Here is a 52,559-nt window from a genome sequence, read left to right as displayed (position 1 = left end):
GTCAACAGGTCAGCGAAGTTTTTTTCGCTGCGGTCAGCGCTGTAAAACTCCTCAGCCCGACCACCCCATCAACCCCACAACCCTTGTCGCTGCTGCGTTTGCAGCGCGGTTTGTGTTGCGAGGGGGCGAATATTAAGGGAGCCAACGCAGGCTGGCAAGGGGTTTGTCATCAAAATTTCAGATTTTTCTGGAAATGACGATTACGGCACCTCACCAGCGCGATGTCGGGCCCCTATATATAGAATCATCAATCCGGGACCGGTTCCCGCCCTCCCATCTCCAGAGGACACTCATCCATGACCATTGAAGCAACCTGGCTGGCCGCCTCCGGCGCGAGCGCCTGCGACCTGCGCAACGAGACCGCCACCTGGCGCGCGGACCTGGACGCCCCTGCAGGCGACCCGTCGCTCCCTAACCCCCATGACCTGCTCGACTCCGCGCTGGCCGCGTGCACCACGCTCACGCTCCAGGTGTACGCCAAGCGCAAGGGCTATGACCTACGCGAGGTGCACGTCTCGGTGCGGCACGAAGAGGCGCCCGGCACCTACAAGATGATCCGCACCGTCAAGATCGATGGAGAGCTGCCGCCGAACGTGCGCGAGGATCTGCTGCGCGTGGCAAACAAGTGCCCGGTGCACAAATCCCTGTCCGCCCAGATTTCGATCGAAACCACGCTGACCGCCTAAAGGCACCGCCATTCATTGACTCGACAAATGATAATGGTTATCATTTGAGTTCTCGGGTTTCTGACACGACCTGAGTCAGCAAATGGGTTACCGGACACGACTCGTGTCCGGCCTTTTTTGCTGGCGGCCCCAAAGGCCGATCCCGCCGTCATCATCCTGACCCACCTGTCGCGCAACGTTGTCCTACAGCGCGATCCACATCCCAAGCGCGAAACGCATCCCTCATACGTAGGGCTCCCTCGTCTCATTGGTTCGCTCGCCAACCAAGCCTGTGTTGTAACGCGCTCCGAACGCCACTTGGGCGCTTTCGTGGCCATGTACTGCGGCTTAACATGAAGCCAAAACAAGACATGGCAGCCAGCAGCAGGGAAGCATTGGAGCGGGGACATCTTGGCGAACTACATCGAAGAGTATTGCGCGCGCATCCGACGCGGCGGCGCGCGAGCCATCGCGGACAAACCCGTGATGGTGGATCAGGACGGGACGTACACCATGGCTTACGTGCCGTTCGAACATCGGAACGCCGATGCGCGCCTGGTGCTGGTCAGCACCACGCCGGGCCACACCCACGTGCGGCTCGCCGCATCGGTCACGGAGGAACTGCTGCTCGCGCATACGCCCGGGCGGAGCATCCAGCGCGAGAACAAGCGGCGTGTGGAACTGGGCGGGCGGCTCGTGCGGCCCAACCTGATCCGCATGCTCGACCACTTCCGCGTGCCCGAGCTGATCGGGCAACCCCATGCGGCAGCCTTGTGGAACGATGGGTTCGACGCCATCCAGCCGCTTGCGCTGCTGCCCCATGCCACCACGCGACGCGGGCTCGCATTCGACGGCCCGCTCGACGAACTGCTCGATGTGCCCATGCTCCGCGCCGTCTTCGAGTCGCTGTTCCTCGCGCGGCTCGGGCAGTGCCATCGGCAGGCACTCTTTATAGGACTGGGGCGCACGGCGTGGGCGGGGCTGCGGCATGCCGCCGGGCTAGGTCTGATCGATCGGGGCCAGATGCTGGGGATGATGCCGGTGCCCGCGCGCGCCGGCAGCATGGTGCGGTATTTCCTGCGCGAGATAACCGCCAACGACCTGTCGCCCAATGATCCCGTGCGCCACCGCATCGCGTGGCTGGACGCCGCGCACGCGGAGATGGAAGCCGGCGTGCGCCGCGTGCGTGCCGCCACGGGGCCGGCCAACCAGCCGGATCGGCTGATCGCCTGATACCGGCTGCAGTGTGATGCTGGCCCCACCTAAGTAGGGATCAGCGGCGCCCCCATGTGCCGATAACACTTCTTGAGGATTCTGACCTCCTCGCATTCCCGATTTGCGGCCCCCCATGTTGGTGGAGGGCCGCTATTTTTTTTGGGATGGTCCGTAGCCTATGAGTGACATAAAATGTCACGCGAACATGATCTGGATCTAATGCGGCGCAAATGGGGAAATTTCACGCAGCGATTGCGGAAATTTCCCACAAATTAAGCGACGCTATCTCCATATACTGCCCAGTCAGTGATGACCCCTGGCCAGCCGCCCACGCGGCACGGCCACAAGGCAGTAACGCATGACCACCATCCTGATCGTCGACGATCACCCCGCGCTGCGGCTTGCCATGCGCGCCCATCTCTCCCAGTTGCTGGGCGTGAATGTACTGCTGGAAGCCGACAACGGCCAGAGCGCCATCGAGGCCGTGCGTCGACATAAGCCCGACCTCGTCGTACTCGACCTCGACATCCCCCGCATGAGCGGGCTCGATGCCACGCCACGCATGCGCGCGCTCCATCCGGCCGTGCGTATCCTGATCCTGACCGCCCAGAATCCCACGCCGTTCGCCGCGCGCGCCTACCAGGCCGGCGCGCAGGGCTTCATCAGCAAGACGCAGGACATGGATGCCATCGTCCGCTGCGTGGAAAGCGTGCTCGGCGGCTTTACCGTGTTCCCGAACGGCGCGAGCGCCAATCCCGCCACGGCCGTCACGTTCAGCGACCCCTCGCACGAGTCCCGCATGGTCAGCGACGATGAAGGCCTGCGCAAGCTGTCGGACAAGGAGGTCGTCATCCTGCGCATGCTGGCACGCGGCATGAGCAACAAGATCATCGGCAACGCGCTGTTCATCAGCAACAAGACCGTCAGCAGTTACAAGGCGCGCATCATGGCCAAGCTGCGTGCCGAATCCCTGGTCGATCTGGTCGATTTCGCCCGACGTTGCCAGCTCACCCCGTGACCCGCGCCGGGGCCCGCCGCGTGTTGCCCCGCGCCGAACGCGAAGCCATGGGCGCGGCAGTGGCCAACGCGGCGCGGGATGACCCCGTGCTCTACCGGATGCTGCTCGCCCGGCTGATCGAGACCAACGAGGCGGACATGGCCAACCTGCAGCGGACGGTGGCGATGCGGGACTGGACCGGCGTGCAGCGCACCGTGCACCGCATCAAGGGGAGCGCTGCGCTGTCCCGCTGCCCGACGCTGGTGGCGGCGGGCAAGTCGCTGGAGTCCGCGGCGCGGCAGGGCAAGCCTGCCGTGATCGACGCGCTACTGCCGCGCTATGTCGCCATCGTGACCGAATTCAACGACGCGCTGATCGCCCTGCAGGCTGCCGCGCCCCCCGCCTGCCATCCCGATCCGGCCGAAGATACGTCGCCGTCCAGCCACATTCAGTGAATTTGATGACCCTGCCTACATCATGGCAGTGCAAGGCGCCGGTGGCACTGGCACACTGTGGGTCCATCCGGCCGCCCCCTTCTTTTCGCGCCGGACCCTTTTTCTGGCGGGAGACATGTCGTGGGTGATTTGCAGGCCTTGCTGGACAGCCACGGGCTGTCCCTGGTGTTCCTGAGCGTGCTGGCCGAGCAGGCCGGCCTGCCGGTGCCGGCCTATCCGATGATGTTCGTGGCGGGTGCGCTGTCGATGCAGGAGTCCGGTCCTTCGATTGGCGCCGTGCTGTTCGCGGTGATCTCCGCCTGCCTGATCGCCGATACGGCGTGGTACTTCGCCGGCAAGCGGCTGGGCCAGCCGATGCTGCGCACGATCTGCCGCGTCTCCCTCTCCCCCGACACCTGCATCCGGCAGACCCAGTCGCTCTACCTGCGCGTGGGCCCGCGCTCGCTCGTCTTCGCCAAGCTGCTGCCCGGCGCCGGCGCGCTCTCGACGGCCATGGCCGGCATGACTTCCACGCCGTTCATGACCTTCCTGTTCTACGACGCCCTCGGCGCGCTGGTCTGGGCCGGCGGGGCGCTGCTGGCGGGCGTGGTGTTCAGCGATTTCGTCGATACGATCCTGGCCGCCTTCAGCACCTACGGGCATATCGCCGTGCTGATCGCCGGCGGCGCCTTCGCGCTGTTCATTGCCTGGCGCTTCTGGCTGCGCTGGCGCATGCTGCGCCGCACGGGCCGGATTCCGCGGATGACGGTGATGGAGTTGGAATCGCGCCGCTCGACGGGCGCGCCGCCGCTGGTGGTGGACGTGCGCGCGCATGGCGTCGCCCCCATCGAGCGCATTCCCGGCGCGCTGGTCATGGAGCTGCACGCGCCGCTGGAAACGCTGGGCGAGCATTCGCCCGAACATGACATCGTGATCTACTGCGCCTGCCCCCATGAGATGTCCGCCGCCGTGCTGGCGGAGCGGCTGCGTGTGGCGGGCTACCGCCACACCTGGGCGCTGGCGGGCGGGTTCGACGAATGGAAGCGCCTGCAGGGCGCCTTGTCGACCCCGGCCGATGAGGCCAGCAACGACGCGGCCGACCCCGCCAAGCAGGCCTCCGCGCACTAATCCACCCGCCGTACCCCCGGAGCAACCGCCGCTTCCTATACTTGGCGCAGGCCATTGTGCAGGGAGGGCGGCATGCCAGGCGAAGACCCGGGTTGGGACGATGAAGCCGCGCGCGTGGCGCACCGCCGGCGCATGCTCGATATTCCCCGGCACAGCGCCGGCCAGACCTACGCGCTCGCCCTCTCCGGCGGCGGCATCCGCAGCGCCACGTTCTGCCTCGGCGTGATGCAGGCGATGGCCGAAGCGCCGAATCCCGCCCAGACGCCCGCCCGGACGCCCCTCGACACCCCGCCCTCCCCCACTGTCGCCGGCACCCAGTCGCTGCTGGCCCAGTTCGACTATCTCTCCACCGTCAGCGGCGGCGGCTACCTTGGCGCGTTCTTCGTCAGCCTGTTCGTGCCCGGACGGCTGCGGCGCGGCACCAGCGCCGTGCAGGCCGCGCAGGATGCCTACCGGACGATGCAATACGAACCGCCGGGCCGCATCCACACCTCGGTCTCCTATGCCGAGACCCCGGGCCGGGCCGCCGTGGCGTGGCTGCGCGAGAACGGCCGCTACCTCACCCCCACCGGCGCGGGCGACAACCTCTACGCCGCCGCCGTGGTGGTGCGCAACTGGCTGGCCATGCAATATGTGATTGGCAGCGCACTACTGGTGCTACTGGCCGCGCTGGCGCTGGGGCTGCACCTGGCCACGGGCGCATGGCACGGACTCGCCCGCAACGAGATGGACCTGCTCCACGCCGCGCGCCTGGCGTTCTACGAGGAACGGCTGGCCATCTGGTGGAGCCCCTTGCTCTGGCTGCCGGTGGCCTCCGCGCTGCTGTTCGCCGTGCCCCCCGGCATCGCGTTCTGGCTGGTCTACCCGCGTTCGGACGACCCGCGCCAGCCCGTACGAGTGCTGAACAACGCCGTGCTGCTCGCGGCGCTGATCGGCGCGGCCTTCCTGGCCACCGCGTGGTGGTTCCAGCAGCTGCAGCCGTCGCCACGGCTGGCCTACGCCTGCTTCGCCATCGGCATCCTGGCCTGGCTGGGCGTGGCGTCCTGCCTGGTCATGGTGATGCCGGCCCCGCGCTCGGTGACCATGTTCCGCGTGCGCGCCACGCGGGCGCTGCGCACGGCGATGGGGGTCACCGGCGCGCTGGCCGCGCTGGGCCTTGCCGATACCGCCGCGCGCACCTGCTATCTCTATAGCTATCTGACCGTGCATCCGTGGGGCGCGCTCGGCCCGGCCGGCACGCTGGGCGTGCTGGTCTGGCTGGTCCGCTATGGCGCCAATCTGCTCGATAACGGCCACAAGGGCGCCGGCGATTCGTCCTGGCGCGCGATGCTGAACCGCCTGCCCGTCTCGCTGCTGGCCGGGGCGCTGGCGGCCGTGCTGGCATTGCTCGTCTTCGTGCTCTGGTCGTGGATCGTGCTCTGGGTGCGGTGGGATGGCGGCGAGCCGGTCGACTGGCTCGTCTTCGGCAAGGCCTGGACCACGCCCGCGCTGGCCGTGCTGACGGGGCTCGCGCTGGTCATGGCGATGGTGGTGGGGCGCTTCGCGGGCTTCCTGAACCTGTCCACGCTCCAGTCGTTCTACGCCTCCCGGCTCACGCGCGCCTATCTGGGTGCCTCCAACGGCAACCGCTTCACCGCCACGGCGGGCAGCCCGGACGCGCGGCAGCGCTTCAGCGTGGCCGAGCCCGCCCCGGACGACGCCCTGAGCCTCAACGACTATTACGATCCCCGCGTGCTGGCGCCGCTGCACCTGATCAACGTCACGCTGAACCTGACCGTCGATCCGGCCGAGCAGCTCGTGCAGCGCGACCGCAAGGGCAAGCCGCTGTGCGTCTCGCCGGGCCCCGCGCTGGCCCAGCCGGGCGCCCCGCAGCAATTGCCCGCCGATACCTACGTGCGATTCAGCGTCGATGGGCGGCCTTGCTGCGCGATGTCGCAGGAACGCACCTTCCGCCGTCATCCCGGCGAGATGGCCCACGCACGCACCGTGGGCGACTGGGTGGCGATCTCGGGCGCCGCCATCTCCACCGGTCTCGGCCGCGCCTCCACGCTGGGCACCTCGCTGCTGATGGGGTTCGCCAACCTGCGGCTCGGCGTCTGGTGGCCATCGCGGCTGGATGCTGGCAGCGGGCACGCCCCCATGCGCCGGCGCGGCGCGGCGGGGCGCGCGCGGCCCACGCTCGGCGTGCTGACCGGCCTGTTCCGCACGCAGTACTACCTCGGGTGCGAACTCGCCGCGCGCTTTCACGGCACGCGGCGGGGCTGGCAGTACCTGTCCGATGGCGGCCATTTCGAGAACACCGCCGTCTATGAACTGCTGCGCCCGGAGCGCCGCGTAGCGCTGATCGTGCTGTGCGACTGCGGCTGCGACGCCGACTACCGCTTCAAGGATCTCGCCAACCTGATCCGGCTGGCCCGCATCGACTTCGGACTCGAAATCGTGGTGGACACCGCCGCCGCGAGCGACCCCGTGCTCAAGACCGTGTTCGGCACCATGGATGACTTTGCCGCCGATGCCAGCCCGGAGAGCCGAATGAAGGTCGGGCTGCTGCTCAATGCCTTCGTGGCCGGCCAGGGCGGCGCCCCGGACGCCCCGCCAGTCACCCGCATCATCCTGCTGAAGCCGCGCCTCACGCCCACCGCGCCGGCCGATGTGCGCCAGTACGGCGCCGTCCATCGCGACTTCCCGCAGCAAGGCACCGCCGACCAGTTCTTCGATGAAGCACAGTGGGAGAGCTACCGCGCGCTGGGGTTCGACATCGGCCGGCGCATTGCCCAGGGGCCCGTAGCGCAGCGGCTGTTCACCTAGCGCAGCGGCTGTTCGGGTAACGCGCGTAGCCCCACGGTTAGCAGGGCTACTCGGCGGGCGCCAGCACGATTCGGCGCACGTGACTACCATAGCCCCGTTCCCGTCTCCACATGGCGCGCCGGTCACCCCGGCCGCGCCCCGCATCCATGATTCCGTATTCCCTGCTCGACCTTTCACCGATCGTGGAAGGCAGCGATGCCGGCCAGGCCATGCGCAACACGCTGGACCTGGCGCAGCACGCCGAACGCCTTGGCTATCGCCGCTTCTGGCTGGCCGAGCATCACAACATGCCCGGCATTGCCAGCGCAGCCACGTCCGTGCTGATCGGCTACGTGGCGAATGGCACGTCCACCATCCGCGTCGGCTCGGGCGGCGTGATGCTGCCGAACCACTCGCCGCTGGTGATTGCCGAGCAGTTCGGCACGCTGGCTGCGCTGTATCCGGGCCGCATCGACCTCGGGCTGGGCCGCGCGCCCGGCTCCGACCAGGCCACGGCGCGCGCGCTGCGCCGCCAGCTCAGCCACGACAGCGCCGACACCTTCCCGCAGGATGTGGAAGAACTGCAGGCCTATTTCGATGAGGTGCGCCCGGGCCAGCGCCTGCGCGCGGTGCCCGGCGCGGGCCTGAAGGTGCCGCTGTGGCTGCTCGGATCGAGCCTGTTCAGCGCGCAATTGTCCGCCGCGATGGGGCTGCCGTTTGCGTTCGCGTCGCACTTCGCGCCCGGCTTCATGCGCCAGGCCGTGGACCTGTACCGGCGCACCTTCCGCCCGTCCGAACAGCTCGATCGCCCGCACGTGATGCTCGGCGTCAACGTGTTCGCCGCCGACACCGGTGACGAGGCGCGCCGGCTGTTCTCGTCGCTCCAGCAGCAGTTCCTGGCACTGGTGCGCGGCACGCCGGGCCAGCTCAAGCCGCCCGTGGACAACATGGACCTGCTCTGGGACGCCAGCGAGGCCGACCACATCCGCCGCTCGCTGGCCGTCTCGGTCGTGGGCGACCCCGCCGCCGTGCGCGACGGCCTGCAACGTTTCGTGGATGACCTGCGCCCCGACGAACTGATGCTGACCGGCCAGATCTACGATCACGCGGCGCGGCTCAAGTCGTTCGAGATTGCCGCGAAGGCGGTGCGCGCCCTGTCGCTCTCGCCCACGCAACTGGCCTGAACCGTCAGCGCCAGAAAGCAAAAACCGCGGCCAAGGCCGCGGTTTTTGTTTGCGTACGAGCAGGATCGATCAGGCCGTCGCCAGCCGGAACGCCGACACCGCGCGCATCATCGACTGGGCCTGCTCGGCCAGCGAATGGGCGGCGGCAGCCGCTTCCTCGACCAGTGCCGCGTTCTGCTGCGTCACCGAGTCCATCTGCGTCACGGCCTGGCCCACCTGCTCGATGCCGGTGCTCTGCTCGGCGGAAGCCGCGCTGATCTCGCCCATGATGTCCGTCACGCGGCGCACCGCACCCACCACCTCGTGCATGGTCTCGCCGGCCTTGGCCACCAGCACCGAGCCGTTGTCCACCTGCGCCACCGAGTTGTCGATCAGCGTCTTGATCTCCTTCGCGGCGTTGGCGCTGCGCTGGGCCAGACTGCGCACCTCGCCCGCCACCACGGCGAAGCCCCGGCCCTGCTCGCCGGCCCGGGCCGCTTCCACGGCCGCGTTCAGGGCCAGGATGTTGGTCTGGAAGGCGATGCCTTCGATCACGCCGATGATGTCGACGATCTGGCGCGAGGCGTTGTTGATCTCGCCCATCGTCGCCACCACCTCGCTGACCACCTCGCCGCCACGATTGGCAATGTCCGAGGCATTCACGGCCAGCGCGCTGGCCTGCCGCGCGTTGTCCGCGTTCTGGCGCACGATGCCGGTCAGCTCTTCCATGCTCGACGCGGTCTGCTCAAGTGCCGAAGCCTGCTCTTCGGTGCGCTGGGAGAGATCGGTATTGCCCGCCGAGATCTGGTCCGTGGCCGTGGCGATGGAACCCGCCGCGCCACGAATCTCGCCCAGCGTGCCCGCCAGGCGGGTCTGCATGCGCTGCATGGCGGCCAGCACGCTCTGCTCGTCGCCAGCGCGCACGGTCACCGGCACGGTCAGGTCGCCGCCGGCGATGCGCGTGACCGCTTCCACCGCGTAGGCCGGCTCGCCGCCGAGGCTGCGCTTGACGGTGCGCATCAGCCAGAGCATCACCGCCGCGATCAGCGCGCCAATCAGCAGCGTGCTGACGAGGGCGTTGATCAGGTTGGCGCGGAACGCGTCTTCCACATCGACCAGGAACACGCCGGTGGCCACGAACCAGTCCCAGTCCGCCACGTAGCGGCCATAGGTCAGCTTGCGCTGCGGGTTTTCGGTGCCGGGCAGGCGGCCACGGTAGGTCGAGAAACCGGCCTCGGGGCCCGTGGTGCGGCGCGCGCCTTCCAGGATGGCGCGGTAGACGTAGACACCATCCGGGTCCTTGAACTCGCCGACCTGGTTGCCTTCCGTCTGCGGCAGGCCCGGGTTCAGGATCACCTGCGGCTTGGAATCGATGATGAACAGGTAGCCGTTCTGGCCGAAACGCATCGCGCGCAGCGCGTCCTTGGCGGCGGTCTGGGCGTCTTCCTTCGACATCTGGCCCTTGGCGGCACGCGCCGCGTACAGCTTGACGATGCCCTCGCCGGTGGCGACCAGCGACTGCAGGCTCTCGCGCCGCTCGCCCATCATCACGGACCTGGTGTGGAAGGCGTTCCAGGTGCCGAGCGCGAGCAGCAGCAGCCACATGACGGCAAGCGCCGCCCAGAGTTTGGTGTTCAGAGTGAGACGGTTCATGATCGGGAGGCTGTTGGGAATTCCCTGGGATTAACGACGCCGCAGCCACATTCCCTTAGCTTCCGTTAGCACCAGGGGGCCAAGATGGGCGATGATCGGGAAAATTGCGCCGCACTGTCCACCTGGAGCCCCCTGCCATGACCGCTCAGCCGTCCGCCACCTTCGCCTTCATCGATCCAGACCCCGCCGAGGCCGATCCGCTGCAGGGCGAACTGGCGCTGCTGGACCACGCCGCCCTGCGCGGCCCGGTGGCGCAGTTGTGGGAGGCGCCGCTGTCACTGGTGATTCCGCGCAGCTACCTGCGCCAGCCCGGCATCGAGGCCGCCCGCGCGGACTTTGCCGCCCGGGGCTGCCCGGTCTGGCTGCGCATGTCGGGCGGCGGGCTGGTGCCGCAGGGGCCGGGCATCCTGAACGTGAGCCTGGCCTACGCGGTGCCGAAGGGCGCGGCTACGTGGATGGAGCCCGTCTATATCCACCTGTGCGATGTGCTGGCGGACGGGCTGCGCCAGCTGGGCGTGGAAACCCACTGGCAGGCGGTGGAAGGGTCGTTCTGCGACGGGCGCTACAACCTGGCCTGGGGGCCGGGCGATGCAGCGCGCAAGATCGCCGGCACCGCGCAGTACTGGCGCCGCGCGCCGGCCGCCGCGCAATCGGACGATGGCCAGCGCCATCTGGTGCTGGCGCACGCCATCCTGCTGGTGAGCGCGGACCCGGTCGAGATCAATGCCCGCGCCAATGCGTTCGAGGCGGCCATCGGGAGCGGCCGGCACTACGACCCGGCCAAGGTGGTCAGCGTGCGCGAGGCGGCCGGCATCGAGGACGATCCCCAACTGACGCCGCGCGTGGCCGAGGCGATCCGCGCCGCCATCGCCCGCACGCCGCCGCCGGGCGCCTAGCGCGCCGTGAAGCGGATGTCGCCGTACCAGGCGCGCGCGTTGGCGCCGGTGTTGTCGGTATCGGTCATCAGGCCATAGCCCAGCAGCTTGCCGGGCTTTTCGCGGAAGACCTTCTGGAAGTCCGCACTCACATTGCGGCGCAGCTTCTGCCATTTGCCGGCATCGGCCGCGCCGCCCACCACGATCATCTGCACCCGGTTGGTATGCGGATTGGCGATGACCGTGCCCACCGGCGCGCTGTTGGTCCAGATATACATCAGCGTGGCGTAGGGCAGCTTGTCGCCGACCGCGCCCGAGATGGCCATGCCGGCGCGCTCGCCAATCGACAGGTTGCTGCTTTCGCCGTCGAAGAAGAACACCAGCCGGGCGGGGGCGTCCTCGCGCTTGGCGTCGCGGTTGTCGGCGTCCGGGATCGGGCCGGCCACCTTCCAGCGCCATTGCACCACCGGCGTGGCCGCGAGGTCGAAGTCGCCAGCGTGGATCAGGCCGGAGGCCGCGCCGGTGGCATCGGCCTCGAGCACCGTGGTGCCCTGGTCGGCCACCAGCGCGTAGCGCGTGAGGGCCTTGCCGCTGACCACGGGCTTGTTCTGCCAGCCCTCCGGCAGCGCGCCGCCGGGCCGGCTGGCGGAGAAGGCAACGCCGGGGTCGTCGGCACGGGCCGCCGTGGCAAGGGTCATGGCCGAGGCCGCCACCATGGCGGCGAGCATCGGCAATATCGGACGAGTAAGACGAAGGACCGGGGCGCGCATCGTGACCGCCTTTTGTTATGGTGACGGGTGAAATTCAGATCATTCGCATGGACTGCTCAGTCCATTGTAGAAAGCGCCGCCGGCCGGCACCGTGCGGCGTAGGCCGAAATCGGCTTCGGACGGACGCTGACAGGATCTGGCGCGCCCTCGCCACAAGTACCGCATCCGCCACTTCACATACCTGCTTACAAACTGGGCCACGGCCGGGCCGCAGGCCGGTGGTATCGTGCTGCCTCGCGCGGTGCGGGTCTGGCCGCGCGCCGTCATCTCCGCTCCCCTGATTCCCGCATGCGTGCTGCTGTCGTTCGATCCCTGTTGTCCGCGGTCCTGATGTTGGCCGCGCCCGTGTCCGTGCTGGCCGACGGCACCTTCCCGGCGTCCGAGACCCCGGAGCCGCCTGCCGCCGTCACGCCGGTGGCGTTCGCCAAACCCACCGCCAAACTGCCGCCGCTGCGCTTCCTGCTGACATTCGACGATGGCCCGGACGCCGGCCCGGATGGCAGCACGCCGCTGATCCTGCGCCAGTTGGCCGACAACCCGATCGCGCCCGGCATCAAGGCCATCTTCTTCGTCCAGACCGCGCATCCGCGCCGGGGCGGCGGCGCGGCCGGGCGCGCCCAGATGCGCGACACCTGCGCCGCCGGCCACCTGCTCGCCGTGCACAGCGGCGTGGTGGAGGGCCATGTCTCCCATACCAAGCTGGCGCCGACCGAGCTGGCGGCGTCGCTGCGCGCGGGCGAGGCGGACATCGCCGCCCAGTGCCGCCACGTGGCACAACTGGTGCGGCCGCCCAACTGGGCCTATAACGATGAGACGCGGGGCGTCTACCAGGGACTGGGCCTGGGCATGCTCATGGCCGACGCCAACGCGCGCGACGGCAAGATCTACGGCTGGCACATCAGCCTGCGGCGGCGCTCCCATATGGTGAGCGAGCTGGAGCAGGTGCGCGCGGCCATCGGCGCGCGGCGGCTCCAGCCGGTGAACGGCGTGGTGCCGGTGGTGGTGAGCTTTCATGACACCAACGACTACACGGCGTCGCACATGACCGAGTACCTCCAGATCCTCGTCGATGCCGCGCGCGAGAACGGCCTGCCGCTGGCCGACCCGCCCTTCTATACCGACGCCCGCGCCGCCGAACGCGCCGCTTTGGTGCGTGCCAGGGACGGCGACTACGCGCGGCAAAGCTGGCCCTGACCGGCGCCTGCTCCGGCAGGGCCCAATCGGCCATGTGGCACCGCACGAGGAATTCGTAGAAGTGCTACGCTAACGGCCCGTGGTGCCCTAACCGGAGAATCACCGTGCCCCGCAAGACCCCCATCGAACGCTATCGCAACATCGGTATCAGCGCGCATATCGACGCCGGCAAGACGACGACGACCGAGCGCATCCTGTTCTACACCGGCGTGAACCACAAGCTGGGCGAGGTGCATGACGGGGCCGCCACCATGGATTGGATGGAGCAGGAGCAGGAGCGCGGCATCACCATCACGTCGGCCGCCACCACGGCCTTCTGGAAGGGGATGGCGGGGAACTACCCCGAGCATCGCATCAACATCATCGACACCCCCGGCCACGTGGACTTCACCATCGAGGTGGAACGCTCCATGCGCGTGCTCGACGGCGCCTGCATGGTGTACGACGCCGTGGGCGGCGTGCAGCCGCAGTCGGAAACCGTCTGGCGCCAGGCCAACAAGTACAAGGTGCCGCGCATCGCGTTCGTCAACAAGATGGACCGCGTGGGCGCCGACTTCTTCCGCGTGCAGACCCAGATCGCCGATCGCCTGAAGGGCAACGCCGTGCTGATCCAGATTCCGGTCGGCGCCGAGGATCATTTCCAGGGCGTGGTCGATCTCGTGAAAATGCGCGCCATCGTCTGGGACGATACGAGCCAGGGCGTGCACTTCGAGTACACCGACATCCCGGCCGCGCTGCAGGCCACCGCGCAGGAATGGCGCGAGAAGATGGTCGAGGCCGCCGCCGAAGCCAGCGAGGACCTGCTCGAGCGCTACCTGAGCGGCGAGCCGCTGACCGAGGAAGAGATCAAGGCCGGGCTGCGCAAACGCACCATCGCCGGTGAAATCGTGCCGATGCTATGCGGCAGCGCCTTCAAGAACAAAGGCGTGCAGGCGATGCTGGACGCGGTGATCGACTACCTGCCGTCGCCGGCGGACGTGCCCGCCATCCTCGGCCACACCGAGGACGACAAGGAAGCCGAGCGCCACCCGAACGACGACGAGCCGTTCTCGGCGCTCGCCTTCAAGATCATGACCGACCCGTTTGTCGGCCAGCTGATCTTCTTCCGCGTGTATTCGGGCGTGGTGAATTCGGGCGACACGGTCTACAACCCGGTCAAGTCCAAGCGCGAACGGCTGGGGCGCATCCTCCAGATGCACGCCAACGTCCGCAACGAGATCAAGGAAGTGCGCGCCGGCGACATCGCCGCGGCCGTGGGCCTCAAGGAGGCCACCACGGGCGACACCCTGTGCGATCCCGACAAGGTCATCATCCTCGAACGCATGACCTTCCCGGAGCCGGTGATCTCGCAGGCCGTGGAACCGAAGACCAAGGCCGACCAGGAGAAGATGGGCATCGCCCTGAACCGGCTGGCCCAGGAAGACCCGTCGTTCCGCGTGGCGACCGACGAGGAGTCCGGCCAGACCATCATCTCGGGCATGGGCGAGCTGCACCTGGAAATCCTGGTGGACCGGATGAAGCGCGAGTTTGGCGTGGAGGCCTCGGTCGGCAAGCCGCAGGTGGCCTACCGCGAGACCATCAAGAGCACCGCCAAGGACGTGGAAGGCAAGTTCATCAAGCAGTCGGGCGGGCGCGGCCAGTACGGCCACGTGGTGCTGAACCTCGAGCCGATGCCGCAGGGCGGCGGCTATGCCTTCGTCGATGCCATCAAGGGCGGCGTGGTGCCACGCGAGTTCATCCCGGCGGTGGACAAGGGCATCAAGGAGACGCTGGAAGCCGGCGTGCTGGCCGGCTACCCGGTGGTGGACGTGAAGGCGACGCTGGTGTTCGGCTCGTACCACGATGTGGATTCGAACGAAAACGCGTTCCGCATGGCGGGTTCCATGGCGTTCAAGGAAGGCATGCGCCGCGCCAAGCCGGTGCTGCTGGAGCCGATGATGTCCGTGGAGGTGGAAACGCCCGAGGAATTCACCGGCAACGTGATGGGCGACCTCTCCTCGCGGCGCGGCATGGTGCACGGCATGGAAGATATCGCGGGCGGCGGCGGCAAGATCGTGCGCGCCGAGGTGCCGCTGGCGACGATGTTCGGCTACTCCACCTCGCTGCGCTCCCTCACCCAGGGCCGCGCCACCTTCACGATGGAGTTCAAGCACTACGCCGAAGCCCCGGCCAACGTGGCCGAGGCGGTGATCAGCTCGCGCAAGAACTGAGCACGGGTGTTCTCCCCTTCCCGGAGGGAGCGGGGAGAACACCATGCGCCACCCGTCATCGATTCATGGCATGATGCTCCGGCGGCCACACGCCGCCTCATCCACTGCTACGGGAGCGCACCATGATGGCATTCCTCGGTACTGTGCTGGTTGGACTTGTCGTGGGGCTCATCGCCCGCGCCATCAAACCTGGCGACGACAAGATGGGCTGGATCATGACGATCCTGCTGGGCGTGCTTGGCGCGCTGGCGGCCGGCTACATCGGCCGGTCGATGGGGTACTACCAGCCGGGCGAGGCCGCCGGATGGATTGCCTCGGTCATCGGTGCCATCGTGCTACTGGTGATATACGACCTGGTTCGCCGTAAGAACTGAAGCGCCTTCCTTGCCGCAACGCTGCAGCGCGGTGGTGCTGCCCGGGGCGGCCATCGCCGCGACCTGCGGCGCCACCGAACGCAGCACGCGCACGGCCAGCGCGCTCGTGAACGCGTAGCGCGCCGCATACGGTTCGCGCACGTGGATCGTCACCGTGCCGAAATAGCGGTCCCCCAGCAGGAACACGAAGGTGGCCGACCGGTTGACCGAGCGCGACGAAATCACGCGCCCGCCCGGACCATAGGTCTGGAAGCGCTGGTCGCCCGTACCAGTCTTGCCGCCAATCATCAGCGGCGCGCCGGGCTGCCCCGGCCGGCTGACCGGCGTGAAGGCCCCCCGGATCGACTTGGCCGTGCCACTCTCCACCACATCGAACATCGAACGCCGCACCAGCGCGGCAATCTCCGGCGCAATCAGCACCTTGCCCGGCCCCGGGCGCAGGGCGTATGTCGTGGCATAGGGGGTGTCGGCGGCAAAGGCGAGCGTGCGGATCGTGGACGGCTGGGCATCCACCCCATTGCCGAGGATGATGCCGGCCAGCTCCGACAGCGCCGCCGGGCGGTCACCCGAGGCGCCGATGGCCGTGGCGTACGACGGCGTCAGCGAATCGAACGGATAACCGAGCCGCTGCCAGCGCTTGGCCACCTTGTCGAACGCCTCCTTCTCCAGCAGCGTGCGGATGCGGGCGTCCTGCCCCAGCTTGCTGCGGGTCTTGAACAGCCACTTGTAGACGTATTGCCGCTCGTCCGCGCTGGCCTTGAGCACCTCGCTCAGCGTGGCATCCGGGTTGTTGCCGAGGTATTCCACCATCCACAGTTCCAGCGGATGGATGCGCGACAGGTAGCCCCGGTCGTTCAGGTCGAATTTGTCCTTCCCGTACTTGTCGTAGAGCTTGTGCAGGTCTTCCTCGGACGGCTGCTTCTGCTTGGGCAGCCGTGCGCGCACCAGGCCGGCGTAGGTGTCGAAATCGGTGGCCGGCCGGGCGCTCAGCAGCGTCACCGAGAGGCGCACGGCCCCAAGGTAGGGCGTCGGCTGCTTCACGCGACCTAGCAGAACGTTCAAACGCTCATCCGAAGTCTTGCCCCGGTAGCGCTGCCAGAACGCCGTCATATAGGAGCTGCCTTCCTCGTCGGCAAAGCGCTCCAGATACGGCCGGCGGCCCGGGTCGCTGCGGTCTTCCATCAGCGCGGTGGCTTCCGGGTGGGCCTGGTGGACTTCGTACTTCACGATGTCGCGCATCATCCGGATGAATACGAGATTGACCGAATGCTGGAAGGCCACGCGCACCGTCATCTGGCGCTCGCCCTCCCATTTCTCGAAGTTCGTGAAGCTCTGCATGCCGCCGCCGGTGTAGAACGCCTCGCCGGCATTGCCCGAGTACTTGCGCTCCATCGCGGCTTCGAGGATGGCCCCGCGCGAGCGCTCGGCCGGCGTCTTGGCCTTGATCAGCGTGTCGATCACCCAGCGGGTCAGCGCGTCCTGGCGCGGCACCTGGATCGCGGCCAGCTCGGCCCGGCTCAGGCTGACGTGGCGATCGTAGATCTCGTTGATGACTTCCAGATAGGTGACCAGCGTGCGCAGCTTGGCGGTGGAGCCCAGGTTCAGCCGCGCCCCCGCGTTGATGTCGAACGGCTGGTCGACATTGTCGGCCTGCACCCGCACCAGGCTGGCGTTGCCCACGCGCTCGAACAGCGTGAAGCTGGCCACGAGCCGCGACGGGTCGTCGCCCTCGCGCAGCAGGTTCTTGCCGTACAGGCCCATCTCGTGGGCATCGGTCTTGTTGCGGATGCGCAGCAGCGTGTCCGTGACCATGCGTTGCACTTCACGGTTGATGCTGCTGTCGACGGTCAGGTCGAGGCGGTCCAGCGCGTAGCGGCTGTCCACGCCCAGCAGGTGCGACACATCGTTACGCACCTGGTTGACCGCCTTGCGCGTCACCCAGGGCGCCGGGTCGGGCCGCTGCGGCGGGGCCGCCTTGTCCAGCGACTGCGCCAGCGCGGCGTCGCGCAACTCCGGAGTGATGGTATTGGTGGCCGCCAGCAGCCGCAGGTAGCTGCCGGTCAGCGCGTCCAGGTTGGTATCGTCGCGCCGCAGGTGATACGACGGCCGGCGCTGCGAGACGATCAGCGACAGCGCGCGCTTGTACGCCTGGGCCTCGCGCGGGGTGGGGTGGCGCGGGTCCATGTTGCGGATCAGCGCGTTGACCTCGCCGAAGTCCTCGCCGTACCAGACGTACAGCCCGTCGCCAATGCCGTTGATCTCGCCATGCCCCACGCGCGCGGAGAGCGGCACCGTGTTCAGGTAGTCGAGCACGATGTTTTCGCGGGCGCGCTGGGTGTCGGGACCGTTGACATAGGCGCGCAGCGAGGCCGAGGTCATCTGGCGGAACTTGTCTGGAATCGACTGGGTCCGCCCCTCGGGCGAATGGCGGAATTTCTCGATCTGGGTGGCGAGCGTGCTGCCGCCGGCCGAGTCGTGGTGCCGGTCGGCCAGCTTCACGGCCTGGTCGAGCACCGCCCGCGAGAACCGGCGCCAGTCCACGGCCGGATTCATCATCGGATACTCGGGATTGAGCAGGTTCTGGTTCTCGACGTAGAGCAGCGACGCCACCACCACCTTCGGCACCGCGTCGAAACTATCGTACTGGCGTTGGGGATAGCGTTCGAAGGCAAGCGTCAGCGCGTTGCAGTCGCGCACGATCAGGCCGGCCTGGTTTTTCTCTCGGTAGGGCGGAAAGATGCCCTCGTCCATCAGCCGGACGAGATCCGGCGACATGCGCACCTGCGCGCTCGTGGCAAACCCGTGCCGCAGCAGGCGCTCGCCGAACTCGGGCAGGCGCTCGTAGCCCAGGCGCTCGTCGTACGGACCGGAATGGGGATAACGGATGCTGTCGCTCGCGCCGGGCTGGATTTCGTAGGTCAACGACTTGCCCAGCCGGCTCATGTACAGAGCCTGCCATTGCGACGTGCGAACCTCGTGCGTGACGAGGGTCACAACCATGTAGGCGCCGCCACATACGGCAACCGCCAAGCCAGCGAGAATCCAGCGACGACGTGACACGTTTCGGCATCCGGTTGCGCTTGCGCCCACCAGTTCCGGGGCGCCACCAGCTTTTTCATTGCAGGCTGCCGCGCCAGCATCGGCGTGCGACGGCCTGTATTGATATTACTAGCAACCAGCGTGGAGTGGCATGCCGAAGTGGGCTGGCGCACGCTTTCAAACACGGAATTTCTTGCGGCGCCGTGCCCGGCACGCAACACGTGGCGGGCCGGCACGCCACAAGGGCGCCGCGAGCCGCCCGCGCGTCACACGCGGGCGGTGCGGCCATGTCAGTTTTGCACTGACCGGCTTATGCCGATGCCACCGCCGATGCCACCGGGCGCCCGCCGAACGGATAGCTCGGATCGGTGTAGCCGGGCGTGGAAGCATGGCCGCGCGGCACGAGCTTATCGACCAGCGCCTCTTCCTGCGCCGAAATCGCGACGTTCACTGCGCCGAAGTAGTCCTCGAACTGCGCCAGCGTGCGCGGCCCGGCGATCACGCTGCTGATGATCGGATTGGCCAGCACCCAGGCCGTGGCGAACTGGCCCGGCGTGATGCCGCGCCCTTCGGCATGCGCCTTGAGCTGCTGGGCGATGACCAGCGACTCCTCGCGAAACTCGGTTTCCATCATGCGACGGTCCGCCCGGCCAGCGCGGCTGTCTGCGTCCGGCTTCTGGCCCGGCAGGTACTTGCCGGTCAGCACGCCGCGCGCGATCGGGCTGTAGGGCACCACGCCCAGGCCGAAATGTTCGCAGGCCGGCAGGATTTCCACCTCCGGCATCCGGTTCAGCAGGTTGTAGTACGGCTGGCAGGCCACCGGGCGCGGCACGCCCAGGCGGTCGCACAGGTTGGCGATCTCGGCGATACGCCAGCCACGGAAATTCGACACGGCCCAGTAGCGGATCTTGCCGGCGCGGATCAGGTCGCCCATGGCGCGCACCGGTTCCTCAAGATTGGCGCCGGCGAAGTCGCGGTGCAGGTAGAGGATGTCCACATAGTCGGTGGCCAGCCGGCGCAGGCTGTCTTCCACCTCGCGCAGGATCCACGTACGTGAATAGTTCGACTGGTTCGGACGGCTGCCCATCAGGTTGCCCAGCTTGGTGGCGAGCACCCAGTCGTGGCGGTCGGCAATCAGCAGGCGGCCCACCATCTGCTCGGAGCCGCCCTTGCTGTAGACGTCGGCGGTGTCGATGAAATTGACGCCGTGGTCACGGGCGCTGGCCACGATGCGGGCGGCCTCGGCCTCGTCGGTCTGGTCGGCGAACATCATCGTGCCCAGACACAGGGCGGAAACGTTCAGGTTGCTGGCGCCGAGGCGGCGGTACTGCATGGTGAAATCTGGCATGGCGAATTCCCAGGGTAGTCGAGGCCGAAGCAAGGGGTCTGGCGGCGCCTGCGCGACCGCCAGCGCGCATTGTGCGCCGATGTGGCACGGCTTGCAGGCGACGCGGCGCTAGAGGCGCTTTCGGGCGCTTTCGGGCACTTTCGGGTGACTTCGGGGCAGTACCCCTGTCGATTCAGGCTTCCACGGGGTGGAATCCGGGCAGCGCCGGTACCCGCTCGGCCAGGAAGGCCAGCAGCGCCCGCGTGCGCGCCGGCTGGTGGCGGCGCGACGGATAGACCAGATAGGCATCCTGCGCCGGGCCCTGCCAGCCGGGCAGCACCGGGGTCAGCGCGTCGGTGTCGAGCAGGTCCTGCACGAGCCAGGCCGGCGTCAGGCCAAACCCGGCGCCCGCCAGGAAGCTCTCGCGCATGGCCAGCGAGTTGTTGGCGCGATAGCGGCACGGCGCGTCCACCTTGGCGACGTTGCCTTGGGTATCGGTCAGCACGATCTCGTCCCCGGCGGAAAGCCAGGTGAAGCGCAGCAGGTCGTGACCGGCCAGATCGGCCGGCTGCCGCACCGGGGCATGGCGCGCGAGGTAGCCCGGGGCGGCCACGAGCCCGCGCGGCGACACCGCGATGCGCCGCGCCACCACATTGGGCGGCAGCGACGCGCCGAGCCGCACCGCTACGTCCACGCCCGCCTCCACCAGATCGACGAAACGGTCGTCGAAGACCAGTTCGACATCGACCTCCGGATACCGGGCGAGGAAATCGAGGATCAGTGCATTGAGCCGCAGCACGCCAAAGCTGACCGGCGCGCTGAGGCGCACCTTGCCCACGGGGCGATCCGCCCGGCCGCGCGCATCGGCGGTGGCTTCGGCATAGGCGTCGAGCACGGTCAGGGCATGGGCATAGAAGCGACGGCCGGCCTCGGTCGGCTGCAAGTGGGTGGTGCTGCGCTCGAGCAGCCGCACATCTAGGTCCGCCTCCAGCGCGGCTACGGTCTTGCTGATGGTCGGCTGGGTGCTGTCCAGCTCACGCGCCACGGCGGAGAGGCTGCCCAGCTCCACGGCGCGGGTGAAGACGTGCATCGCCTTGAGGGTGTCCATGTCATTCTTAATTGGAATGATTGATATGCGATTCTGCCGCGTTCTCGTGCGAATCGGAATAGGTGACAGTGGGGCCATTCCCACTTTGATGAGAGTTTTCTGATGTCTGCCTACTCGCTGCTTCGCATGGTTGCCCTGACGGGCTGCATCGCCGCCGGCCCCGCCATGGCCGCCCCGCAATGGGTGCCGACCTGGGTGGCCAGCCAACAACCGGTCTGGCGACCTGATGAACTGCCCTTGCCGACTGGCTTGCCGGCCCGGCTTGATGACCGCACGGTGCGGCAGGTCGCCCGCGTCAGCATCGGCGCGAGTCGGGTGCGCGTGGTGCTATCCAATCAGTACGGCCGGGTGCCGCTGACTGTCGATGCCATCCAGCTCGCTCGTCATGCCGGCGGCGGCGTGATCGATCCGACCACCAATCATGCGGTGACCTTCGCCGGCAAACCCGCGATCTCCATCCCGCCCGGCGCCACGGCGACCAGCGACCCGGTGTCACTGCCGGTGCCAGCACTGGCCGAGGTGGCGGTCAGCCTCCACCTGCCGGCGCCGGTGCGGATCGCCACCTTCCACTGGGATGGCCGGCAGACCGCCTATATCGCCGATGGCCACCACGTGACGGACGCCGCCCTGCCCCGGCCCGAGACCTTCCAGGCAAGGCTGCTGCTGTCCGCCATCGAGGTGGAAGCCCGCCAGCCGGCGCCCGTCATCGTCGCGCTCGGCGATTCGATCACCGAAGGCAACGGCGCCACGCCCGACGCCAACCGGCGCTGGCCTGACGTTCTCGCCGCCCGGCTGGCCGGAGACGGCATCGCGGTCCTCAACGCGGGCATCTCGGGCGGGCAACTGCTGCGCGCCGGCATGGGCGAAGCGGGCCGCGCGCGCTTCGAGCGCGACGTGCTCGATGTGGCCGGCGTGCAGGCGGTCATCGTCGCGCTGGGCATCAATGACATCGGCTGGCCCGGCTCGACTTTCCTGCCGACGACCCGCTTGCCCGCCGCCCCCGACCTGATCGCCGGCTACCAGTCCCTGATCGACCGCGCGCACCGGCGCGGGGTGCGCGTGATCGGCGCCACGATCACGCCGTTTGCGGGCGCGCTGGCTGTGGAAGGGTCGCCGATCCACGGCTACGCCAGCCCGGAGAAGGACGCGCTGCGCCAGCAGGTGAACCACTGGATCCGCACCAGCGGCGCCTTCGATGCCGTAGCGGACTTCGACGCCGCCCTGCGCGCCCCGGCCCGCCCGGACGCCCTGCAGACAGCCTTCGACAGCGGCGACCACCTCCACCCTGGCGACCGGGGCTATGCAGCGATGGCCGGCGCCATCGACCCCGCCGCGCTGTTGCCTGCGCGCCAGCCATGAAAAAAGCCGGCAAGGGCAACCTTGCCGGCTTTTCTGGCGATGCCTGCCCGCGCTCAGTCTTCGAGCTTCGGCAGCGCGGCGCTGGTCTTGGTCGACAGCAGGCCGCTCTTCGCGTACGTCTGGAGCTTCTCGCGGGTGTCCACGATGTCCAGCGTGCGCATCGTCAGTTGGCCGATGCGGTCCAGCGGCGTGAACATCGATTCGCCCTTTTCCATCGTCAGCCGTTCCGGCTTGTAGGTCAGGTTCGGCGACGTGGTGTTCAGGATCGAGTAGTCGTTGCCACGACGCAGTTCGATGGTCACCTCGCCGGTCACGGCGCCCGCCACCCAGCGCTGGGCGGTTTCGCGCAGCATGATGGCCTGCGGGTCGAACCAGCGGCCCTGGTACAGCAGGCGGCCCAGGCGGCGGCCGTTGTCGCGGTACTGCTCGATGGTGTCTTCGTTGTGGATGCCGGTGATCAGGCGCTCGTAGGCGATGAACAGCAGCGCGAGGCCCGGGGCTTCGTAGATGCCGCGGCTCTTGGCCTCGATGATCCGGTTCTCGATCTGGTCGCTCATGCCCAGGCCGTGGCGGCCGCCGATGACATTGGCTTCCATGAACAGGTCCACGCTGTTCGCGAAGGTCTTGCCGTTCAGGGCCACGGGCTGGCCTTCCTCGAAGCGCACGGTCACTTCCTCGCGCTTCACTTCCACGTCATCGCGCCAGAACTGCACGCCCATGATCGGCTGGACGATGCGGATGCCCGAGTTCAGGTGCTCGAGATCCTTGGCCTCGTGCGTGGCGCCAAGCATGTTCGAGTCCGTCGAATACGCCTTTTCGGCCGACATCTTGTAGTCATGGCCGCTCTGGCGCATGAACTCGGACATTTCGGCGCGACCGCCCAGTTCGTCGATGAACTGCTGGTCCAGCCACGGCTTGTAGATCTGCAGGCCCGGGTTGGTCAGCAGGCCGTAGCGGTAGAAACGCTCGATGTCGTTGCCCTTGAACGTGCTGCCATCGCCCCAGATGTTGACGCCATCGTCCTTCATCGCGGCCACCAGCATCGTGCCGGTCACGGCGCGGCCGATCGGCGTGGTGTTGAAGTACGTCACGCCAGCCGTGGAAATGTGGAATGCACCGCACTGCAGCGCGGCGATGCCTTCGGACACCAGCTGCACGCGGCAATCCACCAGACGCGCTTCCTCGGCGCCGTACGCCTTGGCGCGGCGGGGAATGTCGTCGTAGTCCGGCTCGTCGGGCTGACCCAGGTTGGCCGTGTAGGCGTAGGGAATGGCGCCCTTCTGGCGCATCCAGAGGAGCGCGGCGCTGGTGTCGAGTCCGCCCGAGAAGGCGATTCCGACGCGCTGGCCGGAAGGAATGTGCTGCAGGATGGTAGTCATCGCCAGAAATCTAGGTGAATTTGTCGGCTCTTGGGGCGCTCCCGCGTGAAACCCCCACACGGCAGCCGATGCGGCGCCCGAACTCGTAACCTTGAATTGTGACACGCCCGGGCGGTAGCGCCAAACTGCGGGGCCCGGGCGGGGTTCACTCGGCGCTCAGTCGGCGTCGTCCACGAGCAGGTCCATGGGAACGCCAAGTGCCAGCGCCAGCCGCTGCAGCACGTCCACGGTGCCGTCGCGCTTGCGGTTTTCGATCTGGCTCAGGTAGGGGGTGCTGAGCCCGGCCGCCTGGGCCAATGCCTCCTGGGTCATGCGACGGTAATCGCGCCAGGCCTTGACTGGATGGTCGCCCGCCAACTCCGCGTCGACCACGGCGGCCGGAATGCGTACACCGTCATCGGCCGCCTTGGCACGGTCATACAGGGCTACATCGTCGAGATCCTCGAACAGGTGCTTCACCTTGTCCCAAACGTCGATCGGCACGACTGCAAAGGCCCGCTGGCCATCTTGCTCGATAAATTGGATGTCGGTCATTGATGGGCGCCCCCGCGCGGATTGAGACGGATTCCCCGCCAGCGTGTCGATCTTGCTGCGGATCTGGGTGGCAACGTTGCGCGGCATGGCCTTCAAAGCCCGGCGCGCCTGTCTGGAAAGGTCAACTTCATGGAAGTGCGTCATATTAGCTTATCGCTAAGTAATCCGCAAATAAAATTAGCAACCGAAATGGACGCTGATTTCATTGCGGTGGGAGTGACGAACGCCAGGGAAGAGGGCGGCTTGTGGACGGGAAGAAATCGGGTCGCCCTGGCATGGAGCGCCTATCCTAGCCCGGTGCCCAGCGTGAAAACCTGTCCGGCGGTGACGGACACGAAAAGTAACAATGTGGACGTTGTCCATTTTATTTGCTAGTCTCTTGTGGACGGCGTACACAAATCGCCGGCCAACGCCAAACCAGGAGATGTCGATGTCCAAGAAAGTCCAGTCCTACCTGTTCTTCGACGGTCGCGCAGAGGAAGCGGCCGAGTTCTACAAGACCGCGCTCGGTGCCAAGGTGGAAATGCTGCTGCGCTTCCGTGACAACCCCGAGCCGCAGGACGCCAGCCCCGGTTGCGGGCCCGGTGCCGGCAACGATGACAAGGTCATGCATATGGCGCTGCAGATTGGGGACACCACGATCATGGCGTCCGATGGCGACTGCAAGGGCCAGACCGCCTTCCAGGGCTTCGCGCTCTCCATCACCGTGCCGGACGCCGCGACGGTCGACAAGACGATTGGCGCGCTGAGCGCGGGCGGCAACGTGGTCATGCCGGCGATGAAGACCTTCTTCTCGGAGCGCTTCGGCATGGTGGCGGACAAGTTCGGCGTGACCTGGATGGTCCTGGTGGCGGCCGAATAGGCGCCGATGGCAGGGTCCCGGCATGGCCGTGCCGTAAAATGCGCGGCCAACCGGAGACATGCCATGGAATCCCGCCTGACCGACCTCGAGATCAAGCTCGCCTTCCAGGAAGACCTGATCGAGACGCTGAACCTGGCCGTCGCGCGCCAGCAGCAGCAACTGGACCTGCTCCAGGCCCAGTTCCGGGCGCTGTACCAGCAGGTCCGGACGAGTGCCTCGGCCGCCGCCGAGTCCAATCCGCAGCATGAGATTCCGCCGCACTATTGAGGCGGCGGCAGCCATGCGGCGCACTCATCACACAGGAACGATGCCCCCCGGGCCCGGTCTGACCGGCAACGATGCCAACCGAACCGAGCCCATGGCCCGTCCCTTGATCAATCGCTTCTTCCACGCCCGCCGCGCGCTGCTGGCCACGGCCGCAGTCGCCGCGCTGGGCAGCTTCGCCCTCGCCCACGCCACCTACAACGTCTGGACGGGCGAGTACACCTTCACCAAGGCCGAGTTGCAGAGTGCCGTCGAGAAGCGCTTTCCCACCACGCTGCGCTATGGCGAACTGGTGAGCGTGCAGCTGTCGCACCCGCGCCTGGTGCTGGATGAGGCCACCAACCGCATCACCACGCAGATGGATGCGGCCATCAGCAACACCATCCTGCCGTCCCCGCCGGTCAACGGCACGCTGGCGCTGAACAGCGGCGTGCGCTACGACGCCACGCAGCGTGCCGTGCTGCTCGACAATCCCACGGTCCAGCAGGTACAGGTGCAGGGCATGAGCCAGTACAACGAGCAGCTCAACGCCATCGGCGCGGTGGTGGCGCAGCAGTTGCTGAAGGACTATCCGCTCTATACGTTCAAGCCCGAGGAGCTGCGCTTCAACGGCAAGGACGTGCAGCCGGGCGCGATCACCGTCGCGGCGGACGGTATCCGGGTGAAGCTCGATCTGCGTTAGTCCGAGGTAGTCCGAGCTAACCCGCCCCGGCTTCCAGCCCCAGCGCGGTGGCAAGCGCCGCCAGCGTCGGCCCGATCGGCGCGAGCACCTTCAGCGTCAGCAGCGGATCGGCACGCGTGGTGCCAAGGTTCAGGGCGGCAATCGGCAAGCCGCGCTCGTGCGCCCAGACGCAGAAGCGATACCCCGAGAACACCGTCAGCGACGAGCCGATCACCAGCACGGCGTCCGCTGCATCGAGCGCCAGCCGCCCGGCCGCCACGCGCTCGCGCGGCACCGATTCGCCGAAGAACACCACATCGGGCTTGAGCAGCCCTTCGCAGCGCTCGCACACCGGCACCGAGAAATCGTCGAATAGCGGCGATTCCAGATGGGCGTCGCCATCGGCCGCCGGCAGGGCCGACACATCGCGGAATTCGGGATTTTGCTGCCACAGCCAGCGCTGGATGTCCGCGCGCGGGTAGCGCGTGGCACAGGACAGGCAGATGACCTGGCCGATGCTGCCGTGCAGCTCGATCACCCCCTGGCTGCCAGCGCGCTGGTGCAGGCCATCCACGTTCTGCGTGACCAGCCCGGCCACGCGCCCGGCATCGCCCAGCCGCGCCACCACGCGATGGCTCACGTTCGGCTGCGCGCCGTCCGCCACGGGCCAGCCGACCATACTGCGCGCCCAGTAGCGCTGGCGCGCCGCGTGGCCGCTCAGGAAGGCGGTGATGGTCATCGGCGCGGAGCGCTGCCACCGGCCCTGCTCGTCGCGGTAGCCCGGAATGCCGGAGTCCGTGCTGATGCCGGCGCCGGTCAGCACAAACAGGCGCGGATGGCGCTGCACGAAGTCGAGAAGGTCTTCCACCGGCCGGGGGTTACGAGGTGGACGATGTAGAAGAGGCCTCGGCGCGCGCAGCCTGGCGCGCCTCCCACGCCCTCAGTTCCTGCCGGTAGCGGTCCATTTCGTCGTTGTAGTAGTCAAAGATGCACGGATCGCAGCCGCTCTGGCAGCACTCGTTGTCGCCAGGGCGCTCGGGCGGGAGCGGACGCGGATCATCGGAAACGGGGGAAGACACGGCTCAAGACCTGAAGGAAATGTTACGGCGCCAGTATATGCCGCCTGTCCGGTTCGGTCCGCGGACCGCCCTCCCGGCGCCGGACTGATCTGCATCGTTCCAATCCGATGTTGAATTGTTTCGAAGGTGGTCCATCGCGCACACGATTGCGGCGGCAGGCTGCTAGCCTTGTGGCAAGGTTGCCGCCGGCCACCTCTGAGGCGTGGATGATCGGATACGCTGCGATGCGCGTTGCGACGCGACTCCCTTCCCTGTGCAGCCTGCTTGCCGCAATGCTGGCCACGCTGGCGGTCGCGCCGGGCCCGGCCACGGCCGAGGAGCCGCCGCCGCAGGGCGGGACCCTCCGCCTGCCCGCCTACACCCCCAGCAACATCGTCCCCGCACCCAATCCGCCGTTCCCCGCGCCCGCCCTCCTCGCCCCGGCCACGCCCGGCGGCACGGTCGAAGGGGCTGCGGCCAAGACCCACCCGGTGGGCCGCCCCAAGATCTGCCTGGTGCTGTCCGGCGGTGGCGCGCGCGGTGCCGCCCATATCGGCGTGCTGAAGGTGCTCGAGGAACTGCGTGTGCCCGTGGACTGCATCGCCGGCACCAGCATGGGCTCGCTGGTCGGCGGCGCGTATGCCAGCGGCATGAGCATCAAGGAAATGGAGGAACTGGTCGGCGGCTTGTCCACCAGCGCGCTCTTCAAGGAACGGCCACCGCGTCAGGATCTGGCCGTCCGCCGCAAGCTGGACGACCACACCAACCTGTTCACGCCCGAGATTGGCGTGCGCGGGGACGGGCTGCTGCTGCCCAAGGGTGCGGTCTCCGGCGTGCAGCTGGAAACGGTGCTGCGCAAGCTCTCCAACACCCCCGGCTATCGGAATTTCGATACCTTGCCGATTCCTTACCGCGCCGTCGCCACCGACCTCGTCGCCGGCACCGCCGTGGTGTTCACCGAGGGCGAGCTGGCGAACGTGATGCGCGCCAGCATGTCCGTGCCCGGCGCCGTGGCGCCCACCGAGTACCAGGGCAAGCTGCTCGTCGATGGCGGCCTGACCGACAACCTGCCCGTGGACGTGGCGCGCGCCATGGGGGCCGACATCGTCATCGCGGTCAACCTCGGCACGCCGCTGATGAAGCGCGAGGACCTGACCTCGCTGATCGGCGTGACCAGCCAGATGCTGAACATCCTGACCGAGCAGAACGTGCGCAGCTCGCTAGCCTCGCTGCGGCCCATGGACATCCTGATCCTGCCCGAACTCGGCGAATTCTCCGCCGGCGACTTCGACCACCTGCCCAAGACCATTCCGATTGGCGAAGAAGCCGCCCGGCGCCAGCACACCCGGCTCGCCGCGCTGGCGATTCCGCCCGACGAATACGCCACCCTGCGCGCCGCGCAGCGCAACCTGGCGCCGCCGGACCTGCGCCCCGTGGACGAAATCCGCTTCGCGCCGATGGAGCGCGTGAGCCCCGGGTTTGCCGCCGCGACGATGGAAACCCACCCCGGCGAGCCGATCTCGCAGGCCACGCTGGACCGCGACATGCGCCGGCTGTTCGGCACCGGCGACTTCGAGCACGTGAACTACCGCTTCCTCGAGGAACCGGGCAAGCGCGTGCTCGGCGTGGAAGCCATCGAGAAATCGTACGGGCCCAACTACCTGCGCTTCGGGCTCGGCCTCAGTTCCGACTTCCGCGGCGACGCCTACTTCAACCTGCTGGCGAGCTACCGCCGCACGTGGATCAACTCGCTCGGCGCCGAATGGCGCACGGACGCCCAGGTGGGCCAGACCTCCAGCCTGACCAGCGAGTTCTACCAGCCGCTCGACACCCGCCAGTTGTTCTTCGTCGCCCCGCGCGTGGAACTGGAACGCCGCCCCATCAATGTATTCAGCGGCACCCAGCGCATCGCCCAGTACGACCTGCGCCGCACGGACCTGGCGCTGGACGTGGGCACGCAGATCACCAAATATGGCGAGGGACGCCTGGGCTTCGTGCTCGGCCACCAGAACGCGTCGCTCTCCACCGGGCCGGCGTTCCTGGACCCGGGCCATGAAAGCATCGAGCGCCGTGCCTTCACGGCCCGGATACTGGTGGATCAGGTCGACAGCATCAACTTCCCGCGCTTCGGCTACGGGGCGACGATGAACGTCTACTCGTCGCAAGGCGCAATGGGCGCCACCGACACCTATACCAAGGGCGACCTGACGGCCACCTATGCGCACTCCTTCGGCAACAACACCATCAACTTTGGCGTGCGGGCCGGCTCCAACCTGGGCGGGCCGGCGCTGCCGCCGTACGCGATGTTCCAGTGGGGCGGCTTCCTGCAGCAGTCCGGCTACTCCACCGGGCAGCTGATTGGCGGCAATATCCAGTTCGCGCGGATGGTCTACTACAACAAGCTCGTGCGGCAGACCTTCCTCGAAGGGGTCTACGCCGGGTTCTCGCTGGAGGTCGGCCGCGTAGGCGATCCGCTGGTACCGGGCAACCCCACCGGGGTGCTCAAGTCGGGGGCCGCCTTCCTCGGCCTGGACAGCCCGATCGGGCCGTTCTACCTCGCCTATGGCCGCGCTGCAGGCGGTCAGTACGCGTTCTACCTGTTCCTGGGCAAGCCTTAGGGACACTCAGGGGACAAATCCTGCGGAGATGTGACGGCCCTAGCGCAAAGTGCGCTACGGCCAACCCCCACCGAGGTGGCATGTCGGCAGGAAGTGCCGCTGCCTATACTGGCCTCGTCGTTGGGACCCCCGTCCCGGACGACACCCCTTACCCAGTCGCCGCCCCAATCGGCGACATTTTTTTGGGCGAATCCCGGCAGGCCCCGCCGTGGGACGTTAAGATGCGCGATTATCGAACGCCCCCCGCATCGTATTTCCTGCCGAATTCCCATATGGACGCCCCCGCCCCCATCAGTCTCAAGCCTGCACAGGCCGACTCCGTCCGCGCCGCCCGGCCGCCGGCCGACATCCTGTCCAGCTTCGCCGGCGACCCGAATTTCATGCTGTCGCTGGCGCGCGGCCTGACGGTGCTGGAGGCTTTCTCCGAACGCAAGCGCCCACTCACTATCTCGCAGGTGGCGCAGCGCACGCAGTTGTCGCGCGCCTCGGTGCGGCGCTGTCTCTATACGCTGGAGCAGCTCGGCTATGTGAGCCAGCAGGATGGGCACTTCGCGCTGCGGCCGCGCGTGCTCCATCTGGGGCACGCGTATTTCTCGTCGACGTCGCTGGTTTCGGCCGCGCAGCCCATTCTCGACAACCTGAGCACGCGCATCCACGAGACCTCGGCCCTGGCCATTCTCGACGGCACGGACATCCTCTACCTGGTGCGCTCGGAAGTGCAACGTGTGCTGACTCACGCACTTGGAATGGGGAGCCGGCTGCCGGCCTATTGCACGTCCACGGGCCGGCTGCTGCTGGCCCACCAGCCCGAGGCAGTGCTCGAGGCGTTCTTCGAACATGCCGAACTGCGTCCGCGCACCTTGCAGACCAAGATCTCGCGCACGGAACTGGAAGCAGCCTTCCGGCGCGCACGGGAACTGGAATACGTGCTGATCGACGAGGAACTGGAACCGGGTTTGCGGGCGATTGCCGTACCGGTGCGGTCGCTCTCGGGCACCGTGGTGGCGGCCATCAGCGTCAGCGTGAAGGCCACCCGGGTGTCCGAGGCGGAGATGGTGGCGCGGCTGCTGACCCCCATGCGGGAGGCCGCCGTTGCCATCGGGAAGTTGATCGGGACTTAAGCGTCCCGATCAGGGGGGCGATGCCGAAAAATCAGCCCCGGTGCGCCAGCTCGAGCTGGAACACCAGCCGCTGGAGGAAGTTCTCCATGCGGCCATCCGGGTTCAGGAAGGCGCAGCCGTAGTGGTGCACGGTGTTGTCGTCGAAGCCGACCAGCCAGTGGCCCACCACCTGCATGTCCAGTTCCAGCCGGCCCAGTTCGGCAAAATCCAGCACACACTTCTTGACGACCGTGCCCACCGGCAATTGGTCAGCGCCCACCGAGCGCGAGCGCAGGCCCGCGCCGGACAGCGACAGATCGGCAATATCGAGGTGCAGCGTGCGCTTGTCGGCCGTCTCCGGCAGATGGATCTGGCAGCGGTAGCCCTTGGTCAGCAGCGTGCGCGCGCGGAAATGGCGGCGGCGCTGGAAGTGGTAGAGCTTGTCCGGGAAATCGGCGATGAAGGCCGGCCCGCCCTCGAAGCGCGTGGCGCCGGGCACGCCGACCACGAAGTTCACAGGCACGCCGCGCAGCAGTCCCGAGAACGCATTCTTGTCCGAGGCCATCAGCGCCTGGCGCTCCGCATCCGCGCGGCACCAGTCGAAGATAAAGGTGCGGTTGGCCGGATCCACGTGCAGGATCGACGTCACGATCTCAGAGCCGCGCGCCGAACGCACGTTCAGCAGGCACTTCTGCCAGGCCAGGTCGCGCAGGACCGTGCCGATCTGCGAGCTATGCGTGAGCCGGTAGCGTTCGTCCGAATGCGAGCCTTCCTGCTCGTCAGGTTCGCCCTCGATCTGGGACCGGTTTTGGGCCTGCTCGGGCCCTCGGGAATCTTGGACACTCATGGGGAATACGCTACGTCGAAAGTGGTTACTCGCCGTCTTGCCTGGGGCGGGCAACGCTTGTGGATCTGGCGGCGGCCAGCGCCGCATGGTAAGCGCCGCCCGGGGATGGCGCAAGTCATGCCTAGGCCTTCGGCAAAATACGACGTAACTTTAGCAACCGACTTCCGGGGGGTAGCGGTTGCAAGGCCTTTTCAGCCGGTTTCCATCTCCGCGCGGAGCCAGCCGTGCAGGGCCTCCAGCCGGGCATCCTGGGCGAACGGCGCCGGCGAAATCAGGTGGTAGGACGACCCGTCCGGTACAAACCCCAACGGCGCGGCCAGCCGGCCATCGGCGAGTTCGTCGGCCGCCATCAGCCGCGACGCCATGGCCCAGCCCAGGCCGGCCGCAGCCGCCTGCAGGCTCAGGTAGAAGTGTTCATACCACGGGTCTGACCGGCCGATCTGGACGGTGGGACCGGTTTTTTCATCCCCTTTGAGTTGCTGCCAGCGTTGCCAGGCATCGGGCCGGGTGCGGGTGTGGAGGCGCGTGACCGCCGCCGGGTCAGCCGTGGCCAGGTCCGGCCGGCAGACCGGCCCGAYGCGCTCCAGCGCCAGTTCGCGCGTGTGCCAGCGCGCATCGAACGGGAAATCGTTGCGGCGCAGCGCTACATCCACCCCGCTTCTCCGGAAATCGATCGGCCCGCCCGCCGCCATCAGGTGCAGCGCGATGTCCGGATGAGCGTCGGCAAAGCGCGACAGCCTTGGAATCAGCCAGCGCATGGCGATGGTCGGCTCGCACGACAGCACCAGCGCGGCCCGGGGCGCCGGCGCGCGGATCCGGGCGACCGCCTCCGCCAGCCCGGCCAGAGATTGCGTGGCGGCAGCGTGGAGCGTGCGGCCGGCCTCGGTGAGGAAGACCGCGCGGTTCCGGCGCTCGAACAGCGGCACACCCAGCGCCTCTTCCAATTGGCGGATCTGGCGGCTGATGGCGCCGTGCGTCAGGTGGAGTTCGTCAGCGGCGCGCACAAAGCTGCCAAGCCGCGCGGCGGCCTCGAAGAACCGGATCGCGCCCAGCCAGTGCATCGGCGGCAAATCGCTCATCTGTCAGGTTTTCTCACCATTTTCGGCGAGTATATATCGGTTGTCTGGCGTGTTCCCCCTGGCGAAAATGGCGGCGCGACCCTCCTCCCATCGAACCGGAAAACTGACCGATATGTCACCCCTTGCCGAAGCGCTGGCCGTCGCCAGCATCACCGTCCTTGCCGTGATCAGCCCCGGCCCCGACTTCGCCATGGTCACGCGCAACAGCTACCTGTTCGGCCGGCGCACCGGGCTGCTATGCGCGCTGGGCATCGCGCTCGGGGTGCAGGTGCACGTCTGCTACACCATGTTCGGCGTGGCGATGCTGATCGAGCACGCGCACGGCTGGCTGACGGCGGTGAAGCTGCTCGGCGCGGCCTATCTGATCTGGATCGGCATCAAGACCTTGCGCAACCGCACGCCGCTGACGGTGGATACCGGGGACAACGCGCGCGAGGCGCCCAGGCTCTCCGCCTGGGCTTCGCTGCGGATGGGATTCCTGACCAATGCGCTCAATCCCAAGACCACGCTGTTCGTGGTCAGCACCTACACGCAGGTGGTGGATGCCCATACCCCGTGGGCGGTGCAGCTCGGCTACGGGCTGTTCATGTCCGTGGCGCACTGGGCGTGGTTCAGCCTCGTGGCGTGGGGCTTCGGCGCGGCGCCGCTGCGCGCCGCGATGCTGCGCCGGCAGGGTTTGATCGACAAGACGCTCGGCTCGGCGCTGTGCGGGCTGGGGGTGGCGCTGGGGCTCAGCAACCTGGGGCGATAGCGGCCAGCGGGTAGGCGGCGCGCGGCACATGGCGCGCGCCCTCCGGGCTCAGAAAACTCTCAAACAGGACGAAGCGGTCGGCGGTCCACGCTGGCAGGGTCAGGTCGTGCTGCGCGGCGAGCCAGTCGCGCAGCACCGCCTCCGGCAGGCCCGGACGGCAGCGCGCCACGGTCAGGTGCGGATGGAAGCGACGGCGCTCGCGCGCGATGCCGACGTCGGCCAGCGCGGCCTCAATGTCGTCGAATAGCGCGGTCAGGTGATCATCGTGCGCCAGTCCGGCCCACAGCACGGCGCCCTGCCCGCCTCGGAAGCGCCCGACGCCCTGGACCTGCATCGTCAACGGCGGCGCCTGCATGGCCTCCAACGCCTTGCCGATACGCGCGGCACAGTCTTCGTCCTGATCGCCAAGGAATCGCAGCGTCAGGTGCAACTGCCCGGGCGGCACGGGCCGCACGCCGCGATGCACGGGCAGCGTATGCAGCAGGCCCGCCGCCACAGCGGGCGGGGTGTCGATGGCGATGAACAGCCGGGCCAAAGCCAGAAATCAGCCGAACGCCAGCGCCGACTGCAAGCCCTGCGCGCGCGGCGCCACCACGTCGAGATCCACGCCCCGGACGCCCTCCAGCCGCAGCAGCGCCCGCTTGCGGTCCACGCCGCCGGCATAGCCGGTCAGCGCGCCCGACGCACCGAGCACCCGATGGCAAGGCACGATGACCGAGAGCGGATTGCGCCCGACGGCGCCCCCCACCGCGCGCGAGTGCGCCGGTGGCAGCCCGAGGCCGGCGCCAAGCTGCCCGTACGTCGATGTATCGCCAAATTCGATGTCGCACAGCGCCTGCCAGATGCGCTGCTGAAAGGCGCTGCCGATAAAGCGGATGGGCACCGCGAAGGTCTGTAACGCGCCGTCGAAATAGGCGACCAGCTCTTGCGCCGCCTGGTCCAGCACGCGCTGGTCGGCCGCCGATGCGATATAGGTCGCGGGCGCGCCGGCGGGGTAATACTTCTGCCCGGAGAAGAACATGCCGGTCAGCGCGCCGTCGTCGGCCCGCAATAGTATTTCCCTGAGAGGACTGTCGATGATTTGATAGCTGGTCATGCTGCCTGCTCCTTGCTGTGATCTTCGGATACTTCTTCCATGGGCTCGCCGGACGCGGGCGGCGTGCCATAGCGATGCCAGAGATGAATCGCCGCGTAGGCGCGCCACGGCGCCCAATGCGCGGTACGGTCGTGCATCGCGCGCACCGTGCTCACGGCGAGCACCTTGCGCAGCGCGTAGTCGGTGGCCGGAAAGGCGTCCGGCCAGCCCAGCGCGCGCATGGCGATGTACTGCGCGGTCCAGTCGCCGATGCCGTCGATCTCGCGCAGCCGGGCCACGGTCTCCTCGGGCGGCGCAAGCGGATCGAGCGCGATGTCGCCTGAGACGATGCTGAGCGCCAGCGCGCGGATCGTGCGCAGCTTGCCCGGCGTCACGCCGGCCTCGCGGTAGATCTCGTCGGGCAGGTCGGCCAGCGCCTGCGCGGTCGGGAAGACGTGCGTCAGCGGCGGCTGGCCGGCCAAGGCGGGCAGCCCGGCCAGTGCCTCGGGCGGCAAAGGCTCGCCAGCCAGTGCCACCAGCCGCGTGAGAATCCGCCGCGCCTGGATCACGGAAATCACCTGGCCGACAATCGCCCGCACGGCAATCTCGAAGCCATCGAACGTGCCCGGCAGGCGCATGCCCGGCACATCGGCGGCGAGGTCGCCCAGATGGCGATCCACCACGTCTGGCCGGCAGCCCAGGTCGCACAGCCGTCGCACCTTGCCGAGGGATTGCGGAATCGCGTGGGCCAGCGTGCCGGAGAGCGTCACGCGCAGCACCGTGCGCTTCGGCACATGCTCCAGCCGCACCCAGCCGAGGTGGCGCTGCGCGCCCACGTCAACGGCCAGCGTGCGGAGGTAGACATCGCCTCGTACTTGTTCGATACCATCCACGACGCGCACGCCGAGGAAGGCCAGCAGCGCGGACCACGCCAGCGGCGGCCGGTAGCCCAGCTCGAACACGAGCTGGTCGGCCATGCCCTCGGCGGCGCGGCGGCGCATGGCGAGCGGCGTCAGGCCGTAGCGCTGGCGCAGCACGTCGTTGAAGCGCCGCACGCTGCCAAAACCCGCCGCCAGCGCCACTTGCGTAACGGGCAGCGTGGTGTCGGTCAGCAGCCGCTTGGCCAGCAGCAGCTTCTGCGTCTGGGCGTATTCGAGTACCGAGACGCCGAACTGCGCATCGAACAGGCGCCGCAAGTGACGTTCCGTCACCCCGATGCGCTTGGCGAGTTGCGCCACGCCGGCCTCGGCCATGAAGCCTTCGTCGATCAGCGTGGCCGCCGCCTGCGCGAGCCGCCCGGAAATATCGGCCAGCCCGTGCCCGGGCGCCAGTTCCGGCCGGCAGCGCAGGCAGGGCCGGAAGCCGTGCTTCTCAGCCGAGGCGGCGGTGTCGTAGAACGTGCAGTTCTCGCGCCGGGGCGTGCGCACCGCGCAGATCGGCCGGCAATAGATGCCCGTGGACGACACGCCGACGAAAAACCGTCCGTCGAAGCGCCGGTCGTGCGAGGCGACTGCCTTGTAGCAGGTGTCGGGATCGAGGTTCATGGGAAGCATCCTACCGCTTCCGGCGCCGGGAAATACGCTGGAATCGGACATTCGCCTGAGACAACTGTCCCCGATTCTGAAAGTGCGGCCCCACGCGTTCCGGGATGGTGCCACGGGGCTAGAATCGCATCACTCTTCATCGTCCGAGGACGTCATGCTTCGCCGTCGTGCTGCCTTTGCCGCCTTTGTCGCGGTTGCTGTCTCGCTGGCCGCCGCCCTGCCGGCCCCGCCAGCCCTTGCCGCGCCTACGCGTAGCGCCGCCCGTGCGCAGTCGCCGGCCCCCGCCACCGCGCCGGGCGCTACCCCCGTGCTCCAGGCCACGCGCGTGGCCGCCGTGGAAGGCATCACCGAGTACCGGCTGCCGAACGGCCTGCGCATCCTGCTGGCGCCGGACGCCGCGCAGCCCACCACTACGGTCAACATGACCTATCTGGTGGGCAGCCGGCACGAGAACTACGGCGAAACCGGCATGGCGCACCTGCTGGAGCACATGCTGTTCAAGGGCACGCCATCGCTGCCGGGCAAGACGATTCCGACGGAATTCGCGCGGCGCGGCATGCAGTACAACGGCACCACGTCGCAGGACCGTACCAATTACTTCCAGACCTTTGCCGCCAGCGAGGACAACCTCGACTGGGCGCTGAAGATGGAGGCGGACCGCATGGTCAACAGCTTTGTCTCGCGCACGGACCTGGACAGCGAGATGTCCGTGGTGCGCAACGAGATGGAGATCGGCGAGAACAATCCGATGCGGATGCTGCTGCAGCAGATGAACGCGGCGTCCTACCGATGGCACAACTACGGCAAGGCGCCGATCGGCGCGCGCAGCGACGTGGAGCATGTGGGCATCGAGAACCTCCAGGCGTTCTACCGCCGCTACTACCAGCCGGATAACGCCGTGCTGGTGGTGACGGGGCAATTCGACCCCGCCACCACGCTGACGCGCATCGAGCAGGCCTTCGGGCCGATTCCGCGCCCCACACGCGTGCTGCCGACCGAGTACACCGTGGAGCCGCCGCAGGAAGGCGCGCGCGAACTGACGCTGACGCGCCCCGGCGACAGCAGCATCGTCGCCGTGCAATACCACGTGGCGCCCGGCGCCCATCCCGACACCGCCGCGCTGACCCTGCTGTCCCTGGTCCTCTCCGACACGCCGGGCGGGCGGCTGCACCACGCGCTGGTGGAGACCCACAAGGCCGCATGGCAAACCAGCCGGTTCGAAGGGATGAAGGACCCCGGGCTGATCGTGTTCGCGGCCGGCACGAGCAAGGATCGCCCGCTCGACGCCGTGCGGGCCGCCCTGCTGGCCGAGGTGGAGGGGCTGGCCACGCGGCCGGTCACCCAGGAGGAACTCGACCGGGCGCGCACGCGGGTGCGCAACGGCTACGAGCAGGTGCTGAATAATCCGGCGCAGTACGGCGTGCTGCTGTCCGAAGCCATCGCCAAGGGCGACTGGCGGCTGTTCCTGCTCGACCGCGACCGCGTGGAGGCCGCCACGCTGGCGGACGTGCAGCGCGTGGCCGACCTGTACCTGCGGCCGACCAATCGCACCGTCGGACAATTCCTGCCCGGCGACAAGCCGCAGCTTGCCAACGTGCCGAAGGCGCCCGACGTGGCCGCGCTGGTGCGCGACTACGCGGGCCGCCCGGCCGCCGCGCCGGTGCCGACGTTCGACCCAAGCCCGGCCAATATCGACGCCCACACGGTGCGCCAGACGCTGCCCAACGGCATGCAGCTGGCGCTGCTGTCCAAGCCCACGCGCGGGGAGGCCGTCAACGGCACGCTGGTCCTGCGCTTTGGCAACACGCAGGCGCTGCAGGGCCAGTCCTCGGTGGGGTCGCTCGCGGCGGGCATGCTCGACCGTGGCGCCGGCGCGTTCGACCGCCAGCGCATTGCCGACCGCTTCGAGGCGCTCAAGGCCAGTGTGTCGATCTCGGGCAACGCCGAGCGGCTGACGGTGCGTTTCGAGACGCGGCGCCAGTACCTGCCGGACCTGATGGCGCTGCTCCGCACGGTGCTGCGCATGCCGACGTTCCCGGCCAGCGAGTTCGAGACGCTGCGCGCGAGCAGTGTCGCCGGCATCGAGAGCCAGCAACGCCAGCCCAACGCGCTGGCGCCGAACGCACTAGGCCGCCATGGCAACCCGTACCCGCCCGAGGACCCGCGCTACACCCCCACCTTCGACGAAAGCATCGCCGCGCTGCGCGCCGTCACCCCGGCGCAGATCCGCACGTTCCATGCGCGCTTCTACGGCGCTGAGCACGCGCAACTGGCGCTGGTCGGCGATTTCGATGCCGATGAGGCCGTGCGGCAGGCCACCGCCCTGTTCGGCGACTGGCGGGCGCAGGTGCCGTTCGAACGCCTGGAGCGCCCGTTCTACGCGATTCCGGCGGCCAGCTTCACGCTGGAGACGCCGGGGAAGGCCAACGCGGTCTATCTGGCGTCGCTGCCGATCGACCTCGTCGACGGTTCGCCCGACTACCCCCTGCTGCTGGTCGCCAGCCGCGTGCTCGGCGGCACCGGCATGCGCAGCCGCCTGGCGGACCGGCTGCGCCAGCAGGACGGCATCAGCTACGGGGCGTCGAGTTCGATCTCGGTGGGCGCGCTGGATCGGGCCGGGCGCTTCGGCCTGTGGGCGGCCTACGCCCCCCAGAACCAGGGCCGGCTGCGCAAGGCCATCGACGAGGAAATGGCACGCTTTGCGCGTGACGGTATTTCCGACGCCGAGCTGGCGGAGGCCGTGAGCGGCCTGCTCCAGCAAGGCATGATGAGCCGCACACGCGACGGCGCGCTGGCCGGCGCGCTCGCCAATCAGTTGTTCCTGGACCGCACCATGGCCCATACGGCCGAAGTGGAGGCTCGCATTCGCGCTGCCACGCCTGCCGCCGTGAACGACGCCATCCGCCGCTACCTCACGCCGGCCGGGCTGACGCAGGCCTTCGCGGGAGACTTTGGCGCCACCACGGGGGCGGTGGCGCCGGTCGGCATGCCGGCTCCGGCGGCGGCAATCGAGCCGCCAGACGCATCAAAGCCCTAGGAAGCTGGTATAAGGAAGAACGCCAATTCTGGCGAGACCGGCCCGGGGCCGGGGTTGCGGGCCGAAACGCCCGTGACTACCCCTTCCGCGTCCTTGTGACGGCCGGTCAATCACTGTATATTCGTACAGTATTCGTTGAGACAAGAGGTGTGGATGTCAATCGTGCGAGCTGGCAGCAAGTCGGAAGCGCTTCGGCTTCTGGCCTCCGAGCAGGTGCTGGCGCTTGAGCTGGATTACGAAACCGGATGGCAGGATGCCGTCGAGTTGGGCCGGCTCGGAGAAAAGCGCGGCATCAAAGTGCAATACCGCGGACAGGAAAGCATCGCTGTCCGCTCCCGCGAGGCCCTGGTCGAGGGGCTCGCCAAACCCAAAGGCACGTTCCGGCAACGGAATCTCTATTGCCAGTTCGACCTCGGCACGCTTGCCGACAATGAATTGCTGGATCTGGAAGCCAAGGCGACCCGCCTGGGCGACTACATTCTCGCCGGCCATCTGCTGCGCGACGTGGACGGCGTCTGGCCGTGACGGGCAACTGACGGGCAACGGACGGGTAACTGACGGCCGCACATGGCAAATGACGGCCTCGCGGGCCGTCATTGCATTGAATCGACGTGGAAACCTGGCGGGAAGCTACTGCCAGACGCGCGTCGCGCCAGCCCAACGGGCGGCTGCGGAGGCGTGCATCACGGCGTGATCGGCGTCGGCGCCTGGGGCCAGCCCCGGCTGCGCCGTGTCGATCGATGTCCGGCAAAGCACCGCCGTAACCAGCGTCTTGATATGACCACGCGCGCCACCCGCCAGGGCGGCGAGGTGTTCATGCCCGTCGAGCACGATCAGGCCGTCTCCGGCCTGTGGGCGCAGCTCCAGCGCGTAGAGATGATCACATTCGCATTGCATGCGGCCACCCGATACCGCCACCACGATGGCATTCGGCAGCGCCAGCCCGCTCTCGCGCACGGTGTCGCGCAGCCGGTCCAGATGCGCCTGCGCGCGGTAATCACGCGCCGAGTGCGCCGGCGCGGGCCCGTTGCTCAAGGCCATGAGGTCGTCGGGCGACACCATCAGCGTGTACGCCTGCAACGCCGTGCGGTAGGTAGCCACCACCGCGCGCAGCCGGTGCACATCGGCCGATTTGGCGGCCGCCACTGACGGCGCGGACGTTACGGACACGCTCGATGCCCTCGGCACCGTTGCCTGGAACTTGCTCATCCTGCCTCCCCCTGCTTATCGTCGCGGGTTTTCGTCGCGGGTTGCATGGCACCCGGCCCGGAGGCCGGGCGCTGGCCATCAGTCGCGCAGCAGTTGCTTGGCGATGATCAGTTGCTGGATCTGCGTGGTGCCTTCGTACAGGCGCAGCAGGCGCACGTCGCGGTAGAACCGTTCGGCCTTGTATTCGGCGATGTAGCCGGCGCCGCCGTGGATCTGCACGGCGCGGTCCGCCACGCGGCCCACCATTTCGGTACAGAACATCTTCGTGCACGAGGCCAGCATGCTGACTTCGGGGTCGCTCTTGCCGGCAGGCTTGGCGTCGTAGCGCTGCGCGCAGTCGCGCACCATCGACAGGCCCGCGTATAGCTCGGCCTGGCTGTCGGCCAGCATGCCCTGAATCAGCTGGAAGTCGCCGATGGGCTTGCCGAACTGCTTGCGCTCCTTCGCATAGGCCACGGCGTCGGTAATCAGCCGGTGCGCCATGCCGCAGGCCAGCGCCGAGATATGCAGGCGCCCACGGTCGAGGACCTTCATCGCGGTCTTGAAACCCACGCCCGGCACGCCGCCGATGATGTTGGCCGCCGGCACGCGCACGTTTTCCAGCACCACGTCGCAGGTCTTGGTGCCGCGCTGGCCCATCTTCTTGTCCGGCTTGCCGAGGGAGATCCCCGGCGTATCGGCGGGCACGATGAACGACGAGATGCCGGACGCGCCCGGACCGCCGGTGCGCGCCATCAGCGTGAAGGCGCCGGCGCGCGGCGCGTTGGTGATGAAGCGCTTGGTGCCGTTGATGACGTAGTGGTCGCCATCCAGCTCGGCACGCGTCTGCAGCGAGGCGGCGTCGGAGCCGGCGTTCGGCTCGGTCAGCGCGAACGAGATGATCAGCTCGCCGCTGGCGATCTTCGGCAGGTATTCCTGCTTCTGCGCCTCGGTGCCGTCCATCAGGATGCCCTGCGAGCCGATGCCCACGTTGGTGCCGAACACCGAGCGGAACGCAAACGCCGTATGGCCGAGGTCATAGACCACATCGCATTCCTGCGACATGGCCAGGCCGATACCGCCGTAGTTCTCGGGAATGGAGATGCCGAACAGGCCCATCTCCTTCATGTCGGCGACGATCTCGGCTGGCACTTCGTCCAGTTCTTCCAGCGTGTCTTCCGCCGGCTTCAGCCGTTCGTCGATGAAACGCTGCACCGAGGCGCGCAGCAGGGAAAACGATTCGGCGTCGAGGGCCATGGCAAATCTCCGGGTCAATGCGGGTCAGACACAATGGGCGTCAATGGTACGCCGCCTGACCGATTTGACAATCCACGCAGGCTTGGACAGAAGGGATAAAACAATTTGACAATCACCGGCGTGCCTGCCGCTGGTTCGCTGTCACGCCTAGTGCGGCATGCAGAACAAACAATCCACCCTGCAGAACAATCGCCCGGAAACCCAATACCGGCAAGTGGTGATGCATTCGCCACGTGACTTATTCGCCGCTATCGGCTGGGCAACCTTGTTGCGTTCGGAGTACGCTACCCGGGCACAACCCACGGGTGTGTTCCGCGCGTCTGGCCCCCGCTTGCCGCCTGCCGCGGCTCCGCCCGCGCCCCGATCCCAGCGGCGCCCCTCGCCGCCAAGAAAGAGAAGGTCCATGACTCAAATCGCCTCAACCGCCGATACCTCCACGGCACCCTCCCCAGAGGAGACCAGGAAACGCGTCTTCGCGATTGTTGCCGCTTCGTCCGGCAACCTCGTTGAATGGTTCGATTTCTACATCTACGCGTTCTGCGCCATCTATTTTGCGCCGTCGTTCTTCCCGAAAGCCGACCCGACTGCCCAGCTGCTGAACACGGCTGGCGTGTTTGCCGCCGGCTTCCTGATGCGACCGATCGGCGGCTGGCTGTTCGGCCGCATCGCGGACCGCAACGGGCGCAAGAACTCGATGCTGATCTCGGTGGTGATGATGTGCTTCGGCTCGCTGCTGATTGCCTGCCTGCCGACCTACGCCACCATCGGCACCCTCGCCCCCGCCCTGCTGCTGCTGGCGCGACTGCTGCAAGGCCTGTCCGTGGGTGGCGAATACGGCACAACGGCAACCTATATGAGTGAAGTGGCGCTCAAGGGCCGGCGCGGGTTCTTCTCATCGTTCCAGTACGTGACGCTGATCGGCGGCCAGTTGCTGGCGGTGCTGGTGGTGGTGGTGCTCCAGCAATTGCTCGATGAAGCCGAACTCCGGGCCTGGGGCTGGCGCATTCCGTTCGTGATCGGCGCGATTACTGCCGTGGTAGCACTGCTGCTGCGCCGCACGCTGCACGAGACCTCGTCGGCGCAGAGCCGCAACAGCAAGGAAGCCGGCAGCGTGGCGGAACTGTTCCGCCACCACAAGGCGGCGTTCTTCACCGTGCTGGGCTATACCGCCGGCGGTTCGCTGATTTTCTATACGTTCACCACGTACATGCAGAAGTACCTGGTCAACTCGGCCGGCATGTCGATCAAGACCGCCAGCTACGTCATGACGGGCTGCCTGTTCCTGTACATGTGCATGCAGCCGATCTTCGGCGCCTTGTCTGACCGCATCGGCCGCCGCAACAACATGCTGATGTTCGGCGCGCTGGGCGCACTGGTCACGGTGCCGGTCCTGACCGCGCTGCGCACCGTATCGAGCCCGGAACTCGCTTTTGTGCTGATCTCGGTGGCGCTGGCGATCGTGAGCTTCTACACCTCGATCAGCGGCATCGTGAAGGCCGAGATGTTCCCGCCCGAAGTGCGCGCGCTGGGGGTGGGCCTGGCCTACGCCGTGGCCAACGCCATCTTCGGCGGCTCGGCCGAGTACGTGGCGTTGGGCCTGAAGTCGATGGGCCATGAGACCACGTTCTACTGGTACGTCACGGGCATGATGGTGCTAGCGTTCTTCGTCAGCTTGCGGCTGCCGCGCCAGGCGAAGTACCTGCATCACGAGCACTGACCATCCGCCTCCGGGCGAGCATGGCAAACTAAGGGGCCTCCGGGCCCCTTTTTCTTTGGTGGGCCTTCGGACCCTTTCTCATCTCCGCCACCCCGCCGCCATGGATCTCAACGCCTTGCGCCTGTTCGTCGACATCGTCGATGCCGGCAACCTCAGCGCCGCCGCCCGCAAGCTCAAGATGACGCGCGCCAACGTCAGCTACCACCTGAAGGCGCTCGAGGAGGAACTCGGCGTGCAACTGCTGCGGCGGACCACGCGACACGTGGAGCCGACGCCCGTGGGCGCCGGCCTGTACGAGCACGGACGCAACATCCTGGGCGAGGTAGCCGCCGCCAACGCGCTGATCAGCAGCATGGGCAAGAGCCTGCAGGGCCATGTGCGACTGTCGGTGCCCACCGGCCTCGGCCACAGCCTGCTGTCGCCGCTGCTGGTGCAGTTCAAGCAGCGTTACCCGGACATCACGCTCGACGTGGTGTTCGACAACCGCATCCACAACCTTGTGTCCGAGGACGTGGAAGTGGCGCTGCGGATCATTTCCACGCCGCCAGACTCCGTGGTGGCCACCGAGATCGGCGAGGTGGACTGGGTCGTATGCGCCGCGCCGTCCTACCTGGCGGGCCGCGCGGCGCCGGCGGCACTGGGCGACCTGACGGCCCACGCCATCGTCTGCGCCTCTCCGATAGGCCAGAAGCTCAAGGCCTCCGGCACGCGCGGCGAGGACAGCGCCCGGGAACAGGTGGTGCTCGCTCCGACGCTAAGTTCCGAGAACTTCGCGTTTCTCAAGGACGCCGTGGTCGGCGGGCTCGGCATTGGCATTTTTCCGATGTACGCGATCGGTGACGAACTGTCGCAGGGCACCCTCGTGCCCTTGCTGGACGGCTACCGCATCAGCGTCTTCGGCAGCAAGCTGTACCTGCTGACCATGCCGAACCGCTACCAGACCATGGCCACGCGCTACCTGCTGACCTTCCTGAAGACCGAACTCCAGGCGATCTGGCCCCGCATGCGCGACGCCAGAGCCTATATTGAAAAGACCTAGAACAACCGGCGCGTGCTGGCGCAGGAGGCAGGCAATCATGGCAATCGCAAACACCCTGGCTGGCCGGCTCAGCCGCATGAACAGCCAGTTCGACATCATCCGTCACCCCTACAGCCTGAGCAGCATGGCCACCGCCCAGGCCGCCCATGTACCCGGCAACCGGCTGGCCAAAACCGTCCTGCTCGAGGACCAGGCCGGCTACGTGGCCGCAGTGATTCCTTCGAGCCACCACCTCCGGCTTTCGGACATCTGCGAGCAAACCGGCCGTGACCTGGTACTGGCCCACGAGGACGAGATCCGCGAGGTTTTCAAGGATTGCGACCTCGGCGCCATCCCGCCCGTGGCCATGTCCTACGGCATGCCGACCTATGTGGATGAATGCCTGATGGAAGAACCCGAAATCTGGTTCGAAGCCGGCGACCACGAGGAACTGGTGCACATGCAACGCGACCAGTTCATGGCGCTGATGTCGGACGCGGAACGGGGCAGGTTCTCGCATCGGATGATGTGAGGGGGCAGTTTCACGATCCGCGCGCCGCTGCGGTCGGCGCGCGATCGGCGAAGATGCGCGACGGCAACACGAATCCGCGCAATGCCAGCAGCTCCAACGGCCCTTGGCCGAGTTCGGTGCGCATCAGGTAGCGGATCGGATAGGCGATGTCCTTCGACATAGGCTGCATCGCTGCGCGGGGCATCAGGCTATCGGGTTCTGGCGGAAGATTCGAAACCAGGCTCTCGGGCGAGCCGTGCCAAGTGATCTGGAACGTCGCGCTGTCGATCGCCTCGACGCTGGCGCGCTCGAGCATCCGCACCAGCCCCCATCGCCCCGTGAACTCATAGTGCTTGTTGGTGCCGGCCGCTTCCGTACGCCATTGCAGCCGGGTGCCTGGGCTGTCCGGCGTGCTTGCGGGCCAGATCATGGCCTGCCATGTCTCGCGCTGGTTGTAGTAGTGAAGTTGCTGGCCATCGAGCGTCAGTAGCGTATCGGTCAGGCGAGGCGCGGGAATCGGCTTGAGTTCGAACTGGTAACGCGGCTCCCCCTGTGCGAGCAGGCGCACGCCTATCCGCTGCAGACGGTTGATCGCGTCCAGGAACGCCGGATCAAATGCCACCGCCTGTCCGCCCGTAGCAGCTGGCTTCCATTGATCGCCCTGCAGTTCCAGCACGCCGGCCAACTGCGCGGCGAGGAAACTCTGGATCAGCCCCCCTTGTGGCCTGAGGAAGCGCGCCAACTCGGGCAGCGAGGCATCGTTGGCGGTGTCGGCAAACGGATAGCGACCGGTGAACGAGCGGCCCCACGCCATGGCAATGCTCTCGCGCCAGGCCGCGTTGAGGCTCGCCTGGGCGGGCTGGAGCGCGGTTTGCGTCGCCTGGGCAATGGGGCGGACAAACAACGCCTCGCCCATGCCCGCCCACTCTGCACCCAGACTGGCGGCGATCAGCCGCGCATACGCCTGGGTATCGGCCAACTCGGACGCCTTGCCCTGGAACAGCGCCTGCGCCATCTGACGAGCCTGGGCGTCGGCGTCCGGGCTGTTGCTCACTTGCTGCAGCCGCAGCCGCAATGCCGTGGCGCGCTCGAGAAAGCGTTGCAGACTCAGGTCGCCGGCGCTGGCCTGATCCTGCGCCACGAGCCGGGTGATCGGCCCGAATGATGGTCCCAAGGGACCGGCGGTGGCGGGCTTCACCCGCTTCGGCCCGGCCGGCTTCTTGCCAAGCATGTCCTGCGCCTTGGCTACAAGCGTGTCGGACAGCGAGTCAGCCCGGACTCCAGCCCGGCCCTGATATTCGAGCGAGGTCATCAGCGCAATGACCGGCGACTGGCGGGCGTCCGCCATCAGCTTCAACTGATCGATGGCGCCCGGCAGCGTAGGCGCCGGCTCCCATTGCAGGCTGTTCATGAAGCGCTGCCAGTGGTCGGCATAGTCGGCAAAGTACTGGGCTGTCAATGCGGCATGGAGGTCGGCGGGTGACGTAGGCTGCTGTGGCGCGCTAGCGCCCGAGAGCACCCAATCGCTTGTGACCTGCGTGCGCTTGGCGACGCTTTCGATTGCCTCGGCCACATGGTCTTCATAGGCTTGCCGGGTGTAGGCGCCCGGCACCAGCGCATTCGCGCGGATCAGCCCGCGCGCATCGGTGCCGAGTGTCAGCGACGCCAATGTCTGGTCGGGAAACCGGCCGCCAATCCCGTCGATCACCTGCCTGTAGAGCGTGTCCTGCGCGTTGCGCTGGTCGATCACCGCGAGCACTGTCCGGCGCGCGCCTGCCACCAACTCCGGGCGTGCGGTGATGCGCCAGTCGGGATGGGACTTGAAGTGGTCGGCGTGGAACTTGAGCAGGCGCTCGGCCAGATCGTCGCGCTCGCCCGGCGTGATGCGGGCATCGGTCTGCCAGTACTGGACGAGTTCGGTCTTGAGGAAGTCCGGCTCGACGCGTTCCGGGTTGGCGAGCATGAGATACGTCTTGAGGCTCTCTCGTCCACGGAGCGCCCAATCGCTGGCTTGCGTGTCAAGGCCAGCGGCCTGGACCTGCGCCAGCTCGGCGAGTTCATCTTCGAGATTCTGCTGGATCGGCGCGACAAGCAGTTCCCGGCTATGTTTGGCGTAGAGTTCCCACAGCGCGGAAGCGATGGCGGCGTCGCGATTGAGGCCGAGGCGGGTGGAGATCGATGCCAGGTGGCCGGCATCAGGCGCGTAGTGCGCGATTTCGTGTTGCAGGCCAAGCAGCGAACGAAGGCGCTCGGCGGTGTTGGGGGCGGCGGCGATGGCATCGACGGCTTCCTGCGCAGCATGGATGCTGCGGGCACTCTGGAAGCCGGAGAGCAACATCCCGGCGCTCCACAGACCAATGGCTACAAGCGCGATGGTCGAGAAGACGGTGACCGGATGGAAGCCGATGCGGCGACCGCCAAGACGGTTGGCACGCTCGCCGACATAGCGCCAAAGCGGCAGGACTGCAGCGGGATGGTAGCCCGATCCGCCCGACATCGCGCCTGGTCCCGGCGCAAAAACGACACCCCGGATCGGCATGAAAGTGCCGGGCCGGGCATTCATGCCGAAGATCCAGTCTGCCAGCGCCTTGCCACGGATGTCGAGGCGCTGGGATAGCTGTGCAAGGAAGCGGTCGCGGCCGTTCTCGATCAACGCTTCAATCCCGAGCGTCGCCAGGCGGCTCCGCAGTTCACCCAAGGCAACGGAAATGGCCGCCGCATTGGCTCGCGGCGGCAGTTCGCACCCGATCACAGGCGTGGGCCCGTCGCCGGCCACGTCATGGATACGGGCGACGTCGAGCACGTAGACCGGCGCCGCCCAGCGTAGCGACTTCGCAATGTGGTCCAGCCGCATGCCCAGCGTGACGATTCCCCGGCGCTGGGGTCGTAAATCGGCCTCCCCATGTGTCACCAACACAATGGCGCTCACCGGCGCGGCCCGCAGCTTGCGGAGTCGATCCAGCCAGGCGCGGTCTGGTTGGCCATCCGGCCCGGTCTGATTCCACAGCAGAAGCGCTTCTTCGGTAATCTGCCAGCGGTCGTTGACGATGCCCGGCAGCAACTCGGCAATGACGGCGTCATCGCCCGTCAGCAGCAGACGAGGCAGATGACGGGCGCCCGGGTCCTGCAACGCTTGCTTGAGCCTGTCATATTCCGTCGATTTCAGTGCCACATCGCCGGGCTCCCGCCTGCCCCGGCGCGCTGCCGGATCGCGCTGGTGCGGCGTGTCTCGGGCCGATCGGGCGGCCAGCACCTTCCACGCCGCGGCGACCGGACCACGCATCAGGAGCACTGCGGCGCCCACGATCATCGCAATGACCGCTTGCCGCCGGGCGGAGTCGCTGCCATCGCCCATCAGGTATGCCGTGGCTGCGACCGCCGCCGTCATGGCGGAGACCACGATGGTGTACCCCCGGCTCTTTGGATGTGTCATCACGTTGTTTCCTGTTCCTTGGGGCCAGCCGGGGGGCGTACGACTGCCAGGCAAAGCGTGCGTTCCCTGCACGCGATCAATTGCGGCTCGCCACGCTGCCGGGCATTCTCTACAGCCAGTGCAGCGGCGAGCCATGGGGTGGCAACGCCAGGGTTGCCGAGCGCAGCGTCAATGTCATGCACGCCGGCGAGTTCATCGGTCTGTGTCGCGCCCAGTGCGATTTCCGAGCCCTCGGTCAGCATGGCCGCCTTCTCGGCCTTCTGCAGGCCGGATTGCCACAGGTGTGTCAAGGCATCCGGCGTTATCTGGCCGAACAGCGCGGCTGTCCGGATGGTGTCGGCGAGGCCATGGGCGGCGGCCACAGGCCGATGTAGCGTGGCAACGGCGGGCAGCTCAAGCCGCTCCGCCAATGGCGCCCAGCCCAATAGCAGCGCGACGGCCGCCTCGGCGCTGTTCTGTGGCGGCGTCTCGTGCAATTGGACGGCAACGAAGAGGCGGAATCGTTCCAGCGCCGGGCCACCCGTCTCGTCTAGCCAGGCATCGAGCGCCATCAGCCCATCATTGGCTGGGAGGACCGAGGCTTCAACGTGATGGAGGCCCGTGGCTGTCCAGCATGTCTGCCAGGCGTGGCGAAGCGGCGCCGGATCGACGCCATCGGACACCTGCAACGTGACATCCAGCGGCACGCTCGGGGGCAACGCGCGTAGCGGCATTTCCAGTTGTCCGAGAATGGCTTCGAACACTTCCGCATAGCGGCCACCCGGCTCCACTTCCTCGGCCAGCGGCAGCCTGGAATGGCGAACCGGCGGCAGATGCGGGCGCGGCGAGTGGGCAACGAGAACCGAATCCCGCTCCAGGATCAGACCGGATGCGCAACCGGTCCGCATCGCGCAAAGATACGCGGCGTGGAGCACCGCTAGCGGCTCGGCGCCGAATGCCACGGCAGCTTCGAATTCGCGCTGCCGGGCGTCCGCCGTGGCGGTCAGACGGTTCATCTCATCTTCGTAGAAGTGGAGGCGAAAGCCGAACAGTACGCACCAGCCGAGCAACGGAAAGCCTAGCAGGCACATCCAGAACCACGGTGTTCCTGTTGGCGCGTCCTTCGGCGACCCAAGCAAGGTCCAAAGGGCGCCGCCCGCCAGAAATGCAGCTAGCAGGCCCAGCCACACGACCGCTACTGGGCGCGCCGGCGGTTCGGCATCCATCGTCGAACGAGGCAATTCCACTGTCATCGACTGGGCCTCACAGAAGACTTGAAATCAGCTTGCACCCGCACGTGGCGCGATGGCCGTGCCGCGCGATGGGCACGCCATGGTCCTGCATGGAAGCATCGCCCTCGATGATCAGGTTGGGACGCACTTCCGGATGCCGGGGGCACGACACGCTGTCGCCCACGCGTGCCACCGCGCGGCCGTCGTAGCGCATGGTGGCGGAGGCGCTGACCACCTTGCCGCCGTGATCGTTGGCGTCGCCCAATCGGATGAGATCACTCATGTCCGTCCTCCCGATTCAGAAAACACGGCGATAGCGGAAGTAGCCATCGGTTAACTCCCTCGGCTCCATCATTCCGCCAATCCGGAAGCCGGCCCGCGAGTCGTGGATGTAGTCGTCCATCAGGTGCTGCACGGCGGGGGGCAATGTGGCGCCAAGGCTGACCGCTTCGAGCATGCGGAGCGTCTCGGCATCCACGGGTCCGGCGCGCCGGCCTCGCGTAGTGCGAAGCACGGCGCCGGCAATGGGATTCAATCTCGCCACTCCATCGAGCGCCACTGCTGCAACCCCGGTGTCCTGGGCCCAGACGCGGAGATCGACAAGCTGCGCGGTGAAATCCTTGAGGGCTTCCCGTAGTTGCGCCCGGTCGGTCCTCAGGTGTGCCTCTCTGAAGAAACGTCGGTTCTCCATTAGACGACCTGGCCGGAGAAGGCCGTCTCGCCATTGCAGGTATTGCAGCGTGTGGGATCGTAGGACGGCCACCACGCCATCCTTGCCCTTCGCCGACGTCTTGATCCCGCAATGGTCGAAGAAGTTGTTCACCGCGGCCGCCAGTGTCGGCGGGCAATCGAAGTCTGGGGCAACGTCAGGCGTTTCCTTGATTTCCTCCATGCTCATCAGCGGTACGCCGCCGACGAGCGCGGCATGATGCATGTCGATAAGCGGAACCTGGGACAAATGGGGCGATGACAGACCGCCGCCGGGCATCGCCTTGCCCTGTTCCCCGGGACGATAGCCGCCACCCACGTCGGAGTGCATGCCTGGATACGCCACCTGCGTGGCACGTGCGGCAAGCTCAAGCGGAAAGCTCGCGCGCTGTTCGTGCAGCGCCACGAAGTGGACGCACTGCTCCACGGCGGGATGGATCTCGAGATTCGCGGGCGTCGCCCAGTCCATACGGCCATCGAAACCGGGCAGCATGTCGGCCACGCCGACCGACGCCACGGTATCGAACAAGCCCATGAAATAGATGCGCAACGGGATGCCGGCGAGGCGGTAGCCGCCATCCTCCTGCTCCAGCCACTGGAGAAGCCAGTTGGCGAACACGCGCGCTGTGGCCGCGCCACGAGAGAAGCCAAACACGGCGATGTTGATGTGCGTGACCTTGCGCTCGCGGTCCTTTACGACCGCTTCCAGTCGCTTCTCCCAGGTGTCCATCACCCTACGGCGATATCGAGTTTCGAAGCCAGTCTTGCTCGCTAGGTTAGCGACGGTTCCAACTTGACCGGTGCCGAACAAGGTAGTTTCCGTCAGGTACTCGTGTACCGAATCCAGGATACTCAGTATCGCCCAGTTAATCCTGTCCGCGCCCATATACCCCGCCGCAAGGCCAAGCGAGCCACCAGTGTCGCGAATCTCAGGGAAAGGGGTGCCGACTCCTGGTATGTACTGGGAGAAAAATCCACTTCTTGGATTATCGATCCGGGCCTTGTACAAGCGAGCGATGTTGCTATGTTTTCCGGCGGCCATCTGAGTGGTGCCGAGGCCTGGCTCTTCCCAGTCCATATTGTTGCCCGTGCCGTCGAAGAAGAGGCTCACATATATCTGGCCACCGCACTGGGCAGGATCTTTTTTTCGGATGCAGGCCATTGCCCTGGCTCGCTGTATAGTCTCCCGTGGTGTAAGGTCGCGCACGCCACTTGCGGGCATGTTCGGCGGCGGCGTGATGCTGTAAGGCATGTCGTTCTCTCCAATAGGTTTGGCTACAATCGAGCTTCATCGCCCTTCAAGGGATAGTCGGGGTGGTGGAGACTCATCATCGTCACGAACACCTTGACATTGCCGTCGCGCAGAAAATGCACGGCAAACCGTCCCAGTTCGTCTGGCCGATAGGGAGGCACGGAGACGAATCGCACCTGTGGAACATCGTCGATGCGATTGACCCATCTGACCTTTACCGTCATACCGGGCTCGTGGACCAAGGGCACCATGACACAACACGTGCGATTGCCACCGCCCTCGTGCGGCCAGATATTCGGTCCGCCATGACCGTTGACCTCAAACGCGTAGATCCCCACGTCCGTGTGGTTGTAGCCAACCATTGACACCGCGATGGGCTTGTCGCCGCAACCGGACATTGCCAGTGGCAATGCTGCTAGCAGGCCGGCTATCCACGCCCGTGGGCGCGCTACTGTGTAAGGCATGACTCTCCTCGTGGAACTGTGGTTACTTGCGCGCCTCGTCGCCCTTCAAGGGATAGTCAGGATGACGGAGCGCCATCATGGTCACGAAGACCTTGACGTTGCCGTCTCGCAGAAAATGCACCGCGACCCTTCCAATTTCCTCCGGCCCATAGGGCGGCACCGGGACGATCCGCTCCTGCGGAACATCGTCGATGCGATTGACCCATCGAACCTTCACCGTCGTGCCAGGCTTGTAGATCCGTGGCACCGTGACGCAACACGTGAACTTTCCGCCGCCCTCGTGCGCTCCAATATTTGGGCCGCCATAGCCATTGACTTCGAACGCGTAGATGCCCACATCGGTGTGGTTGTAGCCAACCATTGACACGGAGATTGGCTCGTCGCCACATCCGGACACGGCCAGTGACAATGCTGTAAGTAGGCCGGCTGACCACACCCGCGAGCGAGGTGCTTTGAAACGATTCAGACGGCCTGAAGATGGTGCTGCAGTGCTGTAAGTCATGGCTATCTCTCCAATCGGTGTCGTTACAGCCGAGCTTCATCGCCCTTCAAGGGATAGTCGGGATGGTGAAGATTCATCATCGTCACGAACACCTTGACATTGCCGTCGCGCAGAAAATGCACGGCAAACCTTCCCAATTCGTCTGGCCGATAGGGAGGCACGGAGACTGGCCGATAGGGAGGCACGGAGAC

Annotated in this window: 46 protein-coding genes; 24 read left to right on the top strand and 22 right to left on the bottom strand. The window is 67.2% G+C overall.

Going from position 1 to position 52,559, the window contains the following annotated elements:
- From AC1DP9_RS26900 to AC1DP9_RS26865, 8 genes are all read left to right on the top strand, one after another.
- Positions 1-197: hypothetical protein (locus AC1DP9_RS26900; RefSeq protein WP_477108981.1), on the top strand; the 197-nt coding region annotated here is incomplete at its 5' end.
- A 99-nt stretch (positions 198-296) separates the two neighbouring features.
- Positions 297-686, top strand: a complete 390-nt coding sequence (locus tag AC1DP9_RS26895; protein WP_092301581.1) for an OsmC family protein — start codon at positions 297-299, stop codon at positions 684-686.
- 390 nt (positions 687-1,076) lie between these two features.
- A complete protein-coding gene (locus AC1DP9_RS26890) occupies positions 1,077-1,898 on the top strand; it encodes a hypothetical protein (RefSeq protein ID WP_092301584.1) in 822 nt (273 codons plus the stop codon).
- 340 nt (positions 1,899-2,238) lie between these two features.
- On the top strand, positions 2,239-2,898 hold the full coding sequence (locus AC1DP9_RS26885; RefSeq protein WP_092301587.1) for a response regulator transcription factor: 660 nt from the start codon (positions 2,239-2,241) through the stop codon (positions 2,896-2,898).
- 20 nt (positions 2,899-2,918) lie between these two features.
- Positions 2,919-3,332, top strand: coding sequence for an Hpt domain-containing protein (locus tag AC1DP9_RS26880; protein WP_441593701.1), 414 nt, complete (start codon positions 2,919-2,921; stop codon positions 3,330-3,332).
- Positions 3,333-3,452: 120 nt separating this feature from the next.
- The gene (locus tag AC1DP9_RS26875; RefSeq protein WP_092301593.1) at positions 3,453-4,439 is read left to right on the top strand and encodes a DedA family protein/thiosulfate sulfurtransferase GlpE; all 987 of its coding nucleotides are present in this window, start codon (positions 3,453-3,455) and stop codon (positions 4,437-4,439) included.
- Between the two features lie 72 nt (positions 4,440-4,511).
- Entirely contained in the window at positions 4,512-7,247 is a 2,736-nt protein-coding gene (locus tag AC1DP9_RS26870; protein WP_477108980.1) for a hypothetical protein, read from the top strand.
- A 146-nt stretch (positions 7,248-7,393) separates the two neighbouring features.
- Positions 7,394-8,410, top strand: a complete 1,017-nt coding sequence (locus tag AC1DP9_RS26865; RefSeq protein WP_092301599.1) for an LLM class flavin-dependent oxidoreductase — start codon at positions 7,394-7,396, stop codon at positions 8,408-8,410.
- A gap of 69 nt (positions 8,411-8,479) precedes the next feature.
- On the opposite strand, the gene AC1DP9_RS26860 is transcribed toward AC1DP9_RS26865, so the two are convergent.
- Positions 8,480-10,042, bottom strand: a complete 1,563-nt coding sequence (locus AC1DP9_RS26860) for a methyl-accepting chemotaxis protein (RefSeq protein ID WP_477108979.1) — start codon at positions 10,040-10,042, stop codon at positions 8,480-8,482.
- A gap of 137 nt (positions 10,043-10,179) precedes the next feature.
- Here AC1DP9_RS26860 and AC1DP9_RS26855 point away from each other — a divergent pair, with 137 nt between their 5' ends.
- Positions 10,180-10,938 (top strand): lipoate--protein ligase family protein, encoded by a 759-nt coding sequence (locus AC1DP9_RS26855; RefSeq protein ID WP_477108978.1) that lies wholly within the window; start codon positions 10,180-10,182, stop codon positions 10,936-10,938.
- On the opposite strand, the gene AC1DP9_RS26850 is transcribed toward AC1DP9_RS26855, so the two are convergent.
- Positions 10,935-11,645 carry a DUF3047 domain-containing protein gene (locus AC1DP9_RS26850; RefSeq protein ID WP_177220022.1) on the bottom strand — a complete coding sequence of 237 codons (711 nt, stop codon included), beginning with the start codon at positions 11,643-11,645 and terminating at the stop codon, positions 10,935-10,937. The two genes, AC1DP9_RS26855 and AC1DP9_RS26850, sit on opposite strands and share 4 nt — an antisense overlap.
- 372 nt (positions 11,646-12,017) lie before the next feature.
- Between AC1DP9_RS26850 and AC1DP9_RS26845 the strand changes: the two genes are divergently transcribed.
- The 3 genes from AC1DP9_RS26845 to AC1DP9_RS26835 all read left to right on the top strand — a co-directional run bounded on the left by AC1DP9_RS26845 (position 12,018) and on the right by AC1DP9_RS26835 (position 15,465).
- On the top strand, positions 12,018-12,881 hold the full coding sequence (locus tag AC1DP9_RS26845) for a polysaccharide deacetylase family protein (protein ID WP_255371001.1): 864 nt from the start codon (positions 12,018-12,020) through the stop codon (positions 12,879-12,881).
- A 104-nt stretch (positions 12,882-12,985) separates the two neighbouring features.
- The gene (gene fusA, locus AC1DP9_RS26840) at positions 12,986-15,091 is read left to right on the top strand and encodes an elongation factor G (RefSeq protein ID WP_092301611.1); all 2,106 of its coding nucleotides are present in this window, start codon (positions 12,986-12,988) and stop codon (positions 15,089-15,091) included.
- A 122-nt stretch (positions 15,092-15,213) separates the two neighbouring features.
- Entirely contained in the window at positions 15,214-15,465 is a 252-nt protein-coding gene (locus AC1DP9_RS26835; protein WP_092301614.1) for a GlsB/YeaQ/YmgE family stress response membrane protein, read from the top strand.
- Here the strand turns inward: AC1DP9_RS26835 and AC1DP9_RS26830 are convergent.
- The 3 genes from AC1DP9_RS26830 to AC1DP9_RS26820 all read right to left on the bottom strand — a co-directional run bounded on the left by AC1DP9_RS26830 (position 15,427) and on the right by AC1DP9_RS26820 (position 20,939).
- Positions 15,427-18,465: a transglycosylase domain-containing protein gene (locus tag AC1DP9_RS26830; RefSeq protein ID WP_477108977.1), complete on the bottom strand. Its 3,039-nt coding sequence runs from the start codon at positions 18,463-18,465 to the stop codon at positions 15,427-15,429. The genes AC1DP9_RS26835 and AC1DP9_RS26830 overlap by 39 nt on opposite strands.
- Before the next feature lie 349 nt (positions 18,466-18,814).
- Complete coding sequence (locus AC1DP9_RS26825) at positions 18,815-19,852, bottom strand: aldo/keto reductase (protein WP_477108976.1); 1,038 nt, start codon at positions 19,850-19,852, stop codon at positions 18,815-18,817.
- 172 nt (positions 19,853-20,024) lie between these two features.
- The gene (locus tag AC1DP9_RS26820) at positions 20,025-20,939 is read right to left on the bottom strand and encodes a LysR family transcriptional regulator (protein ID WP_477108975.1); all 915 of its coding nucleotides are present in this window, start codon (positions 20,937-20,939) and stop codon (positions 20,025-20,027) included.
- Between the two features lie 102 nt (positions 20,940-21,041).
- On the opposite strand from AC1DP9_RS26820, the gene AC1DP9_RS26815 reads away from it, so the two are divergent.
- Positions 21,042-22,298, top strand: coding sequence for an SGNH/GDSL hydrolase family protein (locus tag AC1DP9_RS26815; protein ID WP_477108974.1), 1,257 nt, complete (start codon positions 21,042-21,044; stop codon positions 22,296-22,298).
- Positions 22,299-22,351: 53 nt separating this feature from the next.
- Here AC1DP9_RS26815 and argG read toward each other — a convergent pair whose 3' ends face one another.
- Together argG and AC1DP9_RS26805 are read right to left on the bottom strand one after the other, a co-directional pair.
- Complete coding sequence (gene argG, locus AC1DP9_RS26810; protein WP_092301629.1) at positions 22,352-23,677, bottom strand: argininosuccinate synthase; 1,326 nt, start codon at positions 23,675-23,677, stop codon at positions 22,352-22,354.
- A 156-nt stretch (positions 23,678-23,833) separates the two neighbouring features.
- Positions 23,834-24,355, bottom strand: coding sequence for a helix-turn-helix domain-containing protein (locus tag AC1DP9_RS26805; RefSeq protein WP_477108973.1), 522 nt, complete (start codon positions 24,353-24,355; stop codon positions 23,834-23,836).
- 286 nt (positions 24,356-24,641) lie between these two features.
- On the opposite strand from AC1DP9_RS26805, the gene AC1DP9_RS26800 reads away from it, so the two are divergent.
- The 3 genes from AC1DP9_RS26800 to AC1DP9_RS26790 all read left to right on the top strand — a co-directional run bounded on the left by AC1DP9_RS26800 (position 24,642) and on the right by AC1DP9_RS26790 (position 26,019).
- On the top strand, positions 24,642-25,073 hold the full coding sequence (locus tag AC1DP9_RS26800) for a VOC family protein (RefSeq protein ID WP_092301632.1): 432 nt from the start codon (positions 24,642-24,644) through the stop codon (positions 25,071-25,073).
- A 63-nt stretch (positions 25,074-25,136) separates the two neighbouring features.
- Positions 25,137-25,340: a SlyX family protein gene (locus AC1DP9_RS26795; RefSeq protein ID WP_092301635.1), complete on the top strand. Its 204-nt coding sequence runs from the start codon at positions 25,137-25,139 to the stop codon at positions 25,338-25,340.
- A 91-nt stretch (positions 25,341-25,431) separates the two neighbouring features.
- Positions 25,432-26,019 carry a DUF1439 domain-containing protein gene (locus AC1DP9_RS26790; RefSeq protein ID WP_477108972.1) on the top strand — a complete coding sequence of 196 codons (588 nt, stop codon included), beginning with the start codon at positions 25,432-25,434 and terminating at the stop codon, positions 26,017-26,019.
- A gap of 16 nt (positions 26,020-26,035) precedes the next feature.
- Here the strand turns inward: AC1DP9_RS26790 and AC1DP9_RS26785 are convergent, their stop codons facing one another.
- Together AC1DP9_RS26785 and AC1DP9_RS26780 are read right to left on the bottom strand one after the other, a co-directional pair.
- Positions 26,036-26,866, bottom strand: coding sequence for an NAD-dependent protein deacetylase (locus AC1DP9_RS26785; RefSeq protein ID WP_477108971.1), 831 nt, complete (start codon positions 26,864-26,866; stop codon positions 26,036-26,038).
- Positions 26,867-26,876: 10 nt separating this feature from the next.
- Positions 26,877-27,077: an oxidoreductase-like domain-containing protein gene (locus AC1DP9_RS26780; protein ID WP_092301641.1), complete on the bottom strand. Its 201-nt coding sequence runs from the start codon at positions 27,075-27,077 to the stop codon at positions 26,877-26,879.
- A 224-nt stretch (positions 27,078-27,301) separates the two neighbouring features.
- Between AC1DP9_RS26780 and AC1DP9_RS26775 the strand changes: the two genes are divergently transcribed.
- Positions 27,302-29,674 (top strand): patatin-like phospholipase family protein, encoded by a 2,373-nt coding sequence (locus tag AC1DP9_RS26775; protein ID WP_477108970.1) that lies wholly within the window; start codon positions 27,302-27,304, stop codon positions 29,672-29,674.
- A 272-nt stretch (positions 29,675-29,946) separates the two neighbouring features.
- Entirely contained in the window at positions 29,947-30,795 is an 849-nt protein-coding gene (locus AC1DP9_RS26770) for an IclR family transcriptional regulator domain-containing protein (protein ID WP_092301644.1), read from the top strand.
- 31 nt (positions 30,796-30,826) lie between these two features.
- On the opposite strand, the gene AC1DP9_RS26765 is transcribed toward AC1DP9_RS26770, so the two are convergent.
- Both AC1DP9_RS26765 and AC1DP9_RS26760 read right to left on the bottom strand, forming a co-directional pair.
- Entirely contained in the window at positions 30,827-31,621 is a 795-nt protein-coding gene (locus AC1DP9_RS26765) for a flagellar brake protein (protein ID WP_092301647.1), read from the bottom strand.
- A 191-nt stretch (positions 31,622-31,812) separates the two neighbouring features.
- Positions 31,813-32,682: a LysR substrate-binding domain-containing protein gene (locus AC1DP9_RS26760; RefSeq protein WP_477108982.1), complete on the bottom strand. Its 870-nt coding sequence runs from the start codon at positions 32,680-32,682 to the stop codon at positions 31,813-31,815.
- A gap of 130 nt (positions 32,683-32,812) precedes the next feature.
- Between AC1DP9_RS26760 and AC1DP9_RS26755 the strand changes: the two genes are divergently transcribed.
- Positions 32,813-33,451, top strand: coding sequence for a LysE family translocator (locus AC1DP9_RS26755; RefSeq protein ID WP_477108969.1), 639 nt, complete (start codon positions 32,813-32,815; stop codon positions 33,449-33,451).
- Here AC1DP9_RS26755 and thpR read toward each other — a convergent pair.
- Genes thpR through AC1DP9_RS26740 form a run of 3 tightly spaced genes read right to left on the bottom strand, consistent with a single transcriptional unit; the run spans position 33,432 to position 36,070 of the window.
- A complete protein-coding gene (thpR, locus tag AC1DP9_RS26750) occupies positions 33,432-33,986 on the bottom strand; it encodes an RNA 2',3'-cyclic phosphodiesterase (protein WP_092301653.1) in 555 nt (184 codons plus the stop codon). The two genes, AC1DP9_RS26755 and thpR, sit on opposite strands and share 20 nt — an antisense overlap.
- A gap of 9 nt (positions 33,987-33,995) precedes the next feature.
- Positions 33,996-34,547 (bottom strand): methylated-DNA--[protein]-cysteine S-methyltransferase, encoded by a 552-nt coding sequence (locus AC1DP9_RS26745; protein ID WP_477108968.1) that lies wholly within the window; start codon positions 34,545-34,547, stop codon positions 33,996-33,998.
- Entirely contained in the window at positions 34,544-36,070 is a 1,527-nt protein-coding gene (locus AC1DP9_RS26740) for a DNA-3-methyladenine glycosylase 2 family protein (protein ID WP_477108967.1), read from the bottom strand. The genes AC1DP9_RS26745 and AC1DP9_RS26740 overlap by 4 nt, the downstream gene beginning before the upstream one ends.
- A 154-nt stretch (positions 36,071-36,224) precedes the next feature.
- On the opposite strand from AC1DP9_RS26740, the gene AC1DP9_RS26735 reads away from it, so the two are divergent.
- Complete coding sequence (locus AC1DP9_RS26735; protein WP_477108966.1) at positions 36,225-39,107, top strand: M16 family metallopeptidase; 2,883 nt, start codon at positions 36,225-36,227, stop codon at positions 39,105-39,107.
- Positions 39,108-39,260: 153 nt separating this feature from the next.
- Positions 39,261-39,632, top strand: a complete 372-nt coding sequence (locus AC1DP9_RS26730; protein WP_092301661.1) for a PHA-granule associated protein 4 — start codon at positions 39,261-39,263, stop codon at positions 39,630-39,632.
- A gap of 105 nt (positions 39,633-39,737) precedes the next feature.
- On the opposite strand, the gene AC1DP9_RS26725 is transcribed toward AC1DP9_RS26730, so the two are convergent.
- Both AC1DP9_RS26725 and AC1DP9_RS26720 read right to left on the bottom strand, forming a co-directional pair.
- Positions 39,738-40,316 carry a hypothetical protein gene (locus AC1DP9_RS26725; RefSeq protein ID WP_477108965.1) on the bottom strand — a complete coding sequence of 193 codons (579 nt, stop codon included), beginning with the start codon at positions 40,314-40,316 and terminating at the stop codon, positions 39,738-39,740.
- A gap of 78 nt (positions 40,317-40,394) precedes the next feature.
- A complete protein-coding gene (locus AC1DP9_RS26720) occupies positions 40,395-41,552 on the bottom strand; it encodes an acyl-CoA dehydrogenase family protein (RefSeq protein ID WP_441593711.1) in 1,158 nt (385 codons plus the stop codon).
- 403 nt (positions 41,553-41,955) lie between these two features.
- On the opposite strand from AC1DP9_RS26720, the gene AC1DP9_RS26715 reads away from it, so the two are divergent.
- From AC1DP9_RS26715 to AC1DP9_RS26705, 3 genes are all read left to right on the top strand, one after another.
- Entirely contained in the window at positions 41,956-43,269 is a 1,314-nt protein-coding gene (locus AC1DP9_RS26715) for an MFS family transporter (RefSeq protein WP_092301665.1), read from the top strand.
- Between the two features lie 100 nt (positions 43,270-43,369).
- A complete protein-coding gene (locus AC1DP9_RS26710; protein ID WP_477106216.1) occupies positions 43,370-44,308 on the top strand; it encodes a LysR family transcriptional regulator in 939 nt (312 codons plus the stop codon).
- 37 nt (positions 44,309-44,345) lie between these two features.
- The gene (locus AC1DP9_RS26705; protein ID WP_092301669.1) at positions 44,346-44,819 is read left to right on the top strand and encodes an aminoacyl-tRNA deacylase; all 474 of its coding nucleotides are present in this window, start codon (positions 44,346-44,348) and stop codon (positions 44,817-44,819) included.
- Positions 44,820-44,829: 10 nt separating this feature from the next.
- Here the strand turns inward: AC1DP9_RS26705 and AC1DP9_RS26700 are convergent, their stop codons facing one another.
- The 6 genes from AC1DP9_RS26700 to AC1DP9_RS26675 are packed head-to-tail and all read right to left on the bottom strand — an operon-like array spanning position 44,830 to position 52,368.
- A complete protein-coding gene (locus AC1DP9_RS26700; protein WP_477108964.1) occupies positions 44,830-48,231 on the bottom strand; it encodes an ImcF-related family protein in 3,402 nt (1,133 codons plus the stop codon).
- The gene (locus tag AC1DP9_RS26695; protein WP_477108963.1) at positions 48,231-49,463 is read right to left on the bottom strand and encodes a hypothetical protein; all 1,233 of its coding nucleotides are present in this window, start codon (positions 49,461-49,463) and stop codon (positions 48,231-48,233) included. Before AC1DP9_RS26695 ends, AC1DP9_RS26700 begins: the two co-directional genes overlap by 1 nt.
- Before the next feature lie 10 nt (positions 49,464-49,473).
- A complete protein-coding gene (locus tag AC1DP9_RS26690; protein WP_454757520.1) occupies positions 49,474-49,725 on the bottom strand; it encodes a PAAR domain-containing protein in 252 nt (83 codons plus the stop codon).
- 15 nt (positions 49,726-49,740) lie between these two features.
- Positions 49,741-51,402, bottom strand: coding sequence for a T6SS phospholipase effector Tle1-like catalytic domain-containing protein (locus AC1DP9_RS26685; protein WP_477108962.1), 1,662 nt, complete (start codon positions 51,400-51,402; stop codon positions 49,741-49,743).
- Positions 51,403-51,425: 23 nt separating this feature from the next.
- Positions 51,426-51,866: a DUF3304 domain-containing protein gene (locus AC1DP9_RS26680; RefSeq protein WP_477108961.1), complete on the bottom strand. Its 441-nt coding sequence runs from the start codon at positions 51,864-51,866 to the stop codon at positions 51,426-51,428.
- Positions 51,867-51,888: 22 nt separating this feature from the next.
- Complete coding sequence (locus AC1DP9_RS26675; RefSeq protein WP_477108960.1) at positions 51,889-52,368, bottom strand: DUF3304 domain-containing protein; 480 nt, start codon at positions 52,366-52,368, stop codon at positions 51,889-51,891.
- Positions 52,369-52,559 lie beyond the last annotated feature (191 nt).

The organism is Cupriavidus sp. 01L43 (genome assembly GCF_056399925.1).
This window is presented reverse-complemented; position numbering and strand designations above follow the sequence as displayed.

Bases quoted from the DNA above. Each gene is read 5' to 3' on its own strand.
- AC1DP9_RS26895 (WP_092301581.1), top strand. From the start codon at position 297: ATGACCATTGAAGCAACCTGGCTGGCCGCCTCCGGCGCGAGCGCCTGC.
- AC1DP9_RS26885 (WP_092301587.1), top strand. From the start codon at position 2,239: ATGACCACCATCCTGATCGTCGACGATCACCCCGCGCTGCGGCTTGCC.
- AC1DP9_RS26870 (WP_477108980.1), top strand. From the start codon at position 4,512: ATGCCAGGCGAAGACCCGGGTTGGGACGATGAAGCCGCGCGCGTGGCG.
- AC1DP9_RS26865 (WP_092301599.1), top strand. From the start codon at position 7,394: ATGATTCCGTATTCCCTGCTCGACCTTTCACCGATCGTGGAAGGCAGC.
- AC1DP9_RS26860 (WP_477108979.1), bottom strand. From the start codon at position 10,042: ATGAACCGTCTCACTCTGAACACCAAACTCTGGGCGGCGCTTGCCGTC.
- AC1DP9_RS26855 (WP_477108978.1), top strand. From the start codon at position 10,180: ATGACCGCTCAGCCGTCCGCCACCTTCGCCTTCATCGATCCAGACCCC.
- AC1DP9_RS26850 (WP_177220022.1), bottom strand. From the start codon at position 11,645: ATGCTCGCCGCCATGGTGGCGGCCTCGGCCATGACCCTTGCCACGGCG.
- AC1DP9_RS26845 (WP_255371001.1), top strand. From the start codon at position 12,018: ATGTTGGCCGCGCCCGTGTCCGTGCTGGCCGACGGCACCTTCCCGGCG.
- AC1DP9_RS26835 (WP_092301614.1), top strand. From the start codon at position 15,214: ATGATGGCATTCCTCGGTACTGTGCTGGTTGGACTTGTCGTGGGGCTC.
- AC1DP9_RS26830 (WP_477108977.1), bottom strand. From the start codon at position 18,465: ATGGTTGTGACCCTCGTCACGCACGAGGTTCGCACGTCGCAATGGCAG.
- AC1DP9_RS26825 (WP_477108976.1), bottom strand. From the start codon at position 19,852: ATGCCAGATTTCACCATGCAGTACCGCCGCCTCGGCGCCAGCAACCTG.
- AC1DP9_RS26820 (WP_477108975.1), bottom strand. From the start codon at position 20,939: ATGGACACCCTCAAGGCGATGCACGTCTTCACCCGCGCCGTGGAGCTG.
- AC1DP9_RS26815 (WP_477108974.1), top strand. From the start codon at position 21,042: ATGTCTGCCTACTCGCTGCTTCGCATGGTTGCCCTGACGGGCTGCATC.
- argG (WP_092301629.1), bottom strand. From the start codon at position 23,677: ATGACTACCATCCTGCAGCACATTCCTTCCGGCCAGCGCGTCGGAATC.
- AC1DP9_RS26805 (WP_477108973.1), bottom strand. From the start codon at position 24,355: ATGACGCACTTCCATGAAGTTGACCTTTCCAGACAGGCGCGCCGGGCT.
- AC1DP9_RS26800 (WP_092301632.1), top strand. From the start codon at position 24,642: ATGTCCAAGAAAGTCCAGTCCTACCTGTTCTTCGACGGTCGCGCAGAG.
- AC1DP9_RS26795 (WP_092301635.1), top strand. From the start codon at position 25,137: ATGGAATCCCGCCTGACCGACCTCGAGATCAAGCTCGCCTTCCAGGAA.
- AC1DP9_RS26790 (WP_477108972.1), top strand. From the start codon at position 25,432: ATGGCCCGTCCCTTGATCAATCGCTTCTTCCACGCCCGCCGCGCGCTG.
- AC1DP9_RS26775 (WP_477108970.1), top strand. From the start codon at position 27,302: ATGCGCGTTGCGACGCGACTCCCTTCCCTGTGCAGCCTGCTTGCCGCA.
- AC1DP9_RS26770 (WP_092301644.1), top strand. From the start codon at position 29,947: ATGGACGCCCCCGCCCCCATCAGTCTCAAGCCTGCACAGGCCGACTCC.
- AC1DP9_RS26765 (WP_092301647.1), bottom strand. From the start codon at position 31,621: ATGAGTGTCCAAGATTCCCGAGGGCCCGAGCAGGCCCAAAACCGGTCC.
- AC1DP9_RS26755 (WP_477108969.1), top strand. From the start codon at position 32,813: ATGTCACCCCTTGCCGAAGCGCTGGCCGTCGCCAGCATCACCGTCCTT.
- AC1DP9_RS26745 (WP_477108968.1), bottom strand. From the start codon at position 34,547: ATGACCAGCTATCAAATCATCGACAGTCCTCTCAGGGAAATACTATTG.
- AC1DP9_RS26740 (WP_477108967.1), bottom strand. From the start codon at position 36,070: ATGAACCTCGATCCCGACACCTGCTACAAGGCAGTCGCCTCGCACGAC.
- AC1DP9_RS26735 (WP_477108966.1), top strand. From the start codon at position 36,225: ATGCTTCGCCGTCGTGCTGCCTTTGCCGCCTTTGTCGCGGTTGCTGTC.
- AC1DP9_RS26730 (WP_092301661.1), top strand. From the start codon at position 39,261: ATGTCAATCGTGCGAGCTGGCAGCAAGTCGGAAGCGCTTCGGCTTCTG.
- AC1DP9_RS26725 (WP_477108965.1), bottom strand. From the start codon at position 40,316: ATGAGCAAGTTCCAGGCAACGGTGCCGAGGGCATCGAGCGTGTCCGTA.
- AC1DP9_RS26720 (WP_441593711.1), bottom strand. From the start codon at position 41,552: ATGGCCCTCGACGCCGAATCGTTTTCCCTGCTGCGCGCCTCGGTGCAG.
- AC1DP9_RS26715 (WP_092301665.1), top strand. From the start codon at position 41,956: ATGACTCAAATCGCCTCAACCGCCGATACCTCCACGGCACCCTCCCCA.
- AC1DP9_RS26710 (WP_477106216.1), top strand. From the start codon at position 43,370: ATGGATCTCAACGCCTTGCGCCTGTTCGTCGACATCGTCGATGCCGGC.
- AC1DP9_RS26705 (WP_092301669.1), top strand. From the start codon at position 44,346: ATGGCAATCGCAAACACCCTGGCTGGCCGGCTCAGCCGCATGAACAGC.
- AC1DP9_RS26700 (WP_477108964.1), bottom strand. From the start codon at position 48,231: ATGACACATCCAAAGAGCCGGGGGTACACCATCGTGGTCTCCGCCATG.
- AC1DP9_RS26695 (WP_477108963.1), bottom strand. From the start codon at position 49,463: ATGACAGTGGAATTGCCTCGTTCGACGATGGATGCCGAACCGCCGGCG.
- AC1DP9_RS26690 (WP_454757520.1), bottom strand. From the start codon at position 49,725: ATGAGTGATCTCATCCGATTGGGCGACGCCAACGATCACGGCGGCAAG.
- AC1DP9_RS26685 (WP_477108962.1), bottom strand. From the start codon at position 51,402: ATGCCTTACAGCATCACGCCGCCGCCGAACATGCCCGCAAGTGGCGTG.
- AC1DP9_RS26680 (WP_477108961.1), bottom strand. From the start codon at position 51,866: ATGCCTTACACAGTAGCGCGCCCACGGGCGTGGATAGCCGGCCTGCTA.
- AC1DP9_RS26675 (WP_477108960.1), bottom strand. From the start codon at position 52,368: ATGACTTACAGCACTGCAGCACCATCTTCAGGCCGTCTGAATCGTTTC.